We start from the raw sequence: 57,671 nt of genomic DNA, 5'->3' as shown, positions 1-57,671 counted from the left end.
TCGCCAGGTAGACGTGCGTCCCGGTCGCCGGGGCGACGTCGTGAAGGACGGTCACCTCCGCCGACGACGCCGCGACGGGTGCGCCGGCGTCGAGCTCGCGCAGCTGCGGCACCGCGTCCAGCAGGTAGCCGAGCTGTTTGAGGCCGCCGAGCTTGTCCCGCGCCTGGCGTCCCTCGGTGATCGCGGCGCCGTAGTCGTAGGAGGTGTAGACGACCGGGGAGGGCAGCCAGCCCCAGCTCGTCCCGCCGAACACCATGTAGATGTTGTGCAGCGTGAGCCCGTTGACGATGTTCGTGCCGTAGAAGACCCGCTGGTGGCCGAGCCCCTGGCGCTGCGCGGTGCAGTCGAACAGGCCGGGGCTGCCCCAGTAGTCGAACCAGCCGCCGCCGGTCTCGGCGAGGAAGCCCGGCGTCTCCGGCGAGGCCGTCGAGCCGCCCATGCGGCCGCCGACGCCGTGCAGCCCGAGGTTCGGGGCCGCCCGGAGGTCGCCGACGACGTCCGGTGCCTCGCACGCCCCGGCCGCGTAGGAGTCGAACGCGTAGAGGTCGACGGCGCTCGTGCGCAGCGCGTCGGGCACCACCGCGGTCGGTGTCCCGTCCTGGCGGAACGCCGGGACCCACAGGCCGTTGTTCCCGACGTCGTTGTGGAACAGCGGCACGTCGATCCCGTCGGAGCGCACCTTCGCGGCGAGGTGCTCCATCGCGCGCTGCGTCGCCGCGTCCGTCCGGGCCAGCTCGTTCTCGATCTGGTAGAGGACGACGGGGCCGGTGCCGTCCGTGTACTGCCGCCGGGCGAGGATCGCGTCGATCTCGGTGAGCCACTCGTCGGCGGCGGCGGTGTAGTCGGGCGCGTCGGTCCGCGCGACGCCGTCGACGGTCGTGAGCCAGCCCGGGAACCCGCCCCGCGTCGTCTCCGCGTTGATGTAGGGCCCCGGCCTGGCGATGACGTAGAGGCCCTCCTCCTGCGCGATGTCGAGCAGGAGGTCGACGTCGCGCACGCCGTCGAAGTCGTAGACCCCCGGCGCGGGCGAGTGGTAGCCCCAGTGGAAGTACACCGAGATCGCGTTGAACCCCGCCGCGCGGTACTTCTGCAGGACGTCGCGCCACAGGCTCGTGCTCGGCAGGCGCCAGTAGTGGAACTCGGCCGACCAGATCCGCTCGCGCTCGCCGTCCAGCAGGAGCGAGTAGCCGTCCCAGGCGATGTCGTGGACCCGGGCGGGCGTTGGCTGCACGAGGGAGACCACGCCGGCCACCGTCGAGTCCGCCGTCGCGGGCTGCTGCGCCGGCGCTCCCCCCGCGCCGATGGTGCCGAGCGCGAGCAGCGCGGCCGAGCACGCCGCGAGGGCGATGCCGAGGACGCCGGCCCGTGCACGCCGGCCCGTGACCGGGGTCAGCTCCTCACCCCGCACGCACCGCGGTGAGCCGGAGGCCGGAGCCCTCCTCGGCCCGGTCGACGACGACGGTGTCGCCGTCGCGCGCCTCGCCGGACAGGAGCATGACGGCGAGCCGGTCGCCGATCTCGCGCTGGACGAGGCGGCGCAGCGGCCGGGCGCCGAACGCCGGGTCGTAGCCCTCGATCGCGAGCCACTCCCGCGCGGCCTCGGTCACCTCGAGCCCGAGACGCCGGTCCGCGAGCCGCCGGTCGAGCGCGCGGATCGAGATCTCCACGATCTCGCCGAGCTCCTCCAGCGTGAGCGCGTCGAAGATGACGACGTCGTCGAGCCGGTTGATGAACTCCGGCTTGAACGCCGCCCGCACCGCCGCCATGACGAACTCGCGCTTGGCCGCGTCGTCCATGTTCGGGTCGATCAGCGCGGCCGAGCCGAGGTTGGAGGTGAGGATGAGGATGACGTTGCGGAAGTCGACGGTGCGGCCCTGCCCGTCGGTGAGCCGGCCGTCGTCGAGCACCTGGAGAAGGATGTCGAAGATCTCCGGGTGCGCCTTCTCGACCTCGTCGAGCAGGACGACGGAGTAGGGCCGGCGGCGGACCGCCTCGGTGAGCTGGCCGCCCTCCTCGTACCCGACGTACCCCGGAGGAGCCCCGACCAGCCGCGCGACCGAGTGCTTCTCGCTGTACTCCGACATGTCGATGCGGACCATGGCCCGCTCGTCGTCGAACAGGAACTCCGCGAGCGCCTTGGCCAGCTCGGTCTTGCCGACCCCGGTCGGCCCGAGGAAGAGGAACGACCCGGTCGGCCGGTCGGGGTCCGCGATGCCGGCGCGGGCGCGGCGCACCGCGTCGGACACGGCGGCGACGGCGGCCCGCTGCCCGATCAGCCGCTCGCCGAGCACCTGCTCCATCCGCAGCAGCTTCTCGGTCTCGCCCTCCAGCAGGCGGCCGGCGGGGATGCCCGTCCACGCCGCGACGACCTCGGCGACCTCGTCCGGCCCGACCTTGTCCGCGATCATCGGGTCGCCCGCGGGGCTCCCCTCAGCGGTCTCGACGTCCACTACCTCCTCGACGCGCTCCGCCTCGCGCAGCTCGGCCTCGACCTTCGGCAGCTCGCCGTACTGCAGGCGGCTCGCCTCCTCGTAGTTGCCCTCGCGGATGTGCCGCTCGACGGCGGTGCGCAGCTCGTCGGCGCGGGCGCGCAGCTCACCGACGCGGTTGTGGCTCGACTTCTCCGCCTCCCACCGCGCGACCAGGCCCGCCAGCTCCTCGCGGTGGTCGGCCAGCTCGGCGCGCAGCTTCTCCAGCCGGTCCCGGCTCGCGGCGTCGTCGGCCTTCTCCAGCGCGAGCTCCTCCATCTCCATCCGGGTGACCTGGCGCTGGAGCACGTCGATCTCGACGGGCGAGGAGTCCAGCTCCATCCGCAGGCGGGACGCGGCCTCGTCCACGAGGTCGATCGCCTTGTCCGGAAGCTGGCGGCCGGGGATGTAGCGGTCGGACAGCGTCGCGGCCGCGACCAGCGCGGAGTCGGAGATCGTCACCTGGTGGTGCGCCTCGTAGCGCGGGGCGATGCCGCGCAGGATCGCGATGGTGTCCTCGACGCTCGGCTCGCCGACGAACACCTGCTGGAACCGCCGCTCGAGCGCCGGGTCCTTCTCGATGTTCTCCCGGAACTCGTCGAGCGTCGTCGCGCCGATCATCCGCAGCTCGCCGCGCGCGAGCATCGGCTTGAGCATGTTGCCGGCGTCCATCGAGCCGTCGCCGCTGGCTCCGGCGCCGACGACGGTGTGCAGCTCGTCGATGAACGTGACGATCTGGCCGTCGCTGTTCTTGATCTCCTCCAGCACGGCCTTGAGCCGCTCCTCGAACTCACCGCGGTACTTCGCGCCGGCGACCATCGCCCCGAGGTCGAGCGAGACGAGCGTCTTGCCCTGGAGGGAGGTGGGGACGTCGCCGTCGACGATGCGCTGCGCCAGTCCCTCGACGACGGCGGTCTTGCCGACGCCCGGCTCGCCGATGAGGACCGGGTTGTTCTTGGTCCGGCGCGAGAGCACCTGGACGACGCGGCGGATCTCGGAGTCACGGCCGATGACGGGGTCGATCTTGCCCTCGCGCGCGCGGGCGGTGAGGTCCGTCCCGTACTTCTCCAGCGACTGGAAGCTGCCCTCGGGGTCGGCCGACGTCACGCGCCCGGGGCGGACGTTCGGGAGCACGCCGACGAGGGCGTCCTTGGTGGCGCCGGCGCCGCGCAGCACGTCGCCGGCCTGCGACTGGCTGCCGGCCAGCGCGATGAGCAGGTGCTCCGTCGAGACGTACTCGTCGCCGAGCGCCCGCGCCTCCTCGCCGGCGGCCGTGATGACGTTGAGCAGCGAGCGGGAGGCCTGGGGCTGGGAGGTGCTGGAGCCGCTCGCGCTCGGCAGCGTCGCGAGGATGCCCTTGGCCCGCTGGACGAGATGACCCGCGTCGACGCCGACGGCCGCGAGCAGCGCGACCGCGATCCCGTCGCGCTGGTCGAGCAGCGCGAGGAGGAGGTGGGAGGGCTCGATGTGGGGGTTCCCAGCCGCCGTCGCAGCCTGGAGGGCTGCCGCGATGGCCTCCTGAGACTTCGTGGTGAGCTTCTCGTTCATGCCTCCAACACTGACAGGAAAAATCGGCCGGCGCACCAGGTTGCCCGGGATTGGGTGAGGGCCTGCGGGCCGGCGGACGGACCGGCCGACGGGTCGTGTCCCGACCCGCGGACCGACCGCTCCGCGGGGCGGGACGCGCCGCGGAGCGCGGTGTGCCACGATCGGTCGATGCACCGCGCTCGACGACGCCACGGTCACCGCCCCAGCACGCCGACGGGTCTCCTGCTCGTCGTGCTCACGCTGCTCGGGACGCTCGGCCTCGCCGGGTGCGTGCGCGCCGACGCCGACCTCGCCGTCGAGGCAAGGACCAACACGGTGAGCGGGACGATCGTGCTCGTCGTGCCCCTGACGGACGACACCCCGGAGGCCCGCACCGCAGCCGGCGCCACCGTGCTCGCGATCGAGAACCGCGTGCTGCCGGGGCTGCGCACGGTCAAGGGCGTGACCGCGGCGCCGGCGACCGAGTCCGGGGCGTTCGGGACCACCCTCACGCTCGACCGGGTCAGCATCGTCAACCTCACGCTCGGCTCGGAGCAGCTCATCACCCGCGTCGGGAACGACTTCGAGGTCGCCGGGACGATCGACGCCGTCGGTCAGGACGGCGTCCCGGTGGCCGAGGCGGAGGGCGAGCGGCCGCCGGGCGCCGAGGAGTCGTCGATCCGGGTCGCGCTCACCTTCCCGGGGACGGTCGAGGTGCCGCGGGGAGGGTCCGGCGTCGTCGACGGCACGACGGTGACGTGGGAGTCCTCGTGGGACACGCCCCTGGTGCTGGAGGCGACCGCGAGCGCCACGAGCGGCGGCGCGCCGCCGTGGATCTGGAAGGCGCTGGTGTGGGGCATCGGCGGTGTCGTCGTCCTCGCGCTCGCCGGGCTGGGCACGGTGTGGGCCGTGAGCCGGCGCGACTGACGATGGGGGCGAACGACGTGGGCGAGTCCCCGACCATCCGGGTCACCGCGATCCTCGTGCTCGACGACGCGGGCCGGCTCCTGCTCGTCCGCAAGCGCGGCACGAGCGCGTTCATGCAGCCCGGCGGCAAGCCCGAGCCGGGCGAGGGACCGCTCGAGACCGGCCGGCGCGAGGTGGCGGAAGAGCTCGGCGTCACGCTGAGCGCCGACCGGCTGCGGCCGCTGGGCCGGTTCAGCGAGACGGCGGCGAACGAGGCGGGGCACGTCGTCGTCTCCGACGCCTTCGCCGTGACGCTCACCGCCGAGGAGGTCGCGGCGGTGCGGCCGGCGGCCGAGATCGCCGAGGCGGTCTGGGTCAGCCTCGACCAGGCGCGGGACCTCCCCCTCGCCCCGCTGACCCGCACGCACTTCCTGCCGCTCGCGGGCTGAGGGCGCCCGCCTCCGACATCGGGGCGACGGTCCCGGCCCGCCGCCGCCGGGCCACCGCCGGACCTGTCGCCGCGGAAGCCACCCCCGGACGACGGGGCCCGTCAGCCCCCGGCGCCCCGGACCGGGACGGTCGGCGGCATCGGCCAGGGGTCGACGATCTCCAGCAGCCGGGCGAGCTCCATGAGCGCGCGGTCCTCGCCGATCCGTCCCGTGAGCATGGCCCCGAACGGCAGCTCGACGCCGTCGAGCACGGCCCGGTGGATCGGCACCGAGACCGACGGCCGGCCGGCGATGTTCGCGGGCGAGGTCCACGGCGTGAACCGCTTCTGCTCCTCGAAGTCGTGCTCCGGGTCGGCGTCGTCGCGGATCGAGCCGACGGGGGCCGGCGGTCCGGCGAGGCTCGGGGTAACGACGACGTCGAACGGCGCCCACGCGGTCGCCATCCGGCGGGCGACGCGCTGGGCGTCGGCGACCGCGAGCGCGTACTGGGCGCCCGTGACCCCGCGCCCCACCTCGCGCAGCCACCGGGTCAGCGGCTCGAGCAGCTGCTCGGCCTCGTCCGGGACCGGGAGCGTCAGCGCCCCGACCGACCACAGCGGCATGAACGCGAGCCACTCCTGCGGCGTGAACGGCACGGGCGCCGTCGCGACGTCGAACCCGAGCGAGCGCAGGTCGTCCGCCGCGCGCTCCGCCGCCGCGACGGCCTCCGGGTGGACGACGGCGTCGCCGGCGACGACCGGGTCGGTCAGCACGCCGACCCGCAGCCCGCGCAGCCCGTCGACCAGCGTCGCGCGGTCCAGCTCGACGGCGTCGCCGAGACCGTCGAGCGCCGGGCTCGCCACCACCTCGCCCGGCCACGGCCGGGCCAGCACCTCGAGCGCGACGGCCGCGTCACGCACGGTCCGCGCGAGCGCGCCCTGCGTGCCGAGTCCCGGACCGTCGACGCCGAGCGGACCGGAGCTCACCACGCCGCGCGACGGCTTGAACCCGACGATGCCGCAGCTCGCGGCCGGGATGCGGATCGAGCCGCCGCCGTCGGAGGCGTGCGCGATCGGGCTGATCCCCGCGGCCACGCTCGCCGCGGCGCCACCCGAGGACCCGCCGGCGCCGCGGGTGAGGTCCCACGGCGTGCGCGCCGCGACGATCGCACCGCCGGGCCCCGTGCGCGGCTCGGTGTAGGGCGGGAACCCGAACTCGGGCGTCGCGGTCTTGCCGATCGTCGCGGTCCCCGCCTCACGCAGGAGGACGACGGTGCCGTCGTCCGCGTCGGGGACGATCGGGGCGGCGGCGAGGACCGCGGCACCCGCCGTGAGCTGCACCCCGCGCACGGCGTTGAGGTCCTTGATCGGGCACGGGACACCGGCCAGCCGCAGGGCGGCGGCCGCGGCGTCGCCGCGCGCGACGGCCGCGTCGACGGCGCCCGCCTCGGCCAGCGCCAGCTCGGGCGTGAGCCGGGCGAACGCGCCGAGCTCGGCGCCCACCCCCGCCGCCGCCGCGAGCGACGCCTCCGCGACCTCGACGGCGCGCAGCCGGCCCGACCTCACCGCCGCGGCGATCTCGGTGGCGGTGAGCTGCGCGATGTCGATCGGATCGGCCATACCGGCGACGCTACGCCAGTCCCGGCGGCGCGCCGTCGGTCTCGGCCTCGACGGTCGCGGTCTCGACGGCGCCCCTCGCGCGTCCGCCCCGCCCGTCCATCTCGCGCGCCGCGCCGCCGTTACCGTTGGCCCATGCCACGTCTGCGCCGCTCGCGCCTGTCCGGTCCCGGGTACACCCGGACCGGGACGGGCACCGGCGCGCACTACCTCGACCCGGACGGCCGGCCCGTCACCGATGCCGAGCTCGTCGCCCGGTTCGACGCGCTCGTCCTCCCGCCCGCCTGGACCGACGTGTGGCTGTGCCCGCAGGCGAACGGCCACATCCAGGCGACCGGCGTCGACGCGGCGGGACGCACCCAGTACCTCTACCACCCGGCCTGGCGCGCGCGGATGGACGCGATCAAGTTCGACCGCGCGCTCGACCTCGCCGAGGTGCTCCCGGCCGCGCGGGGCCGGGTGCGGCGGAACCTGCGCGAGGACGGCTTCACCCGCGAGCGGGCGCTCGCGGCCGGCTTCCGGATGCTCGACGAGGCGTCGCTCCGCGTCGGGTCGGAGAAGTACGCGCTCGAGCACGGCAGCTTCGGCCTCGCCTCGCTCCTGTGGCGGCACGCGACGGTCACCGGCTCGACCGTCGCGCTCGACTTCCCCGCCAAGAGCCGGCACCGCTGGCAGAGCGAGATCGTCGACGACGACCTCGCGGCGTACGTCCGCGAGCGCCGCCGTCGCGCCGCGCGGGCGGCCCGCGACCGCTCCGGCGCCCGCCCGACGGCGACGACGACCGCGACCGGCGCGGATGCGGCGGCCGGTGCCGACGAGACGGCCCCGATCGACCCGCGCGACATCGAGTCGAGCAACCTGCGCCTGCTCGCCTACCTGCGGAGCCGCAGGTGGCGCAGCATCTCGCCCGAGGACATCAACGACGAGGTCCGCGAGCAGACCGGGGGCGACTTCACCGCCAAGGACTTCCGCACCCTCCACGGCACCGTGACGGTGGCGCGCTACCTCGCCGCGGCCGGCCCCGTGACGAGCGACGCGCGACGCGCCCGGGTCGTCGCCGCGGCGATGCGCGCAGCGGCGGAGGTGCTCAACAACACGCCGGCCGTCGCGCGGGCGAGCTACGTCGACCCGCGGGTCGTCGACCAGTACCACCGCGGCCGGACGATCGATCCCACGCGCAACCCCGAGCGGGAGCTGCTCGTCCTGCTGCGCGGCTGACCGCCGGCTGACCGCGGCTGCGCGCCGGCCGCGTGGTGGCCGCGTGACGGACGCGCCGGCCGCGTCACCCCCTCCTCGGCCGACCATCGACCGAACCTCCGGTTGACGCGCGTCAACACCCACCCACTAGCCTTTCCTGGTGAGCACCTCTGCCCCGTCCGGGACCACCGAGCTCGACCCGCTCGACGCCGTCCTCTTCGATCTCGATGGCGTCCTCACCCCCACCGCCGACGTGCACATGCGCGCCTGGCGCGAGCTGTTCCTGCCCTACGCGCCGGACTACACCGACGCGGACTACTTCGCCCACATCGACGGCAAGCCGCGCTACGACGGCGTCCGGGCGATGCTCGCCTCGCGCGGGATCGCGCTGCCGGACGGCGACCCGTCCGACGGGCCGGAGGCCGAGACCGTGTGCGGGCTCGGCAACCGCAAGAACGCGCTGTTCACGGCCGTCCTCGACGCCGACGGCGTCGAGCCCTACCCCGGCTCCGTCCGCTTCCTCGACCTGCTCGCCGGCTGCGTGCGGCCGGACGGACGACCGGTCGAGGTCGCCGTCGTCTCCTCCTCGAAGAACGCCCGGCCCGTGCTCGAGGCCGCCGGCCTGCTCGACCGGTTCGAGGTGATCGTCGACGGGGTCGTCGCCGCCGACCGCGGCATCCCGGGCAAGCCGAACCCGGACACCTACCTCTACGCCGCGCAGCTCCTCGGGGTCCCGGCCGACCGGGCCGTCGTCGTCGAGGACGCGCACTCCGGCGTCGCAGCCGGACGCGCCGGTCGCTTCGGGCTCGTCCTCGGGGTCGACCGCGGCGCCGGGCACGCCGAGCTGCTGGCGAGCGGTGCCGACGTCGTCGTCGACGACCTCGGCGAGCTCGTCCCGGTCCCCGACCAGCGCGACCAGCCGGACGCCACCCCCGACGAGCCCACCACCGAGAACGGGACCAGCCGATGATCCGCACCGTCGACGACATCCTCGACCCGCTGGACCGCACCCGGTTCCCGATCGACCCCTGGGCGCTCACCGAGATCCGCTACGACGAGTCGGACCTCGGCGTGACCGAGACGCTGTTCGCCGTCGCGAACGGCTACCTCGGGCTGCGCGGGAACGTCGAGGAGGGGCGCGACTCCCACACGCACGGCACCTTCGTCAACGGCTTCCACGAGACCTGGCCGATCCGGCACGCGGAGGACGCGTACGGGTTCGCGAAGGTCGGGCAGACGATGGTCAACGTCCCCGACCCCAAGACCATGCGGATCTACGTCGACGACGAGCCGCTGCTCCTCGCGGTCGCAGACCTCGAGCGGTACGAGCGCAGCCTCGACTTCCGCGAGGGCGTGCTGAACCGGGACCTCGTGTGGCGCACGCCGTCCGGCAAGCGGGTGCACATCCGCAGCCGGCGGATGGTGTCGTTCGCCGAGCGTCACCTCGCCGTCATGACCTACGAGCTCACGATGCTCGACTCCCACGCCCCCGTGGCCGTGAGCTGCCAGATCCTCAACCGACAGGACGGGCAGGACGAGTACCACGTGCCGAGCGCCGCGATGGGCGAGGGCTTCGACCCCCGCCGGGCCGCCGCGCTCGACGGGCGGGTGCTGCAGCCGGAGCTGCACTGGGAGGAGGTCACGGACGCCGGGACGCGGCACGCGCTCGGCTACCGCGTGACGAACTCGGGCATGACGCTCGCGATGGTCGCGGACAACTGGATCACGACGACGGACGCGCACGAGACGCGGACGGAGATCTCCGAGGACCTCGCCAAGGTCACCTACCGGATCGACGCCACCCCGGGGACGACGACGACCATCACCAAGGTCGTGAGCGTCCACACCTCGCGCGGCGTCCCCCCCGTCGAGCTGGTCAGCCGCGGGCGGCGCACGCTGGACCGGGTGCGCGGCCACGAGGGCGGGGCGAGCGCCGGGGTGGCGGCGGCGTTCGAGACGCAGCGCGCCTGGCTGGCCGACTTCTGGCAGCGCAGCGACGTCGAGATCGGCGGGCAGCCGGCGCTCGAGCAGGCCGTGCGGTGGAACCTGTTCCAGCTCCTGCAGGCGGCGGCGCGCGCCGAGGGGACCGGCATCCCCGTCAAGGGCATGACGGGCTCGGGCTACGACGGGCACTACTTCTGGGACACCGAGATCTACGTCCTCCCGTTCCTCACCTACACCTCGCCGTCGGTGGCGCGCAACGCGCTGCGGTTCCGCTACACGATGCTCGACGCGGCCCGCCGCCGGGCCGTCGAGGTCAACCAGCGCGGGGCGCTGTTCCCGTGGCGGACGATCAACGGCGAGGAGGCGTCGGCCTACTACGCGGCAGGCACGGCGCAGTACCACATCGACGCCGACATCTCCCACGCGGTGTCCCAGTACGTCGCCGCGACCGGGGACGAGGAGTTCCTCGCCCGCGAGGCCATCGACATCCTCGTGGAGACCGCGCGCCTGTGGGCCGACCTCGGCTTCTGGCGCCGCGGGGCGGACGGTGTCGAGCAGTTCCACATCCACGGCGTGACCGGGCCGGACGAGTACACCGCCGTCGTCAACGACAACCTCTTCACCAACGTCATGGCGCGCGCCAACCTGCGCGCGGCCGTGCGCGACCTCGGCTGGCTCTCCGAGTGCGACCCGGGCGCCTACGCGCTCGCCGTCACGCGGCTCGGCCTGACCGAGGCGGAGATCGCGGAGTTCGCCCGCGCGGCCGACGGCATGCACATCCCGTTCGACGAGCGGCTCGGCATCCACCCCCAGGACGACGACTTCCTGCTCAAGGAGGTCTGGGACCTGGCGAACACCCCGGCCGACAAGCGGCCGCTGCTCCTGCACTACCACCCGCTCGTCATCTACCGCCACCAGGTGCTCAAGCAGGCCGACGTCGTGCTCGCGCTCTACCTCCAGGGCGACGAGTTCTCGGCGGAGGAGAAGCTCGCCGACTTCGAGTACTACGACCCGCTGACCACGGGCGACTCGACGCTGTCGGCCGCGGCCCAGTCGATCATCGCGGCGGAGGTCGGGTACGCCGACCTCGCCGAGGAGTATTTCGCCGCCGCGTGCTTCGTCGACCTCGCCGACCTGCACGCCAACGCCGACGCCGGCGCGCACGTCGCGTCGATCGGCGGCGTGTGGAACGCGCTCGTCGCCGGGTTCGGCGGGTTCCGCGACTTCGCCGGGGCCTGGTCGTTCGACCCGCGGCTGCCGCGCGACTGGGAGTACCTGCGGTTCCGGCTGACGCTCCAGGGCACCCGGCTCCTGGTGACCGTGCGGCACTACGAGATCGCGTTCGACCTCGAGACGGGTCCGGCGGACTCGATCGACGTGGTCGTCGAGGGCGCCGTCGTGACCGTCCCGCGCGGGGAGACGACGACGGTGCACCTCACCGGCGTCGAGACCCGGACGGGCCGGCCGTCGCTGCGGGACATCGAGGGCGCCGTGCGCGAGGACGGCTCCATCATCACCGCGACGGTCCCGTCGCACCCGGAGCTCGACGGCGACTCCCCGGACGCGGAGTAGCCGCAGGTCGCGTCGGGCGTGCGGGCGGGTACCGGTCGGTGCCCTCCGCCCCCCGGCGCGCCGCGGCCGCCGGCGACCTAGGCTGACCGGGTGACCGACGTCTCCGCGACCCCCGCCCCCTCCGCCGACACCCCGGACGACCCCTACCTGTGGCTCGAGGAGGTCGAGGGGACCGACGCCCTCGCCTGGGTCGCCGAGCGCAACGCCGAGGCGACCGAGGTGCTCGCGACCTCGGAGCGATTCCTGCGGATCGAGGCGGAGATCCGCGAGGTGCTGGACTCCGCGGACAAGATCCCGGGCGTCGGGCTGGCGGGCGACCACCTCTACAACCTGTGGAAGGACGCCGAGCACGAGCGCGGGCTGTGGCGTCGCACCACGCTGGAGGACTACCGCACCGACGACCCGACGTGGGACGTCCTGCTCGACCTCGACGAGCTCTCGGCAGCCGACGGCGTCGACTGGGTCTTCCACGGCGCCCAGATCCTCCGGACGGGTCCCCTCGCCTACCGCCGCGCGCTCGTCGACCTGTCGCGCGGCGGCTCCGACGCCGACGAGACGCGCGAGTTCGACCTCGTCACGCGCACCTTCGTCGCTCCCGAGGTCGGCGGCTTCCACCGTCCCGAGGCCAAGGGCGGGATGTCCTGGGTCGACGGGGACACCGTCTTCGTCGCGACGGCCGACGACGCCGCGACGACGTCGGGGTACCCGCGCCGGGCGCGGCTGCTGCGTCGCGGGCAGGAGCTGGCCGACGCGACCGTCGTGTTCGAGGGCGAGGACACCGACCTCGCCGTCTCCGCGCACCACGACCGCACCGAGGGGTTCGAGCGCGACTGGGTCTCCCGCGCGCTGACCTTCTGGACCGACGAGCTCTTCCTGCTGACCGACGACGGGCCGGAGAAGATCGACGTCCCGGACTCCGCCGAGGCCGGCGCGTACCGCGAGTGGCTGCTCGTCGAGCCGCGCGAGGACTGGACGGTCACGGCGGGGCTGCCCGCGGGCGAGGAGTCGCGCACGTACCCGGCCGGGTCGCTCCTCGCGGGAGACCTCGACGCCTACCGCGCCGGCTCGCGCGACCTCGCCGTGCTGTTCGCGCCGACGCCGACGACGGCGCTCGTCGGGGCGACCTGGACGCGGCACCACCTCGTCGTCAACGTGCTCGACGACGTGAAGAACCGGCTCGAGGTGCTGACGCCGCCGGCGACCGGTGCCGAGGGCATCGTGGACGGCGGGGCGGGCGGTGCGGCGCGCGGGCGGCGCGTCGGGCCCGGCGAGTGGCGGCGACGCCCGTTCCCCGCGGCCCCGCCGCTGGGCACGGTGAGCGTCGCGAGCGTCGACCGCGCCGGCGACTCGCTGGGCGGGGAGCTCGCCGACGGCCTGTGGATGACGTCGTCGGACTACCTGACGCCGACCACGCTCTCCCTCGTGACGCTCGCCGCCGACGGCGCCGACGCCGGGTCCGTCGTGGCGAGCGAGCCGCTCAAGGCCGGGCCGGAGTTCTTCGAGTCGGCCGGGCTGGTGAGCGAGCAGCACTTCGCGGTCTCGGCCGACGGGACGCGCGTGCCGTACTTCGTCGTCCGGCCCGAGGACCTGGCGACGGACGGCGGGGCGCCGACGCTCCTGTACGCCTACGGCGGCTTCGAGATCTCGCTGACGCCGGGCTACTCCGGCGGCCTCGGCCGGGCGTGGCTGAACCGCGGGGGCGTCTACGTCGTCGCCAACATCCGCGGCGGCGGCGAGTACGGGCCGACCTGGCACCAGGCGGCGCTCAAGGAGAACCGGCCGCGCGCGTACGAGGACCTGGCGGCGGTGGCGGCCGACCTCGTCGCGCGCGGGATCACCTCGCCCGAGCACCTCGGGGTGCAGGGCGGCTCGAACGGCGGGCTGCTCGCCGGCAACATGCTCGCGACGTACCCCGAGCTGTTCGGGGCCGTGGTCATCCAGGTCCCGCTGCTCGACATGCGCCGCTACCACCTCCTGCTGGCGGGGGCGTCGTGGATGGCGGAGTACGGCAACCCCGAGGACCCGGCCGAGTGGGAGTTCATCCAGCGGTTCTCCCCGTACCACCTGGTCCGACGCGACCGGACCTACCCGCCCGTGCTGCTCACCACCTCGACGCGGGACGACCGCGTGCACCCGGGGCACGCCCGCAAGTTCGCGGCGCTCCTGCGCGAGCTGGGACACGAGGTGCTGTCCTACGAGAACGTCGAGGGCGGTCACGGCGGCGCGTCGACCAACGCGCAGGCCGCGATGATGGGGGCGCTCGCGTACGAGTTCCTCTGGTCCCGCCTGGCCTGACGCGGGTCGGGGCGGCCGGGGCCGCCTCCCCTTGGGATATCGAGCACGATGCGGCACAATGGAACGCGGTGTGGGGGCACCGACCTCAAGGAGGATCCAGCAGCGGGGCCGTGGGTGGCTCCATGGGAGCGTTCATGGCACTGACTGACTCGCGTACCGGCGTCGCCGGTCGAGCGGTCGACCTCGCCCAGTACCGCTCGCTGCGCCGTCGTGGGACGACCATCGCCCGCTCGTTCCGGCTCTCCCAGGCCGATGCCGAGGACGTCGTCCAGGAGGCCCTCATCCGCATGATGCGGGTGCCGGACGAGGGGACGCCGCACCGCTACGAGGCCTACTTCGACTCGACGGTGCGCCACCTGTGCATCGACCTCCTGCGCAAGCGCAGCCGCGAGGCCGAGCTGCCCGAGCCCGACGAGCTGCCGGGCCAGACGCGCTCCGAGAAGCACGAGCAGCGTCTCCTCGTCCGCGAGGTGCTCGCCGGGATGCCCGAGTCCGCGCGCGGCATCCTCGTGCGGAACCACATCGAGGGGCACACGGTCACCGAGATCAGCCAGGAGCTCGGCGTGAGCGCGAACGCGTGCTCGGCCATGCTCTACCGCGCGCGTCGCACGTTCCGCGAGCGGTTCCTCCGCTCCCACCTCCTGCCGACGACGAACGACCAGTGCGAGCGGATCCGCGGCCTCATGGTCGAGGCGGCGCTCGAGCCGGGCGGGGAGTCCGACGAGGCGGTCCGCGCGCACCGCCGCTCGTGCGAGGACTGCGAGTCCCAGTTCGTGTTCCTGCTCGGCGCGCGCACGGCGGCCGGCAACGTCCTCCTGCCCGGAGCCCTCGCCGCGGCCACCGCGACGGGCGGCATCCTCACCCTGCTCGGGATCGCCCCGAAGGGCGGCGGAGCCGGGGGCGCCGGCGGGGGTGCCGGCGGCGCCGCGGGCGGCGGAGGGGCCGTGGTCGGGGTCGCCGCGAGCGTCGTCGCCGTCGTGGGTCTCGCCGTCGGCGGCTGGGCCGCCGTCAACCACTTCATGGGCTCTACCCCCGACCCCGACGCGGGGGCAGGTCCCGGGACGAGCGCCGGCTCGACGGACCCCGGCGGGTCGAGCGACCCCGGGTCGTCCGGGTCCGACACCGACGCGCCCGACGCCGGCACGACGGATGCCCCGGCGGACGCCGACGCCGACGCCCCGCTCCCCGGGCCGGCCGACGTCGCGAGTGTCGTGACCCCGCCGACGACCGTCCCGGTCACCACCCCCGCCGTTCGCCCGACGCCGGTCCCGACCAGCCGGCCGACGACGCCGGCACCGACACCGACACCGACGCAGCCGACGTCTCCGGCGAGCCCGTCGCCGCGACCGACGCCCTCACCGTCGCCGACGCCATCGCCGACACCCTCTCCGTCTCCGACGCCGTCGCCCGAGCCCAGCGATCCGCCGGCGCTCGGCGAGGACGAGCTGCCGACCCTCCCGGACACCGTGCCGGCCGGCGGCAGCCTCACGTTCCCGCTGCGCGGCGGTGAGCACGGGCTGACGGCGCCCGTCCTGTCGTTCTCGGTCGAGCAGCTGACGGGTCCGCGCCCGCTCGGCTTCGCTCCCGACGGTGGCCCTGAGCCCGCCGAGCCGGACCCGGTGAACGCCCCGCGCGTGTCCATCATCGGCGTCGGGGCGGCCTGCCACGGCGTGGGGTCGCTGACCACCTGCACCCTCGACTCGGTCGATCCGCACACGGACGTCGAGGTCGTCGTCGAGACCGTGCCCTCGTTCCAGGCACAGCTCCTGACCGTCCGGCTCACCGACGGCGACCGGCCAGCGGTCGAGCGCGTCGTCGAGATCTCGCCGCTCGAGGTGACGGCCGGCCTCCTCGTCCCGTCCGGCGCGATCGCGGCGGGCCAGCAGATCGCGCTGGCGATCGACGCGAACGCGCCCCTCACGTCGCCCGCGGTCACCTTCACCCTGCCCGAGGGCAGCGACGCCGCCTTCGACCCGGGCACATCGGACGAGGGGTGCGAGCCGGTCGACGCGCGCACCGTCGCATGCCGGTGGGGCGCGCTTCCGGCGGGTCGCTCGGACGTCGTCGGGCCGCGCGTCGTCGGCACGACGGAGCTGACACTCGTGGCGATCCGCCTCACCGCCGACGAGCTGACGTCCCCCGTCACCGAGGGCGTCGACGTCCTCGCCGAGGAGCCGGACCTCGTGTTCACCCCCGAGATCCGACCCGGCGACAGCTCCGGGCTCCAGGTGTACCTCCCGCTGACCAACAGCGGTCAGAGCACTATCACGGGGGTGCGCATGCGGGTCGAGATCGAGAGCGGCCCCGGGCACCTCAGCCTCCTCAACGGCCTGGTTCGCTGCGCTGTCGAGCAGCCCGACGCCCTCGCGGCCGAGTGCGCTCTGGCCCGAACCCTGACCGGACCGGCCTTCGACAACTCGACGCTCGCACCCGGCTCGTCGGACGCCGTCACGGGCCTCCGCCTCGCGAACAGCGCGCCGGGCACCGTGCTTCTGGTGACCCTGACGGCCGACAACGACGTGCGACAAGAGCACTGGATCACCGTCCCTTAGGCTCGCACGCGTGACGCACGCGACCACGACCCCGGCCGAGCCGGCCCCGGTGAAGCAGACGGGCACCTGGCGCTACGGCGTGGGGATGTTCGGGACCTCGATCCCGATCAACCTCATCAAGGGCTCGATGCTCTACTTCTACACCGACGTCCTCGGCATGGACGCCAAGGTGTTCGCCGCGGTCTACGCCGTGTACTCGGTCATCGACGCCATCGACAACCCGGTCTTCGGCTTCCTGTCCGACCGCACGCGCACGCGCTGGGGCCGGCGCAAGCCCTACCTCGTCGTGGGCGCGCTCGTCCTGCTCGTCGCGAGCATCCTCATCTTCACGGTGCCGACCGGCGTGGCGACGGACGCCACCCTGCTCGTGATCTGGTTCGCGACGTTCACGATCCTCGCGGAGATGGCCGACTCCGTCATCAACGCCAACTACGGCGCCCTCCTGCCCGAGCTGTTCCCGGCCGAGCGCGTGCGCGCGAAGGCGAACGCGATCCGGCAGGCGGGTCAGCTCGTCGCGATGATCCTGGCGCTCGGGCTCACGCCGTACCTGGCCCGGAACGTGCTCGGCTGCGAGGTCGACGACCCGCTCTGCGCCGATCCGACGATCGGGTACGAACGGCTCTCGATCATCTTCGCCGTGCTCGGCGTCGCGGTCATCCTCTACATGGCGCTGGGCGTGCACGAGAACCCCCGGATCGAGCAGGAACAGCGCCCGCCGTTCTTCCGCTCGGTGGGGCAGATCCTGTCCTCGCGGTACTTCTGGACGATCGGCGTGGTCAACGCCTGCTACGGCGCCGCGATGGCGCTCGTCCTCAACGGGCTGCAGCTCTTCGTCAAGTACTCGCTCGGCGGTGACGGCACGACCGCGACGATCCTGCAGGTCGTCGTCATCGTGTCGGCGATCGGGCTCGTCGCGGTGTGGGCGCGGCTCGTGCGGAGCTGGGGCGCCGAGCGGACCTGGAAGCGCGCCCTGCCCATCGCGGCCGTCGCGTTCGGCACGATGTTCTTCGCGCACAACCTGGCGACCGCGATCGCGGCGGGCATCGCCGTGGCCGTCGGCTACGCCGGCGTGCTCGCGACGAACGACCTCATCATGGCCCGCGTGCTCGACGACGACGCGCGCCGTCACGGCGTCCACCGCGAGGGCGTGTTCCTCGCGGCGTTCGGCGTGCTCGGACGGCTCAACGGCGTCATCGTCGCGATCGCGCTGTGGTCGCTCACGACGGTCTTCGGGTACCACAACGGCGACCGGCCCGGCCCGAACCCCGACCTCGCCTTCCGGTTCTACCTCTCGGTCTACCCGGTCATCCTGCTGACGATCGGGACGGTCATCTCACGGTTCGTCCACGTCCCGGGCTGGGACCCGCTGGCGGACCGCGCCGACGAGCGCCCCTGACCCACCTCGCCCGAGCCGCCGCCCCTCCCAGGCCTTGCTCCCTCCGAGCCCCCCTCGCCCGAGCCGCCGCCCTCCGATATCGGGGTGACTTCGATCGCGATACACGACCTGGCCCACCCCGATATCGGAGCTGGCGCGGGGCCGACCTCGGAGCTGGCCGATCGAGCTGCGGCCGCCATCCACAGGCGGACTCCCGCGTCGCCAAATAGCTTCATACTGAGCCATGACTACCACAACCGAACCGACTCGGCTGTCCGTCACCCTCGTGCGCGACCCGACCGCCTCGGACGCGCCCCGCGACGTTCGCGCGCTCGCCCGACGCCAGAACGGGGTCATCAGCCGCGAGCAGCTGGTGGAGCTGGGCGTGCGTCCCAACGGTGGGCGAGACCAGGTCGTGTCCGGGCGCTGGCAGCGGATCCTGCCGGGCGTCTATCTCACCAACTCGGGCGAGGTCTCGTTCCGGCAGCGCTGCTGGGCCGCCTCGCTCTACGCGGGACCGGAGGCAGCGATCACGGGGGCGGCCTCCGCCTACCTCGACCGCATCATCGACTCGCCACCGCGGACGGTCGACGTCGTCGTCCCCCACGACAGGCGCGTCATCTCACCCGAGGACTGGCTCGCCATCCGCCAGACCCGCCGCCCGTTCATCGTCCCGGACCGACGACCGGCCCAGACCACGACGTCGTTCGCGGCGCTCGTGCGGACCCAGTCGGCGACGAGCACCGACGAGGTCGTCGCCATCCTCACCGAGACGGCGCGCGCCGACGGCACCGCCGCACACCTGCGCGCGGAGGCGACGGCGTGGAACCGGTTGCGCTGGCGCGCCGTGGTCATGGCCGTCCTCGCCCCCGAGGAGGAGGGGCACGAGTCGATCCTCGAGTGGAGCTTCACTCGGCTGGTCCTCCGCGCCCACCATCTGCCCGAGCCCCGTCGCCAGGTCTGGGTCCGCACGGGTCGGCAGCAGGTGCGGGTCGACGGGCTGGACGACACCTGGGGCCTGCGGATCGAGCTCGACGGCCGGATCCACGAAGGCAAGACCGCGGAGGACATCTGGCGGGACAACGAGGCGACGGTGACCTACGGCCAGCCGACGCTCCGCTTTCGCTGGCGGCACGTGCTCGGATCACCGTGCAGCTCGGCCCTTCTGGTCGAACGCGGCTACCGCATGCGCGGCTGGCCGGGTCGCGGGACTCCCTGCCGGCCGGACTGCCCCGTCGGCCGATCCTGACGACGACATCCCCACGCTCCGCTATCGGGGTGACCTCGGTCGCGATACGCGATCGACATCACCCCGATAGCGGAGGGGGGAGCGTGGGGGCGGGGTGCGGCGGCCGGACGGCGGGGGCAGCGCGGCACCCGGCGCCCGGGGGGCTAGACGAGCTGGTCCGCGTGCTCCGCGTCGGCGGCCGCGGCCAGGTTGTTCTTCCGGTCGGCCCGGGTCGCCCGCAGTCGCGAGGCAAGCACCGCACCACCGGCGACGAGCGCCGCGAGCACGGCGATCCCGACCCGCGCGACGTGGTTCGCCCCCTCCGCCGCGCTCATCGCCACGACCGCGGGCGCCACGAGCACGGCCACGAGGTTCATCACCTTGATGAGCGGGTTGATCGCGGGACCGGCGGTGTCCTTGAACGGGTCGCCGATCGTGTCGCCGATGACCGCGGCGGCATGCTCGGGCGAGCCCTTCCCGCCGTGCTCGCCGTCCTCGATGATCTTCTTCGCGTTGTCCCAGGAGCCGCCCGAGTTCGCGAGGAAGACGGCCATGAGCACGCCGCAGGCGATCGCGCCGGCCAGGAAGCCGGCGAGCGGCCCGACGCCGAGCCCGAACCCGACCGCGATCGGCGCGAACGCGGCCAGCAGACCGGGCGTCGCCAGCTCGCGCAGCGAGTCGCGCGTGCAGATGTCGACGACGCGCCCGTACTCGGGGCGCTGCTCGCCCGTCATGATCCCCGGCATCGTGCGGAACTGGCGCCGCACCTCCAGGACGATGGCGCCGGCGGCACGCGTCACCGCGTCGACCGCGAGGCCGGAGAACAGGAACACGGTCGCGGCGCCGAGGATGACCCCGACGAGCGTGATCGGCGAGATGATCTCGTAGCTCATCATCGCGGCGACGAGCGCGTCGCCCGTCGCGGCGACGCCGGTGCCGAGCGAGCGCAGCGAGGAGCTGACCGCGTCCGCGTAGGAGCCGAACAGCGCGGTCGCGGCGAGGACGGCCGTCGCGATCGCGATGCCCTTGGTGATCGCCTTCGTCGTGTTGCCGACGGCGTCGAGGTCCGTGAGGATCGCGGCCCCCTCGGGCGAGACCTCGCCGGACATCTCCGCGATGCCCTGCGCGTTGTCCGAGACCGGACCGAAGGTGTCCATGGCGACGATGACGCCCACCGTCGTCAGCAGCCCGCACCCGGCGACGGCGATGAGGAACAGCGAGAGCCAGATCGACCCGCTCGCCAGCAGGAACACGCCGCAGATCGCCGCGGCGATGACGCCGGCGGTGTAGACGGCCGACTCGAAGCCGACCCCGATGCCGGAGAGCACGACCGTCGCGGCGCCCGTCCGGGTCGTGGCGGCGACGTGCTTGGTCGGCCGCGTCGTCGTCCCGGTGTAGTAACCGGTGAGCGCGAGGATGACGCCGGCGAGCACGACGCCGATGACCACGGCGCCGGCGACGATGAGGCGGGGGTCGCCGCTGACGTCGCCGAGGACCGCCGTGCCCGGCATCTCCTCGAACGAGCCCGGCAGGTAGAGGAACGCCGCGATCGCGGCGAGGACGGCACCGAGCAGCGCCGAGAGCGCGAACCCGCGGTAGATCGCCCGCAGCCCGCTCTCCGTCCCGCGCACCCGGGTGAGCCAGACGCCGACGACGGCGACGAGCGCGCCGATCGCCGTCACGATGAGCGGGAACACCATGCCGTGCTCCCCGAGCGCCGCCTTGCCGAGGATGAGGGCGGCGACGAGCGTGACGGCGTAGGACTCGAACAGGTCGGCGGCCATGCCCGCGCAGTCGCCGACGTTGTCGCCGACGTTGTCCGCGATGGTCGCGGCGTTGCGCGGGTCGTCCTCGGGGATGCCCTGCTCGACCTTGCCGACGAGGTCGGCGCCGACGTCGGCCGCCTTGGTGAAGATGCCGCCGCCGACGCGCATGAACATGGCCAGCAGCGCGGCCCCGAAGCCGAAGCCCTCGAGCACCGCCGGGGCGTCGACCCGGAAGACCAGCACGACGATGCACGCGCCGAGGAGGCCGAGCCCGACGACGCTCATACCGACGACGCCGCCCGTGCGGAACGCGATCTCGGCGCCGATCTCCTTGCCGGCCGGCTTGTCGGCGGCCGCGGCGACGCGCAGGTTCGCGCGGACGGCGAGCCACATGCCGAGGTAGCCGATCGCCGCGGAGAACGTCGCCCCGAGCAGGAAGGCGATCGACCGCCCGATGCGGACGCCACCCTCGCCGGGCAGCGCGAACAGGAGCAGGAAGACGATCCCGGCGAACAGCGCGAGCGTCCGGAGCTGCCGCCCCAGGTAGGCCGAGGCGCCCTCCTGGATCGCCGCCGCGATGTCGCGCATCCGGGGCGACCCCTCGTCGGCGGCGAGCACCTGGCGGCGGAGCACGACGGCGACGGCGAGCGCCCCCACCGCGACGAGCGCGATGACGGCGACGATGACGAGGCTGGTGCCTCCGAGCTGCGGCATGTGTGTCCTCCTCGACACGAACGATTGTCGCGAGTCGCGGGCGACCCGGGGGATGCGACTCCGAGCCCCGACGACGCGGCTCGGACACTAGGACGAGACTCTAGACCAGGCCCCTGACCCGCACCGCTCCGGTCTCCCGTGCAAGATCCCGCGCGACCGCGACATGACCGGGGTAGACGTGAGATCGGTCTCGGGGTGCTTGACTGATCGCGGGTCGTGGGTTCGGATGGAGATTCGCGTCGCGTGGGGTGGCGCAGCGCGCAGGCGGCGCGAGGGCCGGGGGCGGCCGATCGAGTCGTAGCAGTGGAGGGAGCTGGTCCGTCATGACGGTAGCGGGCACTCGGTTTTCTCCTGCGCGCACGCGCGCCGCGGTCGCCATCGTCCTTGGCGGGCTGCTCGTCGCCGGCTGCACCGGCACGCAGGTGCTCCCGCCCGATCCGCCCATCGCGGAGCCCGGCTACCCCGAGTACACGCCACCGGCGAGCCCCGCTCCCAGCCCGCGAACGTCGACGTCCGCCCCGACACCGCCCTCCTCGCCCGCATCCCCGACGCCGGACCGCGTGCGCGACCCCGCGAGCCCCTCGCCGACCAAGGCCGTGCCGCGCTACACCCCGACGCCCGCGCCGCCGGCTCCCGAACCCGAGCCCGAGCAGCCGACGACCCCGGACGCGCCCGAGCCGACCCCCACGCGCACCGCCACGCCCAGCCCGACGTCGTCGCCGCGCCCCTCCCCCAGCCCGACGCCCACGCCGCTCACGCTCACGACCGTGACGTGGGACGCGGCGTGCGGCTCGTCGGTCGACCTGGTCTCGCCGAACCGCGAGCTGACGCTGGTCCTGTCCGCCCTCCCGGACACGCCGAGCGGCTCCCCGCTCAACGCGACCGGCTCGCTGAGCACCCAGGTCGAGACCGTCTCGACGTCGTTCACGGTCGAGGTCGTCGTGCTCCGGGGCCAGGTCGTGGTCGCGACGAGCCCGGGGGCCAGCGACGCCTCGCCCCAGAAGCCGCTCAAGCCCGGGGCCCCGCTGTCCGTCCCCGTCGAGCACGACCTCCTGACCGAGTGTGCCCCGCCGCCGAGCGAGTCGGCGGAGCCGCCCACGGCACCGACGTCGCCGGCCCGCGACGGCGTGTCCGTCGACGCGGCCGGTGCGGACACGCGGGGTGACGCGGCCGGTGCGGCCGCGGTGGGCTCGGCGGCCGCCGGCGGCCGCACGACGACCGCGCTCCCGCCCGGCAGCTACACGGTCGTCGTCGCGGTGCGCGTGGCCGCGGGACCCGGCGCCCCGGGCGTCGTCGCGACGGCGTCCGGACCGCTGACGATCACGTAGCGCGGGACTACATCTGCTCCGGCGCGTCGATCCCGAGCAGGCCGAGACCGTCGACGAGCACCTGGAGCGTCGCGGCGGTGAGCACGAGACGCGACTCGCGCACGGCTGTGTCCTCGGCCGTGAGCACGGGGCAGGCGTCGTAGAAGCTGGTGAAGGCCTGGGCCAGCTCGAACAGGTAGCCGGCGAGCCGGTGCGGGACGAGCTGGTCGCCGACCTCGGCGACGACGGCGCCGTACCCGAGCAGGGCGAGCGCGAGCGCCCGCTCGCTCGGCTCGGCGACCCGGACGGGGGCGCCGGCGGCGAGGACGGCGGCCGGGTCGAGGTCGGCGCGGCGGAAGATCGAGCGGATGCGGGCCGTCGCGTACTGCAGATAGGGGCCGGTGTTGCCCGTGAGCGCGAGCATGCGGTCGAAGTCGAAGACGTAGTCGGTGTCGTGGGCGACCGAGAGGTCGGCGTACTTCACGGCGCCGACGCCGACCATCCGGGCGATCCGGGCGCGCTCGACGTCGTCGAGGTCCGGCCGCGACGCGTCGACGACGGAGGCCGCCTTCTCCACGCCCTCCCGGATGAGCGCCGCGAGCCGCAGCGGGGCGCCGGCGCGCGTCCGCAGGATCTTGCCGTCGTCGCCGAGGACCGACCCGATCTGGACGTGGATCGGCGTGACGCGCGAGCCGTCGTCGCGGGTGAGCCAGCCGGCCGCCTCGGCCGTCGCGTAGACCATCCGGAAGTGCAGGTTCTGCGAGGCGCCGACGACGTAGAGGATCTCGTCGGCCCCGAGCTCCCGGACGCGGTAGCGGATCGCCGCGAGGTCGGTCGTGGCGTAGCCGTAGCCGCCGTCGGACTTGCGGACGATGAGCGGGAGCGGCTTGTCGTCGCGGCCGGTGAAGCCGTCGGGGAAGACGCACAGCGCGCCGTCGGACTCGACCGCGAGGCCCTTCGCGACGAGCTCGTCGCACACGTCGGCGAGCATCGGGTCGTACATCGACTCGCCGGCCAGGTCGTCGTCGGTCAGGGTGACCGCGAGCTCGTCGTAGATCCGGTGGAAGTACTCCTTGGAGTGCCCGATCATCCCGAGCCAGATCTGGATGGTCTCGGGGTCCTTGGCCTGGAGCCGGACGACGCGCTCGCGCGCCCGCGCGGCCCAGCCGATGCCGTCGGGCCCGGTCTCGTCCGCCTCGAACTTCGCGCGGGCGGCCTGGTAGAACGCGTTCGGGTCGGTCCGCAGCAGGTCGGCCTCGGGCGAGTCGCCGCCGACCTCGAGGTAGTGCTCGATGAGCATGCCGAACGGGGTGCCCCAGTCGCCGATGTGGTTCTGGCGGATGACGCGGTGACCGAGCCGCTCGAGCGTGCGCGCGAGGGAGTCGCCGACGATCGTCGTGCGCAGGTGCCCGACGTGCATCTCCTTCGCCACGTTCGGCGCGGAGTAGTCGATCGGGATGACGCGCGAGGGCTGCGTCGGGACGCCGAGCCGCGGGTCGGCCGCGAGCACCGCGACCTGGCGCTGGATCCACTCGGGCGACACCGTGATGTTGAGGAAGCCGGGACCGGAGACCTCGACGTCACCGACGTCGCTCAGGTCGAGGTTCGCCAGGATGCGCGCGGCCGCCTCGCGCGGGTTGACGCCCACCTTCTTCGCGAGCGCCAGGGCCGCGTTCGCCTGGACGTCGGCGAACTGAGACGGTCGCAGGACGGGGTCCTGCCCGGGGAGGTCGAAGGCCGCGTCGATGGCGGCGGAGACGCGGTCGGACAGCACGGAGGCGGGATCGAGCATGGGGTCAAGCCTATGGCCGGGCGGGTCCCGGGCCCACATCCCCCCGCGGGGCTCGGCCCCGTCGAGGAGTGGTGCGGGCGACGGGTGGGACGATGGACCCGTGAGCACGTTCGACCCCCTGGCCAGCCTGCTCATCACCCCGCAGCGGCGCGAGAGCCTGCTGCACGTCGCCGACCTCCCACCGGTCGACGGCGAGCGCGCCGACTGGCCGACCTGGGCCGACGACCGCCTCGTCGCCGCCTACCGCGGGCTCGGGGTCGAGCGTCCGTGGGCGCACCAGGTCGAGGCGGCGACGCACCTCCACGAGGGCCGGCACACCGTCATCGCCACGGCGACGGGGTCCGGCAAGTCGCTCGCGCTCTGGCTCCCGACGCTCTCGCGCGTGCTCGACCACGAGCGCACCCAGCGCGCGGGCGGCGGTCCGGGTTCGGGCTCCTCGCTCGCCACGCTCCAGCGCCGGCCGACCGCGCTCTACCTCTCCCCCACCAAGGCCCTCGCGGCCGACCAGCTCGCGGCCCTCGGCGAGCTGGTCGGCGCCACCGATCCCGCCCTGCCCGTCCGGATCACCACGTGCGACGGCGACACACCCCGCGACGAGCGCGACTGGGCCCGCAACCACGCCGACGTCGTCCTCACCAACCCCGACTTCCTGCACTTCGCGCTCCTGCCGGCGCACGAGCGGTGGACCCGTCTGCTGCGCAGCCTCAGCGTCGTCGTGCTCGACGAGGCGCACGCCTACCGGGGCGTCTTCGGCGCGCACGTCGCCCTTGTCCTGCGCCGCCTCCTCCGCCTCGCACGCGACCTCGGCGCGCGCCCGGTCGTCGCCGCGGCCTCCGCGACCGCGGGCGAGCCCGACCTCACGCTCGCCCGCCTCATCGGCGCCGACCGGGCCGACGTCGCATCCGTCACGGCCTCGACCGCCCGGCAGGGCCGGCGGCGCATCGCGCTCTGGGAGCCGGCCCCGCTCGACTCGCGCGCGTCGTCGGCCGAGCCGGCCGCCTCGTCGCCCGACGAGTGGGCGGCTGACGGGCTCGACCTCACCCGCGTCGACCTCGGCGACGTGGCCGGCCTGCCCGACGACCTGCCCCGGCGCAGCGCGCAGAGCGAGGTGATCGACCTGCTGACCGACCTCACCCGCGCCCGCGCCCGGACGCTCGCGTTCGTCCGCTCCCGCGCGGGGGTCGAGGCGGTCGCCGCCGCGGCCAACGAGCGCCTCGCCGACGACCCGTCGGCCGACGCGTCGTGGGACGAGCCGTCGGCCGGTCACCCGTGGGACGACGAGGACCCGATCCGCACGCTGGAGGCCGGGGGGAGCGTCCCCGTCGCCGCCTACCGCGGCGGCTACCTGCCCGAGGAGCGGCGCACGCTCGAGGTCGCGCTCCGCTCGGGACGCCTCCTCGGCCTCGCCACGACGAACGCGCTCGAGCTCGGCATCGACGTCTCGGGCCTCGATGCCGTGCTGCTCACCGGCTGGCCCGGCACGCGGGTGTCGTTCTGGCAGCAGGCCGGCCGCGCCGGACGCGCCGGGGCCGAGGGGCTCGCCGTCCTCGTCGCCGGCGCCAACCCGCTCGACACCTACCTCGTCCACCACCCCGAGGAGATCCTCGACCAGGGCGTCGAGGTCACCACGTTCGACCCGTCCAACCCGTACGTCCTCGGCCCGCACCTGTGCGCGGCCGCGGCCGAGCTGCCGCTCACCGAGGCCGACCTGCCCCTGTTCGGCCTTCCCGACGCCGCCATGCTCGACGCCCTCGCCGAGCGCGGGCTGCTGCGTCGCCGCCCGGCCGGCTGGTACTGGAACCACGCCCGGCCCGAGGCGCCGACCGACCTCGCGGACCTGCGCGGGACGGGCGGACGCGGCGTCCCCGTCGTCGAGGCCGCGAGCGGCGCCGTGCTCGGGACGGTCGACGACGCCGCGGCCGACGCCAGCGTCCATCCGGGAGCCGTCTACGTGCACCAGGGGCGCAGCTTCGTCGTCGACGCGCTGGTCGCGCCCGGGGAGGTCGGGGCGCTCGCCTCGGACGACGCCGAGCCCGAGGACGACGCCGTCCCTCCGCCCGACGCGACCGACGCGACCGACGCGCGCCCCGCGCGCCCGGGCGCCCGCGTCGCGCTCGTGCACCGCGAGGACGTCGAGTACCGCACGAGCGCCCGCTCGGCCCGCCAGGCTGCCCTGCTCGGCGTCCGGCGGCGCGCGCAGTGGGGCCCGGTGACCTGGGCGTTCGGGCCGGTCGAGGTGACGAGCAGGGTGACGTCGTACGACATCCGGCGCCCGCCGCGGTACGAGGTGGTGGCGAGCGCCGTGCTCGACCTGCCGGAACGGCGGCTGCCGACGACGGGCGCGTGGTGGTCGGTCGCGACCGAGGTGCTGACGGAGGAGCTCGGGCTCGCGGCGGGCGAGGTCCCCGGCGCTCTCCACGCGGCCGAGCACGCGATGATCGGCGTCCTGCCCCTGCTCGCGACGTGCGACCGGTGGGACATCGGCGGGCTGTCGACGGCGCTGCACCCGGACACGCAGCAGCCGACCGTCGTCGTGCACGACGGCCACCCCGGCGGCGCCGGCTTCGCCGAGCGCGGGTTCGAGGCCGCCACGCGGTGGGTCGGCGCGACGTACGAGGCGGTCGCGTCGTGCCGGTGCTCGGCCGGCTGCCCGCGGTGCGTGCTGTCGCCGAAGTGCGGCAACGGGAACGCGCCGATCGACAAGGCCGGCGCCCTGCGGGTGCTGCGGTTCCTCCGGACGGTCGCGCCCCCGGCGTGAGACGCGCGCGGAACCCGCCCGGCGCTGTGCCACTCTTGCGGGATGACTGACGCGGGGCCCTCACGGCGTCACACGCTGCCCGTCCGGATCCTCGCGACGGGGTCGTACGAGCCGAGCACGCTGGTGACGTCGCAGGAGCTCGACGCGCGGTTCGACCGCGCCCCGGGCGAGTCGCTCGCCCGGTCGGGGGTCGCCTCGCGGCGCTGGGCGAGCCCGGAGGAGACCTCGTCGCGCATGGCGACGGCGGCCGTCCGGGAGGCGCTGGAGCGCGCCGGTCTCGGCGTCGACGACCTCGACGCCCTCATCGTCTCCGCCGTGTCGCCCGAGCAGCCGATGCCGACCACCGCCGTCCTCACCCTCGCCGCGCTCGGCGCCACGGGCGGCGCCGCCGAGGGGTTCGACGTCAACACCTCCTGCGTCGGGTTCCTCACCGGCCTGCGCGCCGCCGCCGCCGGGATCGCGACGGGGCAGTGGTCGCGCGTCGCGGTCGTGGCGACGGAGATCGCGTCGAAGGGGCTGAACCACGACAGCGTCGAGGCGAGCGCGCTGTTCGGCGACGGGGCCGGGGCCGTCGTGCTCGGCCGCGTCGACGACACCGGCACCGATGCCGACACCGACGCCGGCACCGAGGCGGCCGCGCCGCCCGCGGTGCTGGCGTCGCGCGTCGCGCTGTGGCCCGAGGCGGCCGGCGCCTGCCGGATCGACGCGGGCGGGACGCGCCTCAACGTCGTCACCCCGCCCGACGACCTCGACTCCTACCTGTTCACGATGGACGGCGCGATCCTCCTGCGGCACGTCGCGAAGAACCTCCCGGCCTTCCTCGACGGCGTCCTCGCCGAGGCGGGCGTGACGCTCGAGGACATCGACGTCGTCGTCCCGCACCAGGCCAGCGGGGTCGGGATGCGCTACCTCGTCGAGCGGGTGGCCCCGCACCCCGAGCGCGTCGTCGACATCCTCCGCGACCACGGCAACCAGGTCTCGGCCTCGATCCCCGTCGCGCTCGACCACGCCGTCACCACCGGCCGGCTGCGCCGGGGCGACCTCGTCCTCCTCGCCGGGACGGGGGCCGGGCTCTCGCTCGCCGCCGCCGTCCTGCGGTACTGAGGCGGCCCGATGGGCTCTCCGCCGCCGGCGCACCGCGTCCACCTGCTCGAGGCCGGCTCCACCCGCCAGCTCGGGGCGATCGCGCGACGCGGCGGACCCTGGCGCCGGGTCACCTTCCCCGCGCTGGTCGCGGTGATCGAGCACCCGGACGGCGTCGTCGTGGTCGACACCGGCTACTCCCCCCGCGCGGTCGCCGCGGCCTCGCGCGGACTGAGCCGGGTCTACCGCGCGCTGCTCCCCGTCACGATCGACCCCACGCGCACGCTCGCCGCCCAGCTCGACCGGCTCGGGCTGGGTCCCGTGACGGACGTCGTCGTGACCCATCTCCACCTCGACCACGTCGGCGGGCTCGCGGACGTCCTGGACGTGGCCGCCGAGGGGCCGGAGCCCCGCGTCGTCCTCGACCGCGCGGCGCTCGCGACGTTCCGCGCGACGCGCGGCTGGGCCGCGCTCGTGCGCGGCTGGGTGCCGGGCACCGTGCCGGACGCGGTCGACCGGCTGGCCGTCGACCCGTCCGACCTGCCGCAGGCCGACGGCGCGTGGGCCGACCTCGGCCCGCTGCCCGGCGGACGCGACGTGCTCGGCGACGGCAGCGTCGTCGTCGTGCCGCTCGACGGGCACGCTGACGGTCACCTCGGCGTGCTCGTCCGGGCCCGCGGCGCGGCCGGCGACGGTGGGGGCGACGACGTCGACGACGTGGACCTGCTGCTCGTCGGCGACGCGGCCTGGGACGTCCGGGCGATCACCGATGGCGCCCTCCCCGCCGCCCCCGTGCGGCTCATCAGCCACGACTGGTCGACCTACACCGCGACGATCGACGCCCTCGGGGACCTGCGGCGCCGTCGACCGGGGCTCGTGGTGCTGCCGTCGCACGACGAGGCGGCGATCCGCCGGGTCCGGGACGTGCTGGCGTGAGGGCACGGGTGCTCGGGCACTACCTCGCGGCTCGGCGCCGCGTCGCGCCGGACCACTTCCGCGACCGGGCGGCGCTGGAGGCGCACCAGCTCCGGCTCCTGCGGCGGGTGCTCGCCCGCGCGCCGCGGCGGTACGCCTACTACGCCGATCTCGGCACCGGCCCGGCCGGGCGGCCGGCCGAGCTGTCCGACCTGCCCGTGCTGGACAAGCCCGACGTCCTGCGTCACTTCGCCGGGCTCAACCGGCGCGGGCTCTCGCTCGCCGAGTGCCTCGCGGCGGCTCGCGCGGCGGAGACCGGGCGCGACTTCACGACGACGCTCGGCGGGCTGTCGGTCGGGCTCTCCTCGGGCACGTCCGGACAGCAGACCGCGTTCCTCACCTCCCCCGCCGAGCGAGACCGCTGGGCCGGCGAGGTGCTGGCCAGGGCGCTGCCGCGCGGCCTGCTCGCCGGCGCCCGGGTCACGCTCGTGCTGCGGGCCGGCGGACCGCTGTACGAGAGCGTCGACGGCGGACGGGTCTCGTTCTCGTTCGTCGACCTCGCCCTGCCGCCGGACCGGCTCGTCGCGTCGGTCGTCGCCGCGCGCCCGACGGTCCTCGTCGCGCCGCCGTCGGTGCTCCGGATGGTGGCGCGGGAGTGGGGCGGGCGGCCCGCGCCCGAGCGCGTCCTCTCGGCGGCCGAGGTGCTGGAGCCCGCCGACGCGGCGGAGATCACGGCCGGGCTCGGGGTCCGGGTCGACCAGGTGTACCAGGCGGCGGAGGGGTTCCTCGGGATGAGCTGCCGGGAGGGCACGCTGCACCTGGCGGAGGACCTCGTGCTCGTCGAGCGGGAGCCCGGCGGGGACGGCTGGAACCGTCGGGACGACGGAGACGACGGGGAAGACGGGGAAGACGGCCGGTTCGTGCCGGTCGTGACGGACCTCGTGCGCTCCTCCCAGGCCGTCCTGCGCCGCCGCCTCGGCGACGTCCTCGTGCCCGGGACGTGCGGCTGCGGCGACGTCCGGCTGGCCGTCCGGGAGATCGTCGGGCGCTCGGACGACGCCCTGCTCCTCCCCCGCGCCGACGATCCCGCGACGCGGGCGCCGTTCTACCCCGACTTCGTGCGGGCGGCGGTGCTCGCGGCTCCGGGCGTCGCCGACTTCCGGGTGGTGCAGGAGGCGGACGACGCGGGTGGGCCCGCCGGGCCGCTCGTCCGGCTCGCCGTCGAGCCGCGCGAGACGTTCGACGCGGCGGCGGCGAGCCTGCGGGAGCGGATCGGCCGGGCCGGGCTGGTGCCGCCGACGATCGTCCCGATGGCGTTCGAGCCGCACGACCGGCTGCGCAAGCTCCGCCGGGTCCGTCGCGCCTGACGCCGCTCCCGCCCTGCCTCAGCGAGGCGCGGGCCGCGACCGCGCGAGGTCGAGGAGGACCCGCTCGGTCGCTCCCACCGGGTCGTAGCCGGCGAGCGCCCGGGTCAGCCCCGCGAGGCGCGTCCGGTCCATCGCCAGCACCTCGCGCAGCCGACGAGCGGCGCGCGCCGAGCCGAGCGGCGCCCGGGTCAGCGCTCCCGCGCCCGCGACGGCGAGCCGGACGGCGTTGTCCGGCTGGTCGAAGTCGTGCGGGACGACGAGGGCCGGCACGCCCGCCCGGATCGCCGCGTAGGCGATGCCGGTCCCGCCGTGGTGGACGACGGCGTCGCACCGGGGCAGCACGTCGTCGTAGTCGACGTACCCGACCACCGCGAGACCCGGCTCGACGACCGTGAGCCCGCGGCCGCCGGCCGCATCGCCCAGCCCGACGACGACGTCCAGCCCCGCCACCCGGTCCCGCAGCGCGCGCACCCGCGCGAGCAGGTCGCGCTTCGCCCAGTCCAGGTGCGTCCCGAGCGTCACGAGCACCCGCGAGCGCCCCGGCGGGAGCGACGGCAGCTCGACCGGCGGCACCCGCACCGGCGACGCCGTGAGCGGTCCCACCATCCGGAACGCGGCCGGCCAGTCCCGCGGCAGCTCGACCTCGCTCATGCCGAGGCCGAGGATCGCGTGCGGGGAGTAGGCGTACTCCGAGCCGTCCTCGCGGTAGACCCGGGCACCGGCCTGCTCGAAGTCCCGCGCCAGCGCGCGCTGCATCCCGAGCTTCCCCAGGCGCACGGCGCGCCGGCCGACGGCGTCGCGCGCCCGGCCGAGCGCCGTCCGCGGCGGCCGCCACCCGCCGAGGTAGGACGGCGTCCCGGTCCGGGTCTCGATCGCGCACGGCGACGGGCACACCGTCACCCACGGGATGCCCCGGTCCAGCGCAGCGTATCCCGCGACCGGCGCGGTGAAGTCGGCGACGACGACGTCGGGCCGCACGCGCTCGGTGATCGCGTCGAGCTCGGCCCGCGCCCGCGGCAGGAGCGCGAGGTTGGCGCGGAGCTGCCGCGTGAGCCGGACGGGGTGGGAACCCACCCGCACGCCGGGGTTGGCGACGCGCTCGAAGGCCTCCGGATCGTCGGGGAACAGCGGCTCGACGTCGAGCCCGACCCCCCGGACGAGGTCGGCCCGGCCGGCGCCGGTCGTGACGACGACGTCGTGCCCGCGCCGTCGCAGCCCGACCGCGAGCTCGAGCACCGGGTGCAGGTGACCCGCGAACGGCGGCGCGGCGAGCAGCACCCTCACCGCTCGGCCCACGCTGGCGCAGCGACGAGGTCGAGCACGGCCGCCACCGTGGCCGGGTGGGTCGCGGCGGACAGGTGGTCGCCCGGCACGACGCGGTCGACCGGCACCGGGCCCGAGACCGCGGCGAACCAGTCGCGCTCGCCCCGGAGCACGTGGGTCCGCCACCCCTGCGGCAGCGGCGGCAGGGCGCCGACGCCACCGATCGCGACGATGTCGACGCGCAGGCCCGGCGTCGGGCGCAGGCGCGGCAGGGCCGCGACGAGCATCGGCCAGCCGGCGCTCCCGCAGAGCAGGAGCAGCCGGTCGCGGGTGCGGTCGAGCAGCGGCTGGAGGTGGTGCGCGACCGCGGCCGCGAACCACGTGCCCGGCCCCTCGAGCGCGAGCGCACCCTGCGCGTAGTTGCGCGGTGCCGCGACCCGCAGCGGCGTCGCGACGTAGTCCGGCCGCGCCGCGCGCTCGGTCCACGGGAAGCCGACGGGCACGGGCCGCCATCCCTCGACCGCCAGCGCCGCGAGCACGGTCTCCTGCGCCGGCGACAGCCGCGAGTGCTCGAACGAGCTCTGCCCCGTCAGCCACGCCGCCCGCGCCTGCGCGACCTCCTCGGCCTCGACGACCCCGGGCGCGTCGCGGTGCGCCGCCAGCCAGTCGCGCAGCTCCCGCTCGCCGGTCACTCCCCGACCCCCACGCGCACCCGCCGACCGCGCCACGTGACGGTGCGCGAGCCCAGCGTCCCGAGCAGGTGCACCGGCGTCAGCAGCGCCGCGACCACCTCGGCCGCGAGGCCCCGCGGGCTCGGGCCGCCGTCGCCCGGCGCACCCGGAGCGCGCAGCGTCGTCCGCCACAGGTCGCGGCGCAGCCACCACGTCCCGGCCTGGGAGGCGACGACGACGCCGCCCGCGACCGCGAGCGCCCGGCAGGGCCGCGGGCTCAGCCCCGCCAGCACGACGGCGGCGAGGGGCAGCGCCGCCGGGAGGCCGGCGAGCGCGACGAGACGGATCGACGCGTCCCGCCGGACCACCTCCTGCGCGAACAGCAGCCACCGGCGCATCAGCCGGGCGTACTCCCCCGGCCCGGCGACCGTCGTCGCCAGGAGCACCGGCTGCGCGGTCTGGACGATCCCCAGGCCGGCGCGCCGGAACGCGCGGGCGAGCGCGTAGTCGTCACAGGTCGCGCCCGCGATCGCGTCGTACCCGCCGACCGCCGCGAGGTCGCGCGCGCGCATGGCGAGGGCCATGCCGTTGACGCTCACCGGCGGGCCGAGCCGCGCGAGCGGGAGGTACGTCGTGAGCGCGGAGCCGTTGACGAACCCAGCGACGAGCCGCGACCACGCCGTGCCCTGCTCCAGGTAGACCGGGATGGCCGTCGCCAGCCCGCCGCGGTCGAGGCCGCGCAGCAGGCCCGGGAGGCCGCCGGGCGGGAGGGCCGTGTCGTCGTCGAGCTGGACGAGGACCGCTCGCGTCCCGCCGGCCGCCTCGATCCGCGCGACGGCCGCCGCGAGCTTGTCGACCTTCGGGTTGCGCCCCGGAGCTGGCGGGCCGAACACCTCGACCCGGACGTCGGCGGCGACGCGGGGCTCGGCGGCGGGGGCCGCGGCGAGGTCGTCGTCCGCGTCAGCCCCGCCCGCCGCGATCGCCGCGGCGACGCGGCAGCCATCACGGTCGTCGTCGTCGACGAGCAGGTGGACCCGCGCGGACGGCAGCGTCGCGACGGACGCGGCCAGTCGTCGGGCCAGCAGCTCGTCACCGGAGCGGATCGGCACGAGGACGTCGACCTCGTCCGCCGCGAACGACGCGGGCGTCCCGGCCAGCTCGCGCTCCTCGGCGACGGCGCGCCGCGCGAGCGCGAGGCGGGCGACGGACAGCGCCCCGAGCAGCACGGTCGCGGTCGCCCACCACCGTGTCGCGCCGGGCGACCTCACGCCGGACCCGCCCGGTGCTCGGCCACGATCTCCTCGACCGACCGCGCGAGCGACACGGCCGGAGCTCCGAGGTCGGTGAGCGCGCGGGTGACGTCGAACGTCTTCGAGCGGGACAGGACGGAGACGCCGAACCGGGTGATCGGGGGCTCGCGGTAGCCGAGGAACCGGGCCGAGAACCGCTCGCTCGCGCCCGCGACGGCGCGCAGCAGCCGCGGGTCGACGCGCACGGTCCTGGCGCGGACGCCGAGGCGGTCGAGCAGGTCGAGCGCGAAGGGGTACAGCTCGACCGGCTCCGCGTTCGTCAGGTGGTAGGTGCCCGTCGCCTCGCGCGCGAGCGCCTGCGTCACGTAGTGCGCCACCGTCCCGACGTCGCTCAGGTCGACGACGACGCGCGGCCCCGAGCGCGGCTCCAGCACGGGCAGGACGCCGCGCTCCGCGAGCCGGAGGATGCGCGGCATGAGGACGGTGTCGCCGGCCCCGATGATGGCGCGGGGACGCAGGACGACGGAGCGGCCCCGGTAGCGCTGGGCGACCCGTTCGCCGAGGAGCTTCGTGCGGGAGTAGTCGTTGACCTGCTCGCGCAGGGGCGGCGTCGGGGCGTCCTCGGTGAGGTCGAGCTGGTCGGCGTCGCGGTAGACGACCGAGGAGCTCGAGACGTAGACCAGCGGCAGCGGCTCGCCGTGCTCGCGTCGCCCGTACCGCTCGGCCCACGCGGCGACGTGCTCGGTCCCGCGGACGTTCGCGGCGATGTAGTCCTCGGGCGGCGCGAACGGGCTCGCGAGCGCGGCGGCATGGACGACGGCGTCGACCGGCCCGCTCAGGCGGGCGGCGATCGAGCGCTCGATCGCGCCGTCGGCGACCGGCTCGGTCAGCGGGTAGGCGAGGTCGTGCGACAGGTAGCCGGCGACCGGGCTCGCCGGGTTCGGCCGGGCCGCGCGGCCGAGGCCGAGCACCTCCCAGCCGCGGGCGACCGCGTCCTGCGCGATCCGCGTGCCGAGGAAGCCGTTCGAGCCGGTGAGGAGGAGACGCACGCTGTCACCCTAGGGCCAGCGTCCGACGCTCCGGCCGGGGCGACGCCGCCGCCGGCCCACGATGCGGGCCGGCGGGGCGTCGGCGTCGGCGCGGCTCAGCGGTCGACGCGGGCCGAGCCGCCGCCGGCCAGCTTGAGCACCTCGGCCTTGGTCACCATGGTGGTGTCGCCGGGCGTCGTCATCGCGAGCGCGCCGTGGGCCGCCCCGTAGTCGAGCGCGACCTGGAGCGGCTGACCGTCGAGCAGCCCGTAGACGAGGCCCGAGGCGAACGAGTCGCCGCCGCCGACGCGATCCATGATCTCGAGGTTCGGTCGGTGGATGGACTCGAGCACGCCGGTCGCCGGGGACCAGGCGATGGCGCCCCAGTCGTTGATCGTCGCGGTCCTGACGCCCCGCATCGTCGTGCCGATGACCTTGAAGTTCGGGAACTCCGCAGCGGCGGTCCGGATCATCGCCGCGAACTTGTCCACCTCCAGCTCCTCGCCGCCGTGGATGTCGGTGCCCTCGATCTCGAAGCCGAGGGAGGCCGTGAAGTCCTCCTCGTTGCCGATCATGACGTCGATGTGCGGCGCGATCGCGCGGTTGACCTCGCGCGCCTTGTCGATGCCGCCGATGGACTTCCACAGCGACGGGCGGTAGTTGAGGTCGTAGGAGACGACCGTCCCGTACTCCTTGGCCTTCGTCACGGCGGCGAGCACCGTCTCGGCCGACGTCTCCGACAGCGCGGCGTAGATCCCGCCCGTGTGGAGCCAGCGGACGCCGTACTCGCCGAACAGCCGGTCCCAGTCGACGTCGTCCGGCCCGAGCTGCGACGCCGCCGTGTGGCCGCGGTCGGAGACGCCGACGGCACCGCGCACGCCGAAGCCGCGCTCGGTGAAGTTGAGGCCGTTGCGGACGGTGCGGCCGATGCCGTCGTACGCGCGCCACTGGACGAACTCGGTGTCGAGCCCGCCCGTGAGGATGAGGTCCTCGACGAGGCGGCCGACCTCGTTGTCCGCCAGCGCCGTCACGATGGCGCCGCGCAGGCCGAACGCCCGGCGCAGGCCGCGGGCGACGTTGTACTCGCCGCCGCCCTCCCAGGCGCGGAAGCTGCGGGCGGTCCGGATGCGCCCCTCGCCCGGGTCGAGGCGGAGCATGACCTCGCCGAGGGAGACGACGTCGTAGCGGCAGTCGGCGGCGGGCTTGAGGTCGAGGGCGGCGACCTCGGGGGGGAGCGTGCTCATGGTGGGTCCTCTTCGTCGGGGTGTCGGGGTGTGCCGGTGTGTCGTCAGGCGCGCGGGCGCAGGGAGGCGGCGAGGGCGACGGCCTCGGCCGTCAGCGCCGTGATCGCGTCGAACTCGTGGGCGGCGACCATCTTCTGCGGGACCATCCACGACCCGCCGACGGCCTTGACCGCCGGGATCGCGAGGTAGTCGGCGAGGTTGGCGGCGCTGACCCCACCCGTCGGGACGAACGAGACGCCGCCGAACGGGGCGGAGAGCGCCTTGATCGCCGGGGCGCCGCCGGAGGTGCCGGCCGGGAAGAACTTGACCGTGCTGAGGCCGAGCTCGAGCGCCGCCTGGATCTCCGTCGCGGTGACGCAGCCGGGGAGGGCGAGGATGCCGTGCTCCTGCGCGCGCTCGACCACCGCGCGGGAGAGCCCGGGCGAGACGACGTAGCGCGCGCCGGCGGCGACGGCCTGGTCGACCTGGTCGGGGGTGAGGACCGTGCCGGCGCCGATGACGACGTCGCCGCGCTCGGCCATCACCCGGATCGCCTCGGGCGCCGCCGCGGTGCGGAAGGTCACCTCGGCGACGGGCAGGCCGCCGGTCACGAGGGCCTGGGCGAGGCCGTCGGCGTCGGCCGCGTCGTCGATGACGACGACGGGGACGAGCGTGGCCTGCTCGAGCTGGGAGAGAACGTCCATCGCTGGCTCCTTCGGTGTGCGCCCGCCGGCGAGCGTCGTCGGTCGCGGGCTCGATCCTTGTTCCGCTGAGCGCAACGCTCGTTGCGCTCAATGCACATCAGTCTGCCAGAGCCGCCCGGTTTCGACCAGCCCCTGTGACTCGGCTCTCCGCGGGCGAGGCCGGGGCGTCCGCTCCCCGCGGATCGGTGCGCGCCCCACCCGCACGGGCGGTGCGTCCGGGCTGGTCGGCGCGCCGCTGGCGCGCGGGCTGAGCGCGGCCGGAGGCTTCGATCCGCGGAGAGCGGACGCCCCAGCACCCCGGGACGGCGCGCGCGACGCGCCGCAAGAGACCCGCCCGGTCAGACGCCCCCGCGGACCACGAGGCCCGGCGGGAGAAGACCGGGCAGGACGCGGCGGAAGTCGTCCGCGACCTCGGCCATCCGCTCGTCCGACATCCGCTCGCGCGGCGCCGTGACGCTGACCGCGGCGACCGCGGCCCCCGCGCGCTCGAGCGGCAGGGCGACGCAGGCGATGCCCGGCTCGTTCTCCTCGCACTCCGAGGCGAAGCCGCGCGCGCGGGCCGTCGCGAGGACGTCGGCGAGCCGGTCCCCGGAGAGGCCGCCCGAGCCGTCGGCCGCGAGATACGGCGCGAGCGCCTCCGCCGACAGCCCGCGGTCCATGAGCATGGCTCGGCCGAGCGCGGTCGTCGCGGCGGGCATCCGGCGCCCGACCGCCGACCACACCCGGACGGGTCGATCCGGCTCGACCTTGTCGAGGTAGACGATCTGCGCTCCGGCGAGCGTCCCGAGGTGGACGAGCTCGTCGACCTCCCGGGACAGCGCGACGAGGGCCGGGTGGAGCGAGGCCGCGAGGTTGTCGCCCGCGTAGTACGCGTCGCCGAGCGTCACCGCCGCCGCACCGAGCCGGTAGAGGCCGGAGCCGGGGTCCTGGGCGACGAAGTCGCGGAACCGGAGCGCGGCGAGGGCGCGGTGGACGGTGGTCTTGTGGACGCCGAGGCGATCGGCGAGCTGTCCGAGGCTCAGGCCGTCGGTCCCCGCCGCGGCGAGCTGGGACAGCACGACGAGGGCGCGGTCGATGCTCTCGACGGGCGAGGCGGCGTCCTTCTCCACACCCCAACTGTGCCAGCAGGGACCGCCGGCCGAGCGCGCACGGACCGGACGCGACCCCCGCGAGGCCCCACCGGCACGCCGCGGGACCCGCGCGGCGCCCGATGACGGCGCCCACCGCGCGGCGCGGCGGCGGGTCGGCGCAGCGGAGGTGTCGGAGCGACGACCCCGAGCCCGACGCCCGACCGGTGCCGCGGCGACCCCGAGCCCGGAGCCCGGCGCCACCTCGGCCCCCCGGCGCACCCGCCACCACCGGTTCGCGGCAGGGTTGACTTCCGCGCGTTGAATGGATTCAATACCAGAGAAGACTTCCCCGGGCCCCGCCCTCCGACCGTTGCCCGCGACGACACCGGGCCAGCCGACGCCGCCGGAGACGCGGAAGCCTGGGAGAGTTGACGTCGATCGGCATCGTGAGCCCGGCCGACCCAGTACCGAGAGAGGACCCGACCATGTCTGTCACCCGCCTGTGGAGCACCCACCCCGACGACGTCGCCCGGCTGGGCACGCAGGAGCTGCGGGAGCGGTTCGTGCTGTCGGGGCTGTTCACCCCGGGCGAGGTGACGTGGGGGTACGCGCACGACGACCGGCTGCTCGTCGGTGGCGTCCTGGTCGAGGACGGCTCGCCCGTCACGCTCGAGGCGCCGGAGATCATCAAGGCGGAGTACCTGCTCGAGCGCCGGGAGCTCGGCCTGGTCGGTCTCGCCGGGGAGGTGACGGTCACGGCCGACGACGAGACGTTCGCCCTCGGCGCCCACGACGTCGTCTACCTCCCGCTCGGCACCCGCGACGTCACGCTGTCCGGCGCGGGCGCGGTCTACCTGGTCTCGGCACCGGCACACGCGCGGCTCACGGCGGCCAAGGCGGGCCGGGACGAGGTCGAGGCGCTGCACCTCGGCGAGCTGGTGACCTCCAACGAGCGGACCATCCGCAAGTACATCCACGCCGACGGGATCGCGTCGAACCAGCTCGTCCTCGGGATCACGACCCTGGCTCCGGGCAGCGTGTGGAACACCATGCCCCCGCACGTGCACCCGCGTCGCACGGAGGTCTACCTCTACGACGGCCTCGGCGACGAGGTCCTGGTCCACCTCATGGGCGAGCCCGGCAACACCCGCCACCTGCTCCTGCACGACCGCGACGCCGTCGTCTCCCCGCCCTGGTCGATCCACACCGCCTCGGGCACCGGCGCCTACACGTTCGTCTGGGCGATGGCCGGCGAGAACATCGACTACACCGACGTCACCGGCATCACGCCGGGCGACCTGCGCTGAGGGGCCCCGCCATGATCCTGGACGCATTCACTCTCGACGGGAAGGTCGCCCTCGTCACGGGCGGCGGCCGGGGCCTCGGCCTCGGGTTCTCCACCGCGCTCGCGCAGGCCGGCGCCGACGTCGTGATCCTCGACCGGTCCGGCTCCCCCGAGGCCGTCGAGGCCGTCGAGGCGCTGGGCCGGCGCGCCTGGTCGGTTCAGGCCGACCTCCTCGCCGCGACCCCCGAGCAGGTCCAGGACCTGGTCACCCAGGTCGCGGGCGAGGCGGGGCGGCTGGACATCGTCGTCAACAACGCGGGCATCATCCGGCGCGAGCCCGCGATCGACTTCACCAGGGCGAACTGGGACGAGGTCATCGACCTCAACCTCTCCAAGGTCTTCTACCTGTCCCAGGCCGCGGCCCGCGTCATGATCGACCAGGCCGGTGGCCTGGACGCCGTGCGCGCCGCCGGCGAGAGCGGCGGCGGGCGGGAGCGCTCGATCGGGAAGATCATCAACATCGCCTCGATGCTGTCCTACCAGGGCGGCAAGATCGTCCCGTCCTACACGGCCTCCAAGTCCGGCGTCGCCGGACTCACCCGGGCGCTGGCGTCGGAGTGGGCTCCCCTGGGGATCAACGTCAACGCGATCGCCCCGGGCTACTTCGCGACCGACAACACCGCCCAGCTGCGCGCCAACCCCGAGCGCAGCGCCGAGATCCTCGGCCGCATCCCGGCCGGCCGCTGGGGCCGACCCACGGACCTCCAGGGCGTCGCCGTCTTCCTCGCCACCGCCGCGAGCGACTACGTCGACGGCACCACCATCCCCGTCGACGGCGGCTGGCTCACCCGCTGACCGCCCCACCGCAATCCCTCCGATGTCGGGGTGGATCGGATCGTGAATCGCGATCGGATCCACCCCGACATCGGAGGACGACCGAGCACCACCCCGACCACCCCCGCCGCCAGCCCGCCCGAGAACGAGGTCCCCGTGTCAGCAACCCCACGCGTCCGGCGTCAGCTCCCGCGTCCCGCGGACCTCGCCCCGCTCCTGCGGCTGCGGCCGTTCGAGCCGGACGGGACGAAGCGCCGCCTGTCCCGGGCGCTGACGATCGCTGACCTGCGGACCCTCGCCGCGCGCCGCACACCCCGCTCGGTGTTCGACTACACCGACGGGGCGGCGGAGTCGGAGATCTCGCTGCGTCGCGCGCGACGCACGTTCGCGAACCTCGAGCTGCGCCCGTCGATCCTGCACGACGTCTCCGTCGTCGACACGACCACGCCGATGCTCGGCCGGCCGGCCGCGCTCCCGTTCTCGTTCGCGCCGACCGGCTTCACCCGGATGATGCAGACGGAGGGCGAGAGCGCCGTCGTCCGCGTCGCCGAGCGCGCCGGCATCCCGTACGCGCTCTCGACCATGGGCACGACGTCGATCGAGGACGTCGCCGCCGCCGGCCCCGGGGCGCGCCGGTGGTTCCAGCTCTACGTCTGGAAGGACCGCTCGCGGGCCGAGGACCTCATGGCCCGCGCGCGTGCGGCCGGCTACGAGGCGCTCGTCCTCACCGTCGACGTGCCCGTCGCCGGCGCCCGGCTGCGCGACGCGCGCAACGGCTTCTCGTTCCCGCCCCAGCTCTCGGTCAAGACGTTCCTCGACGGCGCGACCCACCCCAACTGGTGGATCGACCTGCTCACGACGCCCACCTACTCGTTCGCCTCGCTGGACTCCTGGGACGGCACCATCGCCGAGCTGCTGGACACGCTGTTCGACCCGTCGATGACGATGGCCGACCTCGAGTGGGTCCGAGCGAACTGGGACGGGCCGCTCGTCATCAAGGGCATCCAGACGCTGGAGGACGCCCGCCGCGTCTCCGCCGCGGGTGCGGACGCGATCGTGATCTCCAACCACGGCGGACGCCAGCTCGACCGCGCGCCCGTCCCGCTGCGCCTCGTCCCGGACGCCCGCGCCGCGGTCGGGGACGAGACCGAGGTCTGGATGGACACCGGCATCATGTCGGGCGCCGACATCGTCGCGGCGATCGCACTCGGCGCGCACGCGACGATGGTCGGGCGCGCGTACCTGTACGGGCTCATGGCCGGCGGGGAGCGGGGCGTCGAGCGCGCCGTCGAGATCCTGCGCTCCGAGATCACCCGGACGATGCGCCTGCTCGGCGTCAACGCCGTGAGCGAGCTCGGGCCGCAGCACGTGCGACTGCCCTGAGCCGAGCCGGTGCGCCGTGCGCGCCGAGCGCGCCCGCCGGTCAGCCGCCGGTCAGCCGCCGGTCCGGTCGCCCGAGGCGCCCGGACCGGCGGATCGGCTCACAGCAGCGAGCGGTACAGCCCGGCGATCTCCTCGACCGTGACCTCGCGCGGGTTGCCGCCGCGGCAGACGTCGTCGTAGGCCGCCTGCGCCAGCACCGCGACGTCGGACTCCCCCGCCCCGATCTCGCTGATCCGGGTCGGGTTGCCCAGCCCGGTCGTCAGGGCGGCGACGGCCGACACGGCCGCCTCGCGCACCTCCTCCAGCGGGAGCTCGGCGGCGTCGGCCACCCCGAAGGCCGCGGCGATGTCCCGGTACTTCTCCCCGGTCGCGGGGGCGTTGAACGCCATCACGGGCGCGAGCAGGATGCCGTTGGCCACGCCGTGCGGCGCGCCGAACACGGCGCCGAGGGGGTGCGCCATGGCGTGGACGAGGCCGAGCCCGACGTTGGAGTAGCCCATCCCGGCGACGTACTGCGCCATCGACATCCGCTCCGCCGCGACCGCGTCGCCATCGGCGGCGGGGGCGAGCGCCTGGGCGATCACCTGGATCGCCTTGAGGTGGAACAGGTCCGACAACTCCCACGCCCCCAGCGTCGTGTACCCCTCGATGGCGTGCGTCAGCGCGTCGAGACCGGTCGCGACGATGAGCGACCGGGGCGCGCTCGACATCATCTCGGGGTCGACGACGGCGAGGACGGGGATCGCGTGCGGGTCGACGCAGACGAACTTGCGCTGCCGCTCGACGTCGGTGATGACGTAGTTGACGGTGGTCTCGCTCGCCGTGCCGGCGGTCGTGGGCACGGCGACGATGGGGACGGACGGCTTCGTCGTCGGCGCCACGCCCTCGAGCGAGCGGACGTCGGAGAAGGTCGGGTTGGCCGTGACGATCCCGATCGCCTTGCAGGTGTCCTGCGGCGAGCCGCCGCCGATGGCGACCAGCACGTCGGCCCCGGCCGAGGCCAGGGCGGCGACGCCGTCGAGCACGTTCTGGATGGTCGGGTTCGGCACGACGTCGGAGTACACCTCGTACGGGAACCCGGCCTCGTCGAGAAGCCTCGTCACCCGGCCGGCCACGCCGGTCTCGACGAGGACGGGGTCGGTCACCACGAGCGCCTTGGCGAAGCCGCGCCGGGCCAGCTCCTCGGGGATGACGGTGATGCAGCCGGCGCCGAAGTGGGCCGTCTGGTTCCAGATCATGCGGTGCGACATGGGGGCTCCTCGGACGGGCGACGCGCTCCACGCGTCGATTGAATCGGTTCACACCGAGTCTTCCCGGGCCCGGGCCACCGCGCCGGGGACCTTGGTCCCCGATGCGGACCGCCGCCCCTCGACGGCGTCAGGCCGGCGTCAGGCCGGCGTCAGGACGTCTCGGAGCGCGTCGGTCACGCCGTCGACGACCTCGGTGTCGGCCGCGAGGTCCTCGGCGCCCAGCACCAGCAGCGCCGCCACGACGACGCTCCGCAGGTCGTCCCGCGCCCCCTCGCCGTCACGCCCGTGCCCGCCGTCGCCCGCACCGCCGTCGCGCTCGCCCGCACCGCCGCCCGACGCCCACGCGGCGGCGAGCGTCGCGGTCCGCGGATCGGTCGTGCCCCAGGCCTGGCCGCCCCCGCCGTCGGCCACGCCGCCCGCCGGCGGCCGGATCGCGGCGACCCACGCCCCGAGCCCGCGCACGATCGTCGGCGACGTCAGCCCCAGCGCACGCAGCTCCCGCAGCGATCCCAGCCACCGCTCGGGCAGCTTGAGCGACCCGTCCGAGCCGATCTGGGTGAGCCGGTGACGCATCGCGGGGTTGCGGAACCGCTCGACGAGGTCGCGGGCGTACGCCTCGGGGTCCGGCCCGCCGGCCGGGAGCACGGGAGCCACCTCGCGCGCGAGGCCGAGGACCACGTCCTCGCCCCACGGCGTCGCCATCGCCTCGGCGACCAGCTCGCACCCGCTCGCCAGCCCGAGGTAGGCGAGCAGCGAGTGCGCCCCGTTGAGCAGCCGCAGCTTGGTGAGCTGGTACGGCGCAACGTCGGGCACGAACAGCGCCCCCGCGGCGTCCCACGGCGGGCGCGGGCCGGCGAAGTCGTCCTCGATCACCCACTGCAGGTAGGGCTCGCCGACGACGCCGGCCTCGTCCCGCACGCCAAGCTCGCGCTCGACGGCGTCGAGGTCCTCGGGCGTCGTCGCGGGCACGATCCGGTCGACGATGGTGGCGGGGAACGTCACGCTGTCGGCGATCCACGCGCGCACGGCCGGAGCGTCCTGCCACCCGGCCGCCTCGACGTACTCGGTGACGACGCGGCGCACGGCCGGACCGTTGCCGGCCATGTTGTCGCAGCTCACGACGCTGACGGGCGTCCCGTGGGTCCGGGCCCGCGCGGCCAGCGCGTGCGCGAGCACCCCGACGACGCTCACCGGCTCCCCGGAGGCGAGCTCGTCGGCGACGGCGGCCGCGTCCAGCCCGCCGTCCGGCGTGCGCAGGTACGCCTTCTCCGTCACGGTCAGCGTGACGACGGCGGTCCCGGCGTCGGCCAGGAGGTCCAGGACGGCGTCCCGCTCGGTCGGCAGGTGCCGCGAGCCGACGATCGACCCGACGACGCGGACCGAGGGGCCGCCGGGCGCCTTCGTCGTCACGGTGTAGCAGTGGTCCTGCGCACGGAGCGCGTCGACGACCCGCGCCGAGCTCGGCGCCACGGCGACGATCCCCCAGTCTCCGCCGGTCGCCCCGTTCGCGTCCTCGGTGTAGACCGCCTGGTGCGCCCGGTGGAACGCCCCGATGCCGAGGTGCGCGATCCGCGGGCGCAGCTCGCGACGGTCCGCGACGGGACGCGCTGCGGGGGGCAGTCCGGCGAGCGTCGCCTCGGACAGCCGGGGGACGTCGCGGTGCTCGGCCTCGTTCATGTGCTGCTCCTGCTCGCTGGGCTCGGGCGCTCGGGGCTCGGTCGGCGCCGGCGCGGATCGTGCGGGCCGGTGACGTTGTCACATGGCCCCCGGCGTCCTACTCTAGACTGAGAAAACGTTTCCCCGCAGCCGTGGCGCACCCGTCGCGAGCGAGCGGGAGACTCCGACGACGGGACGGGAGGCCACCATGACGGTCGATCGCGCCGGCCGCGCGTCCCGCGCCACGATCACGACGGTGGCGCGGCACGTCGGCGTCTCCGTCGCCACCGTCTCCCGCGTCATGAACGGCCACCCGACGGTCGCGCCCGAGCTGATCGAGCGGGTCCGCGCCGCCGCGGCCGAGCTGGGCTACACCGCCAGCCCGACCGCGCGCTCGCTCGTCCTCGGCCGGACCCACACGGTCGCGGTCGTCGTGCCCGATCTCGGCAACCCGTTCTTCCAGGGCATCCTGCGCGGGGTCGCGCGGGCGGCCGACGTCGAGGGCTACCACGTGCTCGTCGCCGACACCGCCGAGGACGTCGCGGCCGAGCCGGACAAGGCGCTGCGGGCGCGCGGGCGGTGCGACGCCGTCGTGCTCGTCTCGCCCCGCCTCGCCGACGACCGGCTGCGCGACCTCCTGCCGGACCTCGGTCCCGCCGTCGTCGTCAACCGCCGCGCACCCGACGGGATCGTGCCGTCGCTCCACCCGGACTACCGCGCCGGGATGGCGGTGCTCGCCGACCACCTCGCGGACCTCGGCCACCGGCGCCTGCTCTACCTCGCCGGCCCCGCCGGCACCTTCTCCGACCGCGAGCGCCGCGCCGGTCTCGCGGACGTCGCACGGGCCAGGGGGCTCGACCTCACCGTCCTGCCCGGCGGCGTCACGCAGGACGACGGCGCCCGCGCCGCCACCGCGGTCCTCGCGACCGACGCCACCGCCGTCCTCGCCTTCAACGACCTCGTCGCCATGGGCCTGCTCGCCCGGCTGCGCGAGCACGGCGTCGTCGTGCCGCGAGAGGTGTCCGTCGTCGGCTTCGACGGCATCGACCTGGGCGCCGCGGCCGCGCCGCCGCTCACCACCGTGCGCGTCCCGGCCGAGGAGATCGGCGCCGCCGCCTGGCGCCGGCTGGCCCGGCTCATCGACGGCGACGACGCCGGTGACGACCCGGCGGCCGCGCAGTCCTTCCGGCCCGAGCTGGTCGTCCGCTCCTCCTCCGCACCACCCCCCACGTCCCCCACCGACAAGGAGGCGTCGTGACGACGCACTGGACGCTGCACCCCGATCGGGCCCTCCCGGCCGAGCCGTCGCTACGCCGACTGGCCCGGGAGATCTACGACTCCGTCCGTGACCTGCCGATCATCTCCATGCACGGGCACGTCGAGGCCGAGCTGCTTGCGGCGAACGAGCCGTTCCCCGACCCGGCCGAGCTGCTCGTGCGCCCCGACCACTACCTGGTCCGCGCGCTCGTGGCGGCCGGCGTCCCGCACGGCGCGCTCGGGGTCGGGCGTCCGGGCACCCCCGACGTCGAGACGGACCCGCGCGAGATCTGGCGCACCTTCTGCGAGCACTGGCGCCTGTTCCGCGGGACGCCCACCCGGTACTGGATGGAGGACGTCCTCGCCGAGCGGTTCGGGGTCGACGCCCCGCCGAGCGCCGAGAGCGCCGACGTGCTCTACGACGAGATCGCCGCGCGCCTGGCGACGGACGCCTACCGCCCGCTGGCGCTCCTGGACACCTTCGGCATCGAGATCATCGCGACGACCGACGCCGCGACCTCCGACCTGCGCCACCACCGCGACCTGGCGGAGCGCGGCTGGGGCGAGCGGATCGTCCCGACGTTCCGCCCGGACGCCGTCGTGCACCCCGGCCGCCCCGGGTTCGCGGCCGAGGTCGACGCGCTCGAGGAGGCGTCCGGCATCGCCATCGGCACGTACGGCGACTACCTCGACGCGTTGCGGCAGCGGCGCGAGCACTTCATCGCGAACGGCGCGCGGGCCACCGACCACGGCCACCTCACGGCCGACACGACGCCGCTGGAGCCGGCCGAGGCCGAGCGCATCCTGCTGGCCGGCCGGCGCGGGGAGGCGACGCAGGAGGAGAGCCTGGCGTTCGCCGCGAGCATGCTGCTGGAGATGGCGCGCATGTCGAGCGAGGACGGCCTCACGATGCAGCTGCACCCGGGCGTCCTGCGCGACCACCACCCGGGAACCTTCGCGGCCCGCGGCGCCGACGTCGGCTTCGACATCCCGGTGCCCGTCGACTACGTCAACGGTCTGCGGCCCCTGCTCTCGGAGCTCGGGACGCACCCCGACCTGCGGCTCGTCCTCTTCACGATCGACGAGACGACGTTCTCCCGCGAGCTGGCCCCGCTGGCCGGCGTCTACCCGGCCGTCCGGCTCGGGGCGCCGTGGTGGTTCCTCGACACCCCCGACGCCATGCGTCGCTACCGCGAGGCCGTCACCGACACGGCCGGGTTCGCGAACACCACCGGCTTCGTCGACGACACCCGCGCCTTCTTCTCCATCCCCGCCCGGCACGACCTCGCGCGCCGGGTCGACGCGGGCTACCTCGCCCGACTGGTGGCCGAGCACCGGCTCGGGCTGGACGAGGCGCTCGAGACCGCCGTCGACCTCGTCCAGACCCTGCCGCGCGCCGCCTACCCGCCCGCGCGAGCGCTCGGCCGGCCCGTGCCGTGAGCGACGTCATCCTGCTCGCGCCGCACGACGACGTCGCCGTCGCCACGCGCGACCTCGTCCCGGGCGAGAGCGTCACGACCGGCGACGGCGAGAGCGACGGCAACCCGACCGTCGTCGTCGTGCGCGACCGCGTGCCGCGGGGCCACAAGGTCGCGCTGCGCGACCTGCCGCTCGGCAGCGAGGTGCGCAAGTACGGCCAGGTGATCGGACGGACGACGCGACCCGTCCCCGCCGGGAGCCAGGTCCACGTGCACAACCTCGAGATGCCGAGGATGCCGGACGTGCCGGGCGCGTCCGACGCGGCCTCGGACTACGCCTACGCGACCGAGCACCGCGAGCTGCCCGTCCCCGAGGGCGAGCGCCCGACGTTCCTCGGCTACCGGCGGGCCGACGGGCGGGTCGGGACGCGCAACTACGTCGCGATCGTCACCTCCGTCAACTGCTCGGCCTCCACCGCGCGGTTCGTCGCCGACCAGTTCCGCGGCCGGGCGCTGGCGCAGTTCCCGCACGTCGACGGCGTCGTCGCGCTCACCCACGGGTCCGGCTGCGGGCTCGTGCCGACGAGCGAGGGCGGCCGGACGCTGCTGCGAACGCTGCGCGGCTACGCCGCCCACCCCAACGTCGGCGGCGTCCTCGTGCTCGGGCTGGGCTGCGAGATGCTCCAGGTCGACGCGCTCGTCGCCGAGGCCGGCATCCCCGCCGACACCCTCGTACGCCGCCTCGTCATCCAGGAGACCGGGGGCATCCGCGCGACCGTGCGGGCCGCCGTCGCCGAGATCGAGGCGATGCTGCCCGAGCTGGACGCCCGGCGCCGCGAGGTCTGCGACGTGAGCGACCTCGTGCTGGGCCTCAACTGCGGCGGCTCGGACGGGTACTCGGGCATCACGGCCAACCCGGCGCTCGGCGTCGCCTCCGACCTGCTCGTCGCCTACGGCGCGCGGTCCGTGCTCGCCGAGACCCCCGAGGTCTACGGCGCCGAGCACCTGCTCACGCGGCGGGCCGTCAGCCCCGAGGTCGGCCGGCGGCTGATCGACCGGATCGCCTGGTGGCGCGAGTACGCGGCCGCCGGGGGCGGGACGCTGGACAACAACCCGTCGCCCGGCAACAAGGCCGGCGGCCTGACGACGATCCTGGAGAAGTCGCTCGGCGCCGTCGCCAAGGCCGGCTCGGCCGACCTGGCGGCCGTGTACCAGTACGCCGAGCCCATCGACACCCCGGGACTCGGCTTCATGGACACCCCCGGGTACGACCCGGTCTCCGTGACCGGCCTCGTCGCGGGCGGCGCCACCGTCGTCGTCTTCACGACGGGACGCGGCTCCGTCCTCGGCTGCAAGCCGTCGCCGTCGATCAAGGTCGCGACGAACACCGCCATGTACCTGCGGATGCACGAGGACATGGACCTCAACGCGGGCCGGATCGTCGACGGGACCGCCAGCCTCGCGGAGGTCGGCCGGGAGATCTTCGACCTCGTCCTCGCCGTCGCGTCCGGGCGGGAGACCGTGTCCGAGGAACTCGACCTGGGGCAGGACGAGTTCCAGCCCTGGCTGCTCGGCACCGTGACCTGAGCCCGCCCGACCCGCCCCACCCCGCGCTCGACCCCACCGCCCGCCCAGCCCGACCCGCCCCCGATCAGGAGCCACCATGCCCGCCACGCCGCCCCCCGCCCACGACGGCGCCGACCAGAACCCGACGGCCCCGCGCCCCGACTCCAGCCGCGGCACGCTCGGCGACGCCGCCGTCGTGCCCGCCTACGCCCCGGTCCCCGCCGACCGGCCGCGCCGCCGCTACGCCGTCGTCGGCACCGGCCACCGCGCCGGGATGTACGTCGGCGCGATCACCGGCGAGCACGCGGACGTCGCCGAGCTCGTCGCGTGGTGCGACCCCAACCCGACCCGGATGGCCTACCACGACGCCGAGGCGGGCGCGGCGCTCGGGCTGAGCGGTCCGGCCGGGCTCCCGACGTACGCGCCCGAGGACCTCGAGCGGATGATCGCGGACGAGATGGTCGACGTCGTCATCGTCACGACGCCGGACGTCCGGCACGCCGAGTACATCGCACGGGCCCAGGCGGCGGGAGCCGACGTGGTCGTCGAGAAGCCGCTCACGACGACCGCCGCCGGCTGCCGGACCGTCACGGAGTCGGTCGCGGCGACGGGCCGGGACGTCGTCATGACGTTCAACTACCGCTACGCGCCGCGGAACTCGACGCTGCGCGAGGTGGTCGCCGGCGGCGAGATCGGCGACGTCACGTCGGTGCACTTCGAGTGGGTCCTCGACACGGTGCACGGCGCCGACTACTTCCGCCGCTGGCACCGGGAGAAGGCCAGCTCCGGCGGGCTGCTCGTCCACAAGTCCAGCCACCACTTCGACCTGGTCAACTGGTGGCTGGGCGACGTGCCGACCCGCGTCTACGCCAGCGGCGGCCTGAGGTTCTACGGCGACGCCAACGCGGCGGCGCGCGGGCTGGGGCCGCGACCGGAGCGCGGGACCGGGGTGAGCGGCGACCCGTTCGCGCTGGACCTGCGCTCGGACGCGCGCCTGGACGCCCTGTACCTGCAGGCCGAGCACCACGACGGCTACCTGCGCGACCGAGACGTGTTCACGCCGGGCATCACGATCGAGGACACGCTCTCGCTCGTCGTCGACTACCGGCGCGGCGCGACCATGACGTACTCGCTCGTCGCGAACGGGCCGTGGGAGGGCTACCGCGTCGTCGTCAACGGGACGGAGGGTCGCGCGGAGCTCGACGTCGTCGAGCGGGGAACCGTGCTGCTCGACGACGACGGCAACGCGCTGCTCGACCCGTCGGCGCAGGTGGACCGGGCGGCGCAGGCGGCCGGCGCGGGCGGGACGCACGGCGCGGGCGGCGCGGGCGGCGAGGACCCGCGCCTGCGGCCGAACGGCGAGCGCCTGCTCGTCCAGCGGCACTGGCACGCGCCCCGCGAGGTGCCGATCCCGGCCGGCATCGGCGGGCACGGCGGCGGCGACGCGATCCTGCTCAAGGACGTGTTCCGGCGCGACCTGCGGCTGTCCGACGACCAGCTCGGCCGCGCCGCCGGGTACCGGGACGGGCTGCGGGCGGTCGCCGTCGGGATCGCCGGCAACGCCTCGCTCGCGACGGGCCAGGCCGTCCGGATCGACGACCTGGACCTCGGCGAGCAGCTCTGACCGTCCGGCCGGCCCCGCGGCGGGGCCGGCCCGCCCGGCCTACCGCACGAGCCACCCGCCGTCGACGGGGATGATGGCGCCGTTGATGTAGTCCGACGCCGAGGACGCGAGGAACACGAACGCCCCCTGCAGGTCGGCCGGTGTGCCCCAGCGGTCCGCGGGGATGCGGGCGAGGATCGAGGCCTCGCGCTCGGCGTCGGCGCGGATCTGCGCCGTGTTGTCGGTCGCCATGTAGCCGGGGGCGATCGCGTTCGCGTTGACGCCGAACCTCGCCAGCTCGTTCGCCAGGGCCTTCGTCACACCGGCGACGGCGTGCTTGGACGCCGTGTACCCCGGCACGAGGATGCCGCCCTGGAAGGACAGCATCGAGGCGATGTTGATGATCTTCCCGCCGCCCTGCTCGACGAAGACGCGGGCGGCGGCGCGGGAGAGGTGGAACACGGCGTCGAGGTTGATCGCGAGCACGTCGTCCCAGTCCTGCACCGGGTGGTCGAGGATCGGGGCGCGACGGATGATCCCGGCGTTGTTCACCAGGACGTCGATCCGCCCGAGCTCCGCCACGACCTCGGCGACGGCCGCGTCGAGGGTCGCCACCTCGGCGTTGACGAGGTCGCACTCGATGACGTGAGCGCGTCGGCCCAGCCCCTCGATCATCTCCCCGGTCTCGGTCGAGGCGACGTAGTCCAGCAGCGCCACGTCCGCGCCCGCCTCCGCGAGCGCCAGCGCGGCGCCCTGGCCGAGCCCGCGCGCCGCGCCCGTCACCAGCGCCACCCGGCCGTCCAGCCGGAACCGGTCAAGAATCATGTCGTCCTCCACGTGCGTTCGTCGGTGCGTTCGTCGGTGCGTTCATCGGTGCGTTCATCGGTCGTTCGGTGTCCACCGGCCGGTCAGCGCATCCGCGTGACGGGAACGGCGTCCATGTCGTCGTAGGTGGTGTTCTCCCCCGCCGTCGCCCAGACGAAGGAGTAGGGCCCCGTGCCGACACCCGTGTGGAGCGACCAGGGCGGGGAGAACACGAAGGTCCGGTCGGCCACGACGAGGTGGCGCGTCTGCGACGGCTCGCCCATGACGTGGAAGACCCGGTCCTGCGGCGCGAGGTCGAAGTACAGGTAGCACTCCGTGCGCCGGGCGTGGGTGTGCGCCGGCATCGTGTTCCAGACGCTGCCGCGGTGCACGGTCGTGAAGCCGAACGCGATCTGCGCGCTGCGCGTGCCGCCCTCGTAGATGCACTGGTGCAGCGTGCGGCGGTTGGCGTCGTCCTCGCTCCCGATCTCGACCACGTTCATGGCCTCGGGCGTGACGAGCGTCGTCGGGAGGTCCAGGTGCGCCGTGGCGGAGAACAGGTAGAACGCCGCGGGGTCGTCGGCGTCGTCGGAGGTGAACACGACCTCCCGCGCCCCCCGTCCGACGTAGAGGCTCCCGGTGGTGGCCAGCTCGTACCGCTCGCCGTCGACGGTGACCGCCCCGGCGCCGCCGAGGTTGAGGACGCCCGCCTCGCGGCGCTGGAGGAAAGTCTCCGAGCGGAGCTGGTCGTACGTCGGCAGCCGGAGGCCCTCGTCGAGGGGGACGGCGCCGACGACCGCGATCCGGTCGCTCAGCAGGTAGGCGGCGGAGACCCGCCCGGGGACGAAGAGGTCCTCGGCGAGGAACGCCTCGCGCAGCCCGTCGGTGTCCAGCGTCGCGACGTGCGCGGGGGAGGCCGCGTCGATCGTCCTCATGTCAGCTCCTGCTCTCGGGTCGTCTCGTGTCGTGCCGTGTCTCCGGGGGTGCCGCGCGACGGTCGGGTGACCGCGCCCGGGTCGTCGGCGGTCTCCCGCCAGGCCGCGATCGCCTCGAGACCGAGCCCCTGACCCCACGGCTGGGGCCGGTCGTCGCGGATGACGGAGTAGCCGAACGGGATGAGCTGCAGCACGGTGCCGGCGCTCACCCGGGTGAGGTGCTCGCCCTCGACGTAGGCCAGGGCCCCGCGCACCGCCAGCTCGCCCATCGCGCGGATCGCCGTGCGGCCAGCCGGGTCGAGCGCGGCGAACCGCAGCGCGGCTGCGCCGATCCCGGCGGCCGCCGACGTCTCCAGGACGCCCCGCGTCTCGGGCTGGCCGTCGACGAGGACGTCCCAGACGCCGTGCTCGGGCTGGTGCGAGGCGAGCGCCGTGAGCTGCCGCGCGAGCCGCTCGGCGATCTCCCCCGTCGTATCGGCCCCCGCGGCCACGAGATCGGCGCCGGCCAGCGCGATCCACGCGTTCGCGCGACCCCAGTGGCAGGGGATGCGCTCGCCCTGGTGCGTGCCGTGCGCGAACAGCCCGGAGGCGTCGTCCTGGAGCACCTCGGCGTGGGCGAGCCACTGGTCGCGCGCCTGCGCCACCAGGTCCTCCCGGCGCAGGACCTCGCCGGCGCGCAGGAGGAACTCCCCCGCCATGTAGACGGTGTCGGCCCACACGCCGCCCGGCCAGTGCTCCAGCGCGCCGTTCGGGGCGCGCGTCGCCTCGGGCGCCGAGGCGTACCAGTCGAGCCCGGCGACCAGGAGCTCCATCCGCGCCGGGTGCTCCCGGGTCCGCAGCAGCTCGGCCAGCGCCGCGCCCGGCGCGAGGTTGTTGACGTGCTCGAGCACGGGGTGGCGGCGGGTGTGCGGGTCGATGTGGGCGACGACGACGGGGTGGTCCCCGCCGTCCCGCTGCCGCGCCAGGCGCGCGAGCGCCAGGAGGGAGACGCCCTCGCCCCAGAACCACCGGTCGAGACCGAGCCCGACGGCGCCGGCGGTGAGCGCCGCCTCGAGGTCGTCGAGGCCGGCCTCGAGCTCCTCGACCGCGAGCGGGAGCAGCGGCGGGGCCGCGAGCTCGGACGAGGTCAGGTCCTCACCGGCCATCGGGGCCTCCCCCGGCCGGCGCGACACCGGCGCCGGCGAGCGCGGCCCCGGCGACCGCGGCGCCGGCGAGCGCGGCGCCGCGCTCGGCCGCCCGGTCCGCCGCGGCGATCGCGGCCCCGACGGGCAGCCGCAGCGTCGCACCGCCCCACGCGGCGATCGCCTCGTCCTGGCCGAACTCCAGCCGGACGGCCGGGTTGTCCAGGTGCGGGTCGCGCTCCGGGCGTCCATCGACGAAGCCGGCGGGGCGCCCGCCGACGAGGAACGGCCCGTCGAACGTGAGCGCGAGGTCGGGCTCGCCCGAACGCTCCCAGACGACGGCCGGACCGTCGACACCGGCCGCGCCCCACGTCAGCCTGCCGGCGAGGACGCGCTCGACCCACGCGTCGAACGACCCGTCCTCGGCCCGGCTGCCGACCGTCGCGACCCAGGCGGCTCCGCCCGAGGCCGAGCGCCACTCCTGGAAGGCGACGTCGCCGCGCGTGACGGGCGCCAGCCCGCCGTCCGTCGCCACCGCGACGTAGCCGTCGCCGCGACGCGCCAGCAGCCAGTCGCCGTCGACGCGGTGCTCGTCGAACTGCGCGAGCGGGAGCCACAGGTGGGTGTACCGCGCGGGGTCGGAGTCGACGAACCGCTGCAGGTGGATCAGCGCGTTGCGCTCCTGGTGGACGCGCGGGAGGACCCGGTGCCCGACCCAGCCGTTCGGCCGGGCCGACGACCCGGTGTCGGCGTTGGCCGGGTGCGTCACGAACACCTGGGCCTCGCGGCCCAGCGTCGCCCCCCAGAGGTGCTCCTGGAGCCCGGGAAGGCCAGCCCGGTAGTCCTGGACGCTGGAGAGCATGACGTCGGGCGTCCGCCAGACGCGCACGTCCGAGCGGTAGGGCCGCGCCAGCAGGTCGCGCTCGAACGCGAGCGCGCCCCGGTAGACCTGCCGGCCGTACCAGACGGGCGGCGGGTCGCTGACGATGCGCCGCACGACGTCGGGGATCTCGTAGCGGCGGGCGAGCGCCAGCGCCGTCACCGGCAGCACCGCGTCGTTGAGCGTCCCGACGCCCGCGATGAGTCGCAGGATCGGCGACGTCTCCTCGTACCGGGAGCTGCGCAGCGTGTGGACGTAGGACCGCCCGTGCGCGGCCCCGTGGATCCCCCGCCACGAGTTGGCCGTCAGCGTGAGGAGGATCTTGTCGAGCAGCGTCGTGGCCGCGGCGCGCAGGTCCTCGTCCTCGCCGAGCTCGACGAGGCTGACCAGCGCGTAGCTGTCGATCGCGAGGTAGGCGTTCGAGTCGAACTCGGAGAAGCCGCCCGACAGCTTCCGCTCGATCCACCGGGCGGCCCGCACCAGCCCCTCGGCCGCGTGCTCGCGGCCGGAGCGCCCGTCCACCGCGAACGCGACGTCCGGGAACGCGCTCCCGACGAGGTGCTCGGCGGTGTGCCACACGAGCTGGTGGTTCTCGGTGAAGTAGCACATGGCGTCGAGGCCCGGCTGGGTGATCCAGTACTTCAGGCCGGTGAGCGCCTCCTCGACGGACTCGCGCACGCCCGGGTCCCACTGCGCGGCCGGCACGAGCCGCCACGCCGTCACGAGCGCGACCGCCTCGAAGTCCGCGCAGTCCCCGCGGGTGACGACACGGTGGAGCGCCGAGGCGACGTCGTCCGCCGTGACCCGGGTCGCCGGGTCGAGCGCGTGCCGCGCGAGCACGGAGGCCACGCCGGTCTCCCGCGGGATGCCCTCCTCCGCCAGCTCGCCCGTGACCTGGGCCAGCACCTCGCGCCGCCACTGCTCCGGGCCACCGACGGCCGTCTCCCGGCTCCCGGGCGGGAGGACGGCGACGCGCAGCGCGACGGTCCGGGGACAGCGCGGGTCGTCCACGCCGACCTCGACGACGCTCTCGCCCGAGGTGAGCATCGAGGCGCCGGCCGACCGCTCGGTGTCCCCGCCCTCGTCGACCATCTCCTCGGCCTCGCCGAGGCCGTACCGCACGCGGCCCTCGTCGTCCGCGACGACGTGCTGCCACGGACCCTCGCTCACCCGGATGCGCAGCGCGACGCCCGGCGGCGCCTCGAGCGTCCCCTCGGTGCCCTCGACCGCCCAGGAGCGCGACGCGATGGTCTCCAGGACCGCGCCGGCCAGCCGGGCCGCCGTCTCGTCGGCCCCCGGCGACGGCAGGACCACGCGCACCGGCAGACCGAGCACGCGCAGCCGCACGATGTGCCGGCACTCGCGGAACGCGACCTGCCACGTCGCGACGTGGATCGTCGACGTCCGGGAGGGCAGGCGCACCCGGACCCGGTGCACCTCGGGCTCCATGTAGGAGACGGTCCTCCCGCGCAGCACGACCTCGCCGTTGAGCCAGAGGACGAACGGGCCCGTGGTGGCGATCTCGAGCGTGCGCCACTCGGCCTGGTCGACCTCGACGACGGTCGCGGCGACGGCGCACCGGTACTCCGGCGTGAAGCAGAACGCCGACCAGTCGACGTACCCGTCCCAGCCCGTCCGACGCCGGCGCCAGGTGCCGGACACCGCCCGTCCCTCGACCGCCCAGCCGACCGGACCGCCCTCGACGATCTCGGGGAGCTCGGCCGGTTCGTCGATCGGGTGGGCCGCGGCGAGACGCTCCTTGAACGGACCGACGTCCGGCCCGTTCGTCAGGACCCAGCGACCCTCGCCCCACGGCTCACCGTCGAGGGCCAGGAACCGGTCGAGGTCCTCGCACGGGGTCGCCCAGACCGGGGAGGAGACCCAGTCCCTGATCGTGCCGGCGGCGTCGGTGACGTCCACCGTCCGGCCGCTGTCGTGTGTCACGTCGGACATGGTGTTGACCACTCTCCAAAGGTCACTTGCCGCCGGTGTTCGCGATACCTGTCGCGATCTGGCGCTGGAAGAACAGGAAGATGATGAGGACGGGGACGATCGAGACGACGCTCATCGCGAGGATGAGGTTGAACGGGACGGTCTGCTGGGCGTTGAACCGCGCGAGGGCAACGGGAAGGGTGTAGACCTTCTCGTTCTGGGCGACGAGCAGCGGCCAGAGGAAGTCGTTCCAGCGCCACATCACCGAGAAGATCGCGACGACGGCGAGCGCCGGCGTGCACAGCGGCAGCACGATCCGCAGGAACGTGCGGAACTCCCCCGAGCCGTCGACCCGCGCCGCCTCGATGAGCTCGTCCGGGATGCCCAGCATGTACTGGCGCAGCAGGAACACGCCGGTCGGCGTCGCGGCCGCGGGGATGATGAGGCCCCACAGGCTGTTGACGAGCCCGAGCCGCGCGACCACCTGGTACACCGGGATGAGGATGACCTGGAGCGGGATCATGATCGTCGCCAGGGTCAGCAGGAACAGCGCCGTCTTGCCGCGGAAGTTGTACTTCGACAGGGCGTAGGCCGCCATCGAGTTGACGACGAGGGTGAGGATCGTCGCCCCGATCGTCACGATGATGCTGTTGGAGATATAGCGGACGAAGTCGAACTGCCCCAGGGCGTTCGTGTAGTTCTGGAACGACCAGGAGTCGGGCAGGATCGAGATCGGCCGCCGGGCCAGCTCGGTCGGCGTCTTGAACGACCCGAGCACGGTCCACACGACGGGGACGAGCGCCACGACGGCGCCCGCCGTGAGCAGGACGACGCGCAGGGCGTCGGAGAGCCTGACCCCCCGGCGGTCGAGCGAGGTCCAGGTCTTGGGCCCCTGCGGCGCGGACGTTGCGGTGCTCACACGGCCTCCCTACGTCGGCTGATCGCCCAGTTGACGAGCGTCAGCGTGAAGATGGCTACGAAGAGGATCACGCCGGCCGCGGCGGCGTGGCCGTACCGGATCGGTGAGACGAACCCGTTCTCGTAGATGTACTGGACGATGAGCGTCGTCGCTCCCGTCGGGCCACCCCCGGTGAGGGTGTAGATGAAGTCGAACGCCTCGAAGCCGCGGATCGTCGACAGCACGACGATGACGACGATGCTCGGCTGCAGCAGCGGCAGCGTCATCGACCAGAACTGCTTCCACCGGGACGCGCCGTCCATCCGCGCGGCCTCGTAGATCGACGGGTCGATGCCCTGGAGGCCGGCGAGCGCGATGAGCATGAAGAAGCCCACCTGCATCCAGACCCCGACGACGATGATCGAGACCATCGCCCAGGAGGAGTCGACCAGCCACGGGATGCTCGTGCCGAGCGCCGTGTTGACGAGGCCGCCCTGGCGCTCCAGGAGCCAGTTCCACACGAGGCCGACGACGACCGGGGAGACGAGGACCGGGACGAAGAACACCCCGCGGAAGAAGGTCTTGCCCCGTCGCTGCTGGTCGACCAGGACGGCGAGGAGGATCGAGAAGGCGGCGGTGAGGACGACGAACGCGAGCGCGTACACGGCCGTCTGCCGGGCCACCTGCCAGAACTCCTCGTCGGTGAGGATCTTCTGGTAGTTGCCGAGCCCCACCCAGCGGAACACCCGTCCGTTGGGCGACTCGTACAGCGAGATGTTGAACCCGTTGATCGCGGGCCAGATCGTGAACAGGCCGAAGATCGCCATGTT

At 74.7% G+C, this 57,671-nt stretch carries 41 protein-coding genes (2 of these 41 cut by a window edge); 21 read left to right on the top strand and 20 right to left on the bottom strand.

What is annotated here, in order from left to right; all coding sequences use genetic code 11:
- Together EDD28_RS08125 and clpB are read right to left on the bottom strand one after the other, a co-directional pair.
- On the bottom strand, nt 1-1,408 hold the 5' portion of the coding sequence (locus EDD28_RS08125; RefSeq protein ID WP_211339140.1) for a beta-galactosidase. It extends 1,787 nt beyond the left edge of the window; the window shows 1,408 of its 3,195 coding nt (coding positions 1-1,408); the start codon lies at nt 1,406-1,408; its stop codon lies off the left edge, out of view.
- Nucleotides 1,398-4,016, bottom strand: coding sequence for an ATP-dependent chaperone ClpB (clpB, locus tag EDD28_RS08120; protein ID WP_123739143.1), 2,619 nt, complete (start codon nt 4,014-4,016; stop codon nt 1,398-1,400). Before clpB ends, EDD28_RS08125 begins: the two co-directional genes overlap by 11 nt.
- 168 nt (nt 4,017-4,184) lie before the next feature.
- Between clpB and EDD28_RS08115 the strand changes: the two genes are divergently transcribed.
- Nucleotides 4,185-4,922, top strand: coding sequence for an LppM family (lipo)protein (locus tag EDD28_RS08115; protein ID WP_123739142.1), 738 nt, complete (start codon nt 4,185-4,187; stop codon nt 4,920-4,922).
- A gap of 17 nt (nt 4,923-4,939) precedes the next feature.
- The gene (locus EDD28_RS08110) at nt 4,940-5,350 is read left to right on the top strand and encodes an NUDIX hydrolase (RefSeq protein WP_245967969.1); all 411 of its coding nucleotides are present in this window, start codon (nt 4,940-4,942) and stop codon (nt 5,348-5,350) included.
- Between the two features lie 101 nt (nt 5,351-5,451).
- Here the strand turns inward: EDD28_RS08110 and EDD28_RS08105 are convergent, their stop codons facing one another.
- Nucleotides 5,452-6,948, bottom strand: a complete 1,497-nt coding sequence (locus tag EDD28_RS08105) for an amidase (RefSeq protein ID WP_123739140.1) — start codon at nt 6,946-6,948, stop codon at nt 5,452-5,454.
- A gap of 132 nt (nt 6,949-7,080) precedes the next feature.
- On the opposite strand from EDD28_RS08105, the gene EDD28_RS17925 reads away from it, so the two are divergent.
- The 7 genes from EDD28_RS17925 to EDD28_RS08070 all read left to right on the top strand — a co-directional run bounded on the left by EDD28_RS17925 (nt 7,081) and on the right by EDD28_RS08070 (nt 19,129).
- On the top strand, nt 7,081-8,163 hold the full coding sequence (locus EDD28_RS17925) for a DNA topoisomerase IB (protein ID WP_245967968.1): 1,083 nt from the start codon (nt 7,081-7,083) through the stop codon (nt 8,161-8,163).
- A gap of 136 nt (nt 8,164-8,299) precedes the next feature.
- Nucleotides 8,300-9,112, top strand: a complete 813-nt coding sequence (locus EDD28_RS08095) for an HAD family hydrolase (RefSeq protein ID WP_211339212.1) — start codon at nt 8,300-8,302, stop codon at nt 9,110-9,112.
- The gene (locus EDD28_RS08090) at nt 9,109-11,658 is read left to right on the top strand and encodes a glycoside hydrolase family 65 protein (protein ID WP_123739138.1); all 2,550 of its coding nucleotides are present in this window, start codon (nt 9,109-9,111) and stop codon (nt 11,656-11,658) included. Before EDD28_RS08095 ends, EDD28_RS08090 begins: the two co-directional genes overlap by 4 nt.
- 90 nt (nt 11,659-11,748) lie before the next feature.
- On the top strand, nt 11,749-13,953 hold the full coding sequence (locus EDD28_RS08085; protein ID WP_123739137.1) for a prolyl oligopeptidase family serine peptidase: 2,205 nt from the start codon (nt 11,749-11,751) through the stop codon (nt 13,951-13,953).
- A 134-nt stretch (nt 13,954-14,087) separates the two neighbouring features.
- Nucleotides 14,088-16,505 (top strand): sigma-70 family RNA polymerase sigma factor, encoded by a 2,418-nt coding sequence (locus tag EDD28_RS18080; RefSeq protein ID WP_170169401.1) that lies wholly within the window; start codon nt 14,088-14,090, stop codon nt 16,503-16,505.
- A 10-nt stretch (nt 16,506-16,515) separates the two neighbouring features.
- The gene (locus tag EDD28_RS08075) at nt 16,516-17,901 is read left to right on the top strand and encodes an MFS transporter (RefSeq protein ID WP_245967967.1); all 1,386 of its coding nucleotides are present in this window, start codon (nt 16,516-16,518) and stop codon (nt 17,899-17,901) included.
- A gap of 223 nt (nt 17,902-18,124) precedes the next feature.
- Nucleotides 18,125-19,129, top strand: coding sequence for a type IV toxin-antitoxin system AbiEi family antitoxin domain-containing protein (locus tag EDD28_RS08070; RefSeq protein WP_148059569.1), 1,005 nt, complete (start codon nt 18,125-18,127; stop codon nt 19,127-19,129).
- A gap of 143 nt (nt 19,130-19,272) precedes the next feature.
- Here the strand turns inward: EDD28_RS08070 and EDD28_RS08065 are convergent, their stop codons facing one another.
- Nucleotides 19,273-21,588 (bottom strand): sodium-translocating pyrophosphatase, encoded by a 2,316-nt coding sequence (locus EDD28_RS08065; RefSeq protein WP_123739134.1) that lies wholly within the window; start codon nt 21,586-21,588, stop codon nt 19,273-19,275.
- A 323-nt stretch (nt 21,589-21,911) separates the two neighbouring features.
- Between EDD28_RS08065 and EDD28_RS17325 the strand changes: the two genes are divergently transcribed.
- Nucleotides 21,912-22,916 (top strand): hypothetical protein, encoded by a 1,005-nt coding sequence (locus EDD28_RS17325; protein WP_170169400.1) that lies wholly within the window; start codon nt 21,912-21,914, stop codon nt 22,914-22,916.
- Between the two features lie 7 nt (nt 22,917-22,923).
- On the opposite strand, the gene argS is transcribed toward EDD28_RS17325, so the two are convergent.
- Nucleotides 22,924-24,687, bottom strand: a complete 1,764-nt coding sequence (argS, locus tag EDD28_RS08050) for an arginine--tRNA ligase (RefSeq protein ID WP_123739132.1) — start codon at nt 24,685-24,687, stop codon at nt 22,924-22,926.
- A 100-nt stretch (nt 24,688-24,787) separates the two neighbouring features.
- On the opposite strand from argS, the gene EDD28_RS08045 reads away from it, so the two are divergent.
- From EDD28_RS08045 to EDD28_RS08030, 4 genes are read left to right on the top strand one after another with little or no spacing between them, the layout of a single operon-like run.
- Entirely contained in the window at nt 24,788-27,445 is a 2,658-nt protein-coding gene (locus tag EDD28_RS08045; RefSeq protein WP_245967966.1) for a DEAD/DEAH box helicase, read from the top strand.
- 42 nt (nt 27,446-27,487) lie between these two features.
- A complete protein-coding gene (locus EDD28_RS08040; RefSeq protein ID WP_123739130.1) occupies nt 27,488-28,549 on the top strand; it encodes a 3-oxoacyl-ACP synthase III family protein in 1,062 nt (353 codons plus the stop codon).
- A gap of 9 nt (nt 28,550-28,558) precedes the next feature.
- On the top strand, nt 28,559-29,464 hold the full coding sequence (locus EDD28_RS08035; RefSeq protein ID WP_123739129.1) for an MBL fold metallo-hydrolase: 906 nt from the start codon (nt 28,559-28,561) through the stop codon (nt 29,462-29,464).
- On the top strand, nt 29,461-30,810 hold the full coding sequence (locus EDD28_RS08030) for a F390 synthetase-related protein (protein ID WP_170169399.1): 1,350 nt from the start codon (nt 29,461-29,463) through the stop codon (nt 30,808-30,810). Before EDD28_RS08035 ends, EDD28_RS08030 begins: the two co-directional genes overlap by 4 nt.
- 18 nt (nt 30,811-30,828) lie before the next feature.
- Here the strand turns inward: EDD28_RS08030 and EDD28_RS08025 are convergent, their stop codons facing one another.
- The 7 genes from EDD28_RS08025 to EDD28_RS08000 all read right to left on the bottom strand — a co-directional run bounded on the left by EDD28_RS08025 (nt 30,829) and on the right by EDD28_RS08000 (nt 38,058).
- Entirely contained in the window at nt 30,829-32,094 is a 1,266-nt protein-coding gene (locus tag EDD28_RS08025) for a glycosyltransferase (protein ID WP_170169398.1), read from the bottom strand.
- On the bottom strand, nt 32,091-32,765 hold the full coding sequence (locus tag EDD28_RS17320; RefSeq protein WP_170169397.1) for a hypothetical protein: 675 nt from the start codon (nt 32,763-32,765) through the stop codon (nt 32,091-32,093). Before EDD28_RS17320 ends, EDD28_RS08025 begins: the two co-directional genes overlap by 4 nt.
- On the bottom strand, nt 32,762-34,012 hold the full coding sequence (locus tag EDD28_RS08020) for a glycosyltransferase (RefSeq protein WP_123739126.1): 1,251 nt from the start codon (nt 34,010-34,012) through the stop codon (nt 32,762-32,764). Before EDD28_RS08020 ends, EDD28_RS17320 begins: the two co-directional genes overlap by 4 nt.
- Nucleotides 34,009-35,043, bottom strand: coding sequence for an NAD-dependent epimerase/dehydratase family protein (locus tag EDD28_RS08015; protein WP_123739125.1), 1,035 nt, complete (start codon nt 35,041-35,043; stop codon nt 34,009-34,011). Before EDD28_RS08015 ends, EDD28_RS08020 begins: the two co-directional genes overlap by 4 nt.
- A gap of 95 nt (nt 35,044-35,138) precedes the next feature.
- Nucleotides 35,139-36,266: a sugar kinase gene (locus EDD28_RS08010; protein ID WP_123739124.1), complete on the bottom strand. Its 1,128-nt coding sequence runs from the start codon at nt 36,264-36,266 to the stop codon at nt 35,139-35,141.
- Nucleotides 36,267-36,310: 44 nt separating this feature from the next.
- Nucleotides 36,311-36,949, bottom strand: a complete 639-nt coding sequence (gene eda, locus EDD28_RS08005; protein ID WP_123739123.1) for a bifunctional 4-hydroxy-2-oxoglutarate aldolase/2-dehydro-3-deoxy-phosphogluconate aldolase — start codon at nt 36,947-36,949, stop codon at nt 36,311-36,313.
- Nucleotides 36,950-37,287: 338 nt separating this feature from the next.
- Complete coding sequence (locus EDD28_RS08000; RefSeq protein ID WP_123739122.1) at nt 37,288-38,058, bottom strand: IclR family transcriptional regulator; 771 nt, start codon at nt 38,056-38,058, stop codon at nt 37,288-37,290.
- 446 nt (nt 38,059-38,504) lie between these two features.
- Between EDD28_RS08000 and kduI (EDD28_RS07995) the strand changes: the two genes are divergently transcribed.
- The 3 genes from kduI (EDD28_RS07995) (at nt 38,505) to EDD28_RS07985 (ending at nt 41,521) form a co-directional block, all read left to right on the top strand.
- Complete coding sequence (gene kduI, locus EDD28_RS07995; RefSeq protein WP_123739121.1) at nt 38,505-39,326, top strand: 5-dehydro-4-deoxy-D-glucuronate isomerase; 822 nt, start codon at nt 38,505-38,507, stop codon at nt 39,324-39,326.
- Nucleotides 39,327-39,337: 11 nt separating this feature from the next.
- Nucleotides 39,338-40,159: an SDR family oxidoreductase gene (locus EDD28_RS07990; RefSeq protein WP_123739120.1), complete on the top strand. Its 822-nt coding sequence runs from the start codon at nt 39,338-39,340 to the stop codon at nt 40,157-40,159.
- 135 nt (nt 40,160-40,294) lie between these two features.
- Nucleotides 40,295-41,521 carry an alpha-hydroxy acid oxidase gene (locus tag EDD28_RS07985; RefSeq protein WP_123740007.1) on the top strand — a complete coding sequence of 409 codons (1,227 nt, stop codon included), beginning with the start codon at nt 40,295-40,297 and terminating at the stop codon, nt 41,519-41,521.
- A gap of 98 nt (nt 41,522-41,619) precedes the next feature.
- Here EDD28_RS07985 and fucO read toward each other — a convergent pair whose 3' ends face one another.
- Nucleotides 41,620-42,771 (bottom strand): lactaldehyde reductase, encoded by a 1,152-nt coding sequence (gene fucO / locus EDD28_RS07980; RefSeq protein ID WP_123739119.1) that lies wholly within the window; start codon nt 42,769-42,771, stop codon nt 41,620-41,622.
- Between the two features lie 138 nt (nt 42,772-42,909).
- Complete coding sequence (locus EDD28_RS07975; protein ID WP_123739118.1) at nt 42,910-44,448, bottom strand: mannitol dehydrogenase family protein; 1,539 nt, start codon at nt 44,446-44,448, stop codon at nt 42,910-42,912.
- Nucleotides 44,449-44,635: 187 nt separating this feature from the next.
- Here EDD28_RS07975 and EDD28_RS07970 point away from each other — a divergent pair, with 187 nt between their 5' ends.
- The 4 genes from EDD28_RS07970 to EDD28_RS07955 all read left to right on the top strand — a co-directional run bounded on the left by EDD28_RS07970 (nt 44,636) and on the right by EDD28_RS07955 (nt 50,292).
- Nucleotides 44,636-45,685 (top strand): LacI family DNA-binding transcriptional regulator, encoded by a 1,050-nt coding sequence (locus tag EDD28_RS07970; RefSeq protein WP_123739117.1) that lies wholly within the window; start codon nt 44,636-44,638, stop codon nt 45,683-45,685.
- The gene (uxaC, locus tag EDD28_RS07965; protein ID WP_123739116.1) at nt 45,682-47,124 is read left to right on the top strand and encodes a glucuronate isomerase; all 1,443 of its coding nucleotides are present in this window, start codon (nt 45,682-45,684) and stop codon (nt 47,122-47,124) included. The genes EDD28_RS07970 and uxaC overlap by 4 nt, the downstream gene beginning before the upstream one ends.
- The gene (locus EDD28_RS07960) at nt 47,121-48,689 is read left to right on the top strand and encodes a UxaA family hydrolase (protein ID WP_123739115.1); all 1,569 of its coding nucleotides are present in this window, start codon (nt 47,121-47,123) and stop codon (nt 48,687-48,689) included. Before uxaC ends, EDD28_RS07960 begins: the two co-directional genes overlap by 4 nt.
- Before the next feature lie 76 nt (nt 48,690-48,765).
- Nucleotides 48,766-50,292, top strand: coding sequence for a Gfo/Idh/MocA family protein (locus EDD28_RS07955; protein WP_123739114.1), 1,527 nt, complete (start codon nt 48,766-48,768; stop codon nt 50,290-50,292).
- Between the two features lie 39 nt (nt 50,293-50,331).
- Here the strand turns inward: EDD28_RS07955 and kduD are convergent, their stop codons facing one another.
- The 6 genes from kduD to EDD28_RS07930 all read right to left on the bottom strand — a co-directional run.
- Nucleotides 50,332-51,096: a 2-dehydro-3-deoxy-D-gluconate 5-dehydrogenase KduD gene (gene kduD / locus EDD28_RS07950; RefSeq protein WP_123740006.1), complete on the bottom strand. Its 765-nt coding sequence runs from the start codon at nt 51,094-51,096 to the stop codon at nt 50,332-50,334.
- Between the two features lie 83 nt (nt 51,097-51,179).
- Nucleotides 51,180-52,010: a 5-dehydro-4-deoxy-D-glucuronate isomerase gene (gene kduI / locus EDD28_RS07945; RefSeq protein WP_123739113.1), complete on the bottom strand. Its 831-nt coding sequence runs from the start codon at nt 52,008-52,010 to the stop codon at nt 51,180-51,182.
- Nucleotides 52,007-53,155 (bottom strand): glycoside hydrolase family 88 protein, encoded by a 1,149-nt coding sequence (locus EDD28_RS07940; RefSeq protein ID WP_170169396.1) that lies wholly within the window; start codon nt 53,153-53,155, stop codon nt 52,007-52,009. The genes kduI (EDD28_RS07945) and EDD28_RS07940 overlap by 4 nt, the downstream gene beginning before the upstream one ends.
- Nucleotides 53,145-55,955, bottom strand: coding sequence for a hypothetical protein (locus EDD28_RS17315; protein WP_170169395.1), 2,811 nt, complete (start codon nt 55,953-55,955; stop codon nt 53,145-53,147). Before EDD28_RS17315 ends, EDD28_RS07940 begins: the two co-directional genes overlap by 11 nt.
- Before the next feature lie 31 nt (nt 55,956-55,986).
- The gene (locus EDD28_RS07935) at nt 55,987-56,862 is read right to left on the bottom strand and encodes a carbohydrate ABC transporter permease (RefSeq protein WP_211339139.1); all 876 of its coding nucleotides are present in this window, start codon (nt 56,860-56,862) and stop codon (nt 55,987-55,989) included.
- Nucleotides 56,859-57,671 carry the 3' portion of a carbohydrate ABC transporter permease gene (locus tag EDD28_RS07930; RefSeq protein WP_245967965.1) on the bottom strand. Its footprint extends 117 nt past the window's final position, so only the last 813 of its 930 coding nucleotides appear in the window; its start codon lies beyond the right edge, outside the window; it ends in the stop codon at nt 56,859-56,861. Before EDD28_RS07930 ends, EDD28_RS07935 begins: the two co-directional genes overlap by 4 nt.

The organism is Salana multivorans (assembly GCF_003751805.1).
Lineage (GTDB): Bacteria > Actinomycetota > Actinomycetes > Actinomycetales > Beutenbergiaceae > Salana > Salana multivorans.
This window is presented reverse-complemented; position numbering and strand designations above follow the sequence as displayed.

Excerpts from the sequence above, each read along its gene's own strand:
- EDD28_RS08070 (WP_148059569.1), top strand. The coding sequence starts at position 18,125 with ATGACTACCACAACCGAACCGACTCGGCTGTCCGTCACCCTCGTGCGC.
- kduD (WP_123740006.1), bottom strand. The coding sequence starts at position 51,096 with ATGATTCTTGACCGGTTCCGGCTGGACGGCCGGGTGGCGCTGGTGACG.
- EDD28_RS08115 (WP_123739142.1), top strand. The coding sequence starts at position 4,185 with ATGCACCGCGCTCGACGACGCCACGGTCACCGCCCCAGCACGCCGACG.
- EDD28_RS07940 (WP_170169396.1), bottom strand. The coding sequence starts at position 53,155 with ATGGCCGGTGAGGACCTGACCTCGTCCGAGCTCGCGGCCCCGCCGCTG.
- EDD28_RS07970 (WP_123739117.1), top strand. The coding sequence starts at position 44,636 with ATGACGGTCGATCGCGCCGGCCGCGCGTCCCGCGCCACGATCACGACG.
- kduI (WP_123739121.1), top strand. The coding sequence starts at position 38,505 with ATGTCTGTCACCCGCCTGTGGAGCACCCACCCCGACGACGTCGCCCGG.
- eda (WP_123739123.1), bottom strand. The coding sequence starts at position 36,949 with ATGGACGTTCTCTCCCAGCTCGAGCAGGCCACGCTCGTCCCCGTCGTC.
- EDD28_RS17925 (WP_245967968.1), top strand. The coding sequence starts at position 7,081 with ATGCCACGTCTGCGCCGCTCGCGCCTGTCCGGTCCCGGGTACACCCGG.
- EDD28_RS07955 (WP_123739114.1), top strand. The coding sequence starts at position 48,766 with ATGCCCGCCACGCCGCCCCCCGCCCACGACGGCGCCGACCAGAACCCG.
- argS (WP_123739132.1), bottom strand. The coding sequence starts at position 24,687 with ATGCTCGATCCCGCCTCCGTGCTGTCCGACCGCGTCTCCGCCGCCATC.
- fucO (WP_123739119.1), bottom strand. The coding sequence starts at position 42,771 with ATGTCGCACCGCATGATCTGGAACCAGACGGCCCACTTCGGCGCCGGC.
- EDD28_RS18080 (WP_170169401.1), top strand. The coding sequence starts at position 14,088 with ATGGCACTGACTGACTCGCGTACCGGCGTCGCCGGTCGAGCGGTCGAC.
- EDD28_RS08010 (WP_123739124.1), bottom strand. The coding sequence starts at position 36,266 with ATGAGCACGCTCCCCCCCGAGGTCGCCGCCCTCGACCTCAAGCCCGCC.
- EDD28_RS08040 (WP_123739130.1), top strand. The coding sequence starts at position 27,488 with ATGACTGACGCGGGGCCCTCACGGCGTCACACGCTGCCCGTCCGGATC.
- clpB (WP_123739143.1), bottom strand. The coding sequence starts at position 4,016 with ATGAACGAGAAGCTCACCACGAAGTCTCAGGAGGCCATCGCGGCAGCC.
- EDD28_RS08090 (WP_123739138.1), top strand. The coding sequence starts at position 9,109 with ATGATCCGCACCGTCGACGACATCCTCGACCCGCTGGACCGCACCCGG.
- EDD28_RS08035 (WP_123739129.1), top strand. The coding sequence starts at position 28,559 with ATGGGCTCTCCGCCGCCGGCGCACCGCGTCCACCTGCTCGAGGCCGGC.
- EDD28_RS08065 (WP_123739134.1), bottom strand. The coding sequence starts at position 21,588 with ATGCCGCAGCTCGGAGGCACCAGCCTCGTCATCGTCGCCGTCATCGCG.
- EDD28_RS07975 (WP_123739118.1), bottom strand. The coding sequence starts at position 44,448 with ATGAACGAGGCCGAGCACCGCGACGTCCCCCGGCTGTCCGAGGCGACG.
- EDD28_RS17325 (WP_170169400.1), top strand. The coding sequence starts at position 21,912 with ATGACGGTAGCGGGCACTCGGTTTTCTCCTGCGCGCACGCGCGCCGCG.
- kduI (WP_123739113.1), bottom strand. The coding sequence starts at position 52,010 with ATGAGGACGATCGACGCGGCCTCCCCCGCGCACGTCGCGACGCTGGAC.
- EDD28_RS08105 (WP_123739140.1), bottom strand. The coding sequence starts at position 6,948 with ATGGCCGATCCGATCGACATCGCGCAGCTCACCGCCACCGAGATCGCC.
- EDD28_RS07990 (WP_123739120.1), top strand. The coding sequence starts at position 39,338 with ATGATCCTGGACGCATTCACTCTCGACGGGAAGGTCGCCCTCGTCACG.